At 68.3% G+C, this 51780-nt stretch carries 45 protein-coding genes and 9 pseudogenes; 27 read left to right on the top strand and 27 right to left on the bottom strand.

Annotated features, from left to right (window positions below):
* Positions 1-143: 143 nt before the first annotated feature.
* The 3 genes from ACFV8T_RS27020 to ACFV8T_RS27010 all read left to right on the top strand — a co-directional run bounded on the left by ACFV8T_RS27020 (position 144) and on the right by ACFV8T_RS27010 (position 5918).
* Positions 144-2210 carry a discoidin domain-containing protein gene (locus ACFV8T_RS27020; RefSeq protein WP_385332181.1) on the top strand — a complete coding sequence of 689 codons (2067 nt, stop codon included), beginning with the start codon at positions 144-146 and terminating at the stop codon, positions 2208-2210.
* 223 nt (positions 2211-2433) lie between these two features.
* The gene (locus ACFV8T_RS27015; RefSeq protein WP_385332179.1) at positions 2434-4494 is read left to right on the top strand and encodes an alpha-galactosidase; all 2061 of its coding nucleotides are present in this window, start codon (positions 2434-2436) and stop codon (positions 4492-4494) included.
* A complete protein-coding gene (locus ACFV8T_RS27010) occupies positions 4491-5918 on the top strand; it encodes an MFS transporter (RefSeq protein ID WP_385332177.1) in 1428 nt (475 codons plus the stop codon). Before ACFV8T_RS27015 ends, ACFV8T_RS27010 begins: the two co-directional genes overlap by 4 nt.
* On the opposite strand, the gene ACFV8T_RS27005 is transcribed toward ACFV8T_RS27010, so the two are convergent.
* Positions 5887-6510: a TetR family transcriptional regulator gene (locus tag ACFV8T_RS27005; protein ID WP_385332175.1), complete on the bottom strand. Its 624-nt coding sequence runs from the start codon at positions 6508-6510 to the stop codon at positions 5887-5889. The two genes, ACFV8T_RS27010 and ACFV8T_RS27005, sit on opposite strands and share 32 nt — an antisense overlap.
* A 61-nt stretch (positions 6511-6571) precedes the next feature.
* Between ACFV8T_RS27005 and ACFV8T_RS27000 the strand changes: the two genes are divergently transcribed.
* Positions 6572-7906 (top strand): GH1 family beta-glucosidase, encoded by a 1335-nt coding sequence (locus ACFV8T_RS27000; RefSeq protein ID WP_385332172.1) that lies wholly within the window; start codon positions 6572-6574, stop codon positions 7904-7906.
* Between the two features lie 28 nt (positions 7907-7934).
* On the opposite strand, the gene ACFV8T_RS26995 is transcribed toward ACFV8T_RS27000, so the two are convergent.
* A complete protein-coding gene (locus ACFV8T_RS26995; RefSeq protein ID WP_385332170.1) occupies positions 7935-8621 on the bottom strand; it encodes an MFS transporter in 687 nt (228 codons plus the stop codon).
* A gap of 95 nt (positions 8622-8716) precedes the next feature.
* Between ACFV8T_RS26995 and ACFV8T_RS26990 the strand changes: the two genes are divergently transcribed.
* The 6 genes and pseudogenes from ACFV8T_RS26990 (at position 8717) to ACFV8T_RS26965 (ending at position 12358) form a co-directional block, all read left to right on the top strand.
* Entirely contained in the window at positions 8717-9229 is a 513-nt protein-coding gene (locus tag ACFV8T_RS26990; RefSeq protein WP_385332168.1) for a hypothetical protein, read from the top strand.
* A gap of 52 nt (positions 9230-9281) precedes the next feature.
* Entirely contained in the window at positions 9282-9428 is a 147-nt protein-coding gene (locus tag ACFV8T_RS26985; RefSeq protein ID WP_385332165.1) for a hypothetical protein, read from the top strand.
* 154 nt (positions 9429-9582) lie between these two features.
* Positions 9583-9717 (top strand): hypothetical protein, encoded by a 135-nt coding sequence (locus tag ACFV8T_RS26980; protein ID WP_385332163.1) that lies wholly within the window; start codon positions 9583-9585, stop codon positions 9715-9717.
* A gap of 668 nt (positions 9718-10385) precedes the next feature.
* Entirely contained in the window at positions 10386-10736 is a 351-nt protein-coding gene (locus ACFV8T_RS26975) for a hypothetical protein (RefSeq protein ID WP_385332160.1), read from the top strand.
* A 338-nt stretch (positions 10737-11074) separates the two neighbouring features.
* A pseudogene (locus ACFV8T_RS26970) lies at positions 11075-11308 on the top strand (aminoglycoside phosphotransferase family protein); the annotation flags it as partial.
* Between the two features lie 648 nt (positions 11309-11956).
* A complete protein-coding gene (locus tag ACFV8T_RS26965) occupies positions 11957-12358 on the top strand; it encodes a PPOX class F420-dependent oxidoreductase (protein ID WP_385332158.1) in 402 nt (133 codons plus the stop codon).
* Between the two features lie 123 nt (positions 12359-12481).
* Here ACFV8T_RS26965 and ACFV8T_RS26960 read toward each other — a convergent pair whose 3' ends face one another.
* The 3 genes from ACFV8T_RS26960 to ACFV8T_RS26950 form a co-directional block, all read right to left on the bottom strand.
* Positions 12482-12685 carry a hypothetical protein gene (locus ACFV8T_RS26960; RefSeq protein ID WP_385332155.1) on the bottom strand — a complete coding sequence of 68 codons (204 nt, stop codon included), beginning with the start codon at positions 12683-12685 and terminating at the stop codon, positions 12482-12484.
* Positions 12686-12901: 216 nt separating this feature from the next.
* Positions 12902-13141, bottom strand: coding sequence for a hypothetical protein (locus tag ACFV8T_RS26955; protein ID WP_385332152.1), 240 nt, complete (start codon positions 13139-13141; stop codon positions 12902-12904).
* 336 nt (positions 13142-13477) lie between these two features.
* Complete coding sequence (locus tag ACFV8T_RS26950; protein ID WP_385332202.1) at positions 13478-13939, bottom strand: transposase family protein; 462 nt, start codon at positions 13937-13939, stop codon at positions 13478-13480.
* Between ACFV8T_RS26950 and ACFV8T_RS26945 the strand changes: the two genes are divergently transcribed.
* Positions 13841-14278, top strand: a complete 438-nt coding sequence (locus ACFV8T_RS26945; RefSeq protein ID WP_385332205.1) for a hypothetical protein — start codon at positions 13841-13843, stop codon at positions 14276-14278. The genes ACFV8T_RS26950 and ACFV8T_RS26945 overlap by 99 nt on opposite strands.
* Positions 14279-14382: 104 nt before the next feature.
* On the opposite strand, the gene ACFV8T_RS26940 is transcribed toward ACFV8T_RS26945, so the two are convergent.
* Positions 14383-14922, bottom strand: coding sequence for a GNAT family N-acetyltransferase (locus ACFV8T_RS26940; RefSeq protein WP_385332150.1), 540 nt, complete (start codon positions 14920-14922; stop codon positions 14383-14385).
* 185 nt (positions 14923-15107) lie between these two features.
* Between ACFV8T_RS26940 and ACFV8T_RS26935 the strand changes: the two genes are divergently transcribed.
* Positions 15108-15470 (top strand): helicase associated domain-containing protein, encoded by a 363-nt coding sequence (locus tag ACFV8T_RS26935; RefSeq protein WP_385332147.1) that lies wholly within the window; start codon positions 15108-15110, stop codon positions 15468-15470.
* Positions 15471-15749: 279 nt separating this feature from the next.
* On the opposite strand, the gene ACFV8T_RS26930 is transcribed toward ACFV8T_RS26935, so the two are convergent.
* Complete coding sequence (locus ACFV8T_RS26930) at positions 15750-16361, bottom strand: DUF3592 domain-containing protein (RefSeq protein ID WP_385332145.1); 612 nt, start codon at positions 16359-16361, stop codon at positions 15750-15752.
* Positions 16362-16624: 263 nt separating this feature from the next.
* Here ACFV8T_RS26930 and ACFV8T_RS26925 point away from each other — a divergent pair, with 263 nt between their 5' ends.
* Positions 16625-16948, top strand: coding sequence for a hypothetical protein (locus ACFV8T_RS26925; RefSeq protein WP_385332142.1), 324 nt, complete (start codon positions 16625-16627; stop codon positions 16946-16948).
* 142 nt (positions 16949-17090) lie between these two features.
* Here ACFV8T_RS26925 and ACFV8T_RS26920 read toward each other — a convergent pair whose 3' ends face one another.
* Positions 17091-17330 carry a chitin binding peritrophin-A domain-containing protein gene (locus ACFV8T_RS26920; RefSeq protein WP_385332200.1) on the bottom strand — a complete coding sequence of 80 codons (240 nt, stop codon included), beginning with the start codon at positions 17328-17330 and terminating at the stop codon, positions 17091-17093.
* 15 nt (positions 17331-17345) lie between these two features.
* On the bottom strand, positions 17346-17534 hold the full coding sequence (locus ACFV8T_RS26915) for a hypothetical protein (protein ID WP_385332139.1): 189 nt from the start codon (positions 17532-17534) through the stop codon (positions 17346-17348).
* Positions 17535-17789: 255 nt separating this feature from the next.
* Between ACFV8T_RS26915 and ACFV8T_RS26910 the strand changes: the two are divergent.
* From ACFV8T_RS26910 to ACFV8T_RS26900, 3 genes and pseudogenes are all read left to right on the top strand, one after another.
* Positions 17790-18472, top strand: a pseudogene (locus tag ACFV8T_RS26910) (IS6 family transposase); the annotation flags it as partial.
* A gap of 70 nt (positions 18473-18542) precedes the next feature.
* Positions 18543-19589 (top strand): annotated as a pseudogene (locus ACFV8T_RS26905) (transposase); the annotation flags it as partial.
* A 356-nt stretch (positions 19590-19945) separates the two neighbouring features.
* On the top strand, positions 19946-20221 hold the full coding sequence (locus ACFV8T_RS26900) for a hypothetical protein (RefSeq protein ID WP_385332137.1): 276 nt from the start codon (positions 19946-19948) through the stop codon (positions 20219-20221).
* Between the two features lie 129 nt (positions 20222-20350).
* On the opposite strand, the gene ACFV8T_RS26895 is transcribed toward ACFV8T_RS26900, so the two are convergent.
* The 4 genes from ACFV8T_RS26895 to ACFV8T_RS26880 are packed head-to-tail and all read right to left on the bottom strand — an operon-like array spanning position 20351 to position 26073.
* A complete protein-coding gene (locus ACFV8T_RS26895; protein ID WP_385332134.1) occupies positions 20351-20554 on the bottom strand; it encodes a hypothetical protein in 204 nt (67 codons plus the stop codon).
* Between the two features lie 59 nt (positions 20555-20613).
* A complete protein-coding gene (locus tag ACFV8T_RS26890; RefSeq protein WP_385332132.1) occupies positions 20614-22458 on the bottom strand; it encodes an alpha-keto acid decarboxylase family protein in 1845 nt (614 codons plus the stop codon).
* On the bottom strand, positions 22455-24566 hold the full coding sequence (locus ACFV8T_RS26885; protein ID WP_385332129.1) for a flavin monoamine oxidase family protein: 2112 nt from the start codon (positions 24564-24566) through the stop codon (positions 22455-22457). The genes ACFV8T_RS26890 and ACFV8T_RS26885 overlap by 4 nt, the downstream gene beginning before the upstream one ends.
* Before the next feature lie 16 nt (positions 24567-24582).
* Positions 24583-26073, bottom strand: a complete 1491-nt coding sequence (locus tag ACFV8T_RS26880; RefSeq protein ID WP_385332126.1) for a Dyp-type peroxidase — start codon at positions 26071-26073, stop codon at positions 24583-24585.
* A 216-nt stretch (positions 26074-26289) separates the two neighbouring features.
* Between ACFV8T_RS26880 and ACFV8T_RS26875 the strand changes: the two are divergent.
* Positions 26290-26778 (top strand): annotated as a pseudogene (locus tag ACFV8T_RS26875) (isocitrate lyase/phosphoenolpyruvate mutase family protein); the annotation flags it as partial.
* A 191-nt stretch (positions 26779-26969) separates the two neighbouring features.
* Here ACFV8T_RS26875 and ACFV8T_RS26870 read toward each other — a convergent pair.
* From ACFV8T_RS26870 to ACFV8T_RS26855, 4 genes are read right to left on the bottom strand one after another with little or no spacing between them, the layout of a single operon-like run.
* A complete protein-coding gene (locus ACFV8T_RS26870; RefSeq protein ID WP_385332123.1) occupies positions 26970-28220 on the bottom strand; it encodes an NAD(P)/FAD-dependent oxidoreductase in 1251 nt (416 codons plus the stop codon).
* The gene (locus tag ACFV8T_RS26865; protein WP_385332120.1) at positions 28217-29653 is read right to left on the bottom strand and encodes an NAD(P)/FAD-dependent oxidoreductase; all 1437 of its coding nucleotides are present in this window, start codon (positions 29651-29653) and stop codon (positions 28217-28219) included. Before ACFV8T_RS26865 ends, ACFV8T_RS26870 begins: the two co-directional genes overlap by 4 nt.
* Positions 29650-31083 carry an FGGY family carbohydrate kinase gene (locus ACFV8T_RS26860; protein WP_385332117.1) on the bottom strand — a complete coding sequence of 478 codons (1434 nt, stop codon included), beginning with the start codon at positions 31081-31083 and terminating at the stop codon, positions 29650-29652. Before ACFV8T_RS26860 ends, ACFV8T_RS26865 begins: the two co-directional genes overlap by 4 nt.
* Positions 31080-32612: an APC family permease gene (locus tag ACFV8T_RS26855; protein WP_385332115.1), complete on the bottom strand. Its 1533-nt coding sequence runs from the start codon at positions 32610-32612 to the stop codon at positions 31080-31082. The genes ACFV8T_RS26860 and ACFV8T_RS26855 overlap by 4 nt, the downstream gene beginning before the upstream one ends.
* Positions 32613-33015: 403 nt before the next feature.
* On the opposite strand from ACFV8T_RS26855, the gene ACFV8T_RS26850 reads away from it, so the two are divergent.
* From ACFV8T_RS26850 to ACFV8T_RS26835, 4 genes are all read left to right on the top strand, one after another.
* Complete coding sequence (locus ACFV8T_RS26850) at positions 33016-33777, top strand: DeoR/GlpR family DNA-binding transcription regulator (RefSeq protein ID WP_385332112.1); 762 nt, start codon at positions 33016-33018, stop codon at positions 33775-33777.
* Positions 33778-33891: 114 nt separating this feature from the next.
* Positions 33892-34233, top strand: coding sequence for a hypothetical protein (locus ACFV8T_RS26845; RefSeq protein ID WP_385332109.1), 342 nt, complete (start codon positions 33892-33894; stop codon positions 34231-34233).
* Entirely contained in the window at positions 34230-34886 is a 657-nt protein-coding gene (locus ACFV8T_RS26840) for an HAD family hydrolase (protein ID WP_385332106.1), read from the top strand. The genes ACFV8T_RS26845 and ACFV8T_RS26840 overlap by 4 nt, the downstream gene beginning before the upstream one ends.
* 425 nt (positions 34887-35311) lie before the next feature.
* Positions 35312-36052, top strand: a complete 741-nt coding sequence (locus tag ACFV8T_RS26835) for a class I SAM-dependent methyltransferase (RefSeq protein ID WP_385332103.1) — start codon at positions 35312-35314, stop codon at positions 36050-36052.
* 367 nt (positions 36053-36419) lie between these two features.
* Here the strand turns inward: ACFV8T_RS26835 and ACFV8T_RS26830 are convergent, their stop codons facing one another.
* From ACFV8T_RS26830 to ACFV8T_RS26820, 3 genes and pseudogenes are all read right to left on the bottom strand, one after another.
* Positions 36420-36875: a VOC family protein gene (locus ACFV8T_RS26830; protein ID WP_385332100.1), complete on the bottom strand. Its 456-nt coding sequence runs from the start codon at positions 36873-36875 to the stop codon at positions 36420-36422.
* A 172-nt stretch (positions 36876-37047) separates the two neighbouring features.
* A pseudogene (locus tag ACFV8T_RS26825) lies at positions 37048-37671 on the bottom strand (transposase); the annotation flags it as partial.
* Positions 37672-37841: 170 nt separating this feature from the next.
* The gene (locus ACFV8T_RS26820) at positions 37842-38348 is read right to left on the bottom strand and encodes a histidine phosphatase family protein (protein ID WP_385332097.1); all 507 of its coding nucleotides are present in this window, start codon (positions 38346-38348) and stop codon (positions 37842-37844) included.
* A 620-nt stretch (positions 38349-38968) separates the two neighbouring features.
* Here ACFV8T_RS26820 and ACFV8T_RS26815 point away from each other — a divergent pair.
* Both ACFV8T_RS26815 and ACFV8T_RS26810 read left to right on the top strand, forming a co-directional pair.
* On the top strand, positions 38969-39661 hold the full coding sequence (locus ACFV8T_RS26815; RefSeq protein ID WP_385332095.1) for a DUF1963 domain-containing protein: 693 nt from the start codon (positions 38969-38971) through the stop codon (positions 39659-39661).
* Positions 39662-40163: 502 nt separating this feature from the next.
* A pseudogene (locus tag ACFV8T_RS26810) lies at positions 40164-40580 on the top strand (VOC family protein); the annotation flags it as partial.
* A gap of 48 nt (positions 40581-40628) precedes the next feature.
* Here the strand turns inward: ACFV8T_RS26810 and ACFV8T_RS26805 are convergent.
* From ACFV8T_RS26805 to ACFV8T_RS26795, 3 genes and pseudogenes are all read right to left on the bottom strand, one after another.
* Positions 40629-40829 (bottom strand): annotated as a pseudogene (locus tag ACFV8T_RS26805) (transposase domain-containing protein); the annotation flags it as partial.
* A gap of 164 nt (positions 40830-40993) precedes the next feature.
* A pseudogene (locus ACFV8T_RS26800) lies at positions 40994-41457 on the bottom strand (transposase); the annotation flags it as partial.
* A gap of 156 nt (positions 41458-41613) precedes the next feature.
* Positions 41614-42975, bottom strand: a complete 1362-nt coding sequence (locus ACFV8T_RS26795) for an erythromycin esterase family protein (RefSeq protein ID WP_385332093.1) — start codon at positions 42973-42975, stop codon at positions 41614-41616.
* Between the two features lie 359 nt (positions 42976-43334).
* Here ACFV8T_RS26795 and ACFV8T_RS26790 point away from each other — a divergent pair, with 359 nt between their 5' ends.
* Both ACFV8T_RS26790 and ACFV8T_RS26785 read left to right on the top strand, forming a co-directional pair.
* Positions 43335-43553, top strand: a complete 219-nt coding sequence (locus ACFV8T_RS26790) for a hypothetical protein (protein ID WP_385332090.1) — start codon at positions 43335-43337, stop codon at positions 43551-43553.
* 680 nt (positions 43554-44233) lie between these two features.
* Positions 44234-44998, top strand: a complete 765-nt coding sequence (locus ACFV8T_RS26785) for an aminoglycoside adenylyltransferase family protein (RefSeq protein WP_385332087.1) — start codon at positions 44234-44236, stop codon at positions 44996-44998.
* A gap of 97 nt (positions 44999-45095) precedes the next feature.
* Here the strand turns inward: ACFV8T_RS26785 and ACFV8T_RS26780 are convergent, their stop codons facing one another.
* On the bottom strand, positions 45096-45836 hold the full coding sequence (locus tag ACFV8T_RS26780) for a class I SAM-dependent methyltransferase (protein ID WP_385332084.1): 741 nt from the start codon (positions 45834-45836) through the stop codon (positions 45096-45098).
* A gap of 979 nt (positions 45837-46815) precedes the next feature.
* Between ACFV8T_RS26780 and ACFV8T_RS26775 the strand changes: the two genes are divergently transcribed.
* Complete coding sequence (locus tag ACFV8T_RS26775) at positions 46816-47121, top strand: hypothetical protein (RefSeq protein WP_385332081.1); 306 nt, start codon at positions 46816-46818, stop codon at positions 47119-47121.
* Positions 47122-47583: 462 nt separating this feature from the next.
* On the opposite strand, the gene ACFV8T_RS26770 is transcribed toward ACFV8T_RS26775, so the two are convergent.
* The 3 genes and pseudogenes from ACFV8T_RS26770 to ACFV8T_RS26760 all read right to left on the bottom strand — a co-directional run bounded on the left by ACFV8T_RS26770 (position 47584) and on the right by ACFV8T_RS26760 (position 50551).
* A complete protein-coding gene (locus tag ACFV8T_RS26770) occupies positions 47584-48201 on the bottom strand; it encodes an HAD-IA family hydrolase (protein WP_385332078.1) in 618 nt (205 codons plus the stop codon).
* Between the two features lie 36 nt (positions 48202-48237).
* Positions 48238-49186: pseudogene (locus ACFV8T_RS26765) on the bottom strand (LLM class flavin-dependent oxidoreductase).
* A 150-nt stretch (positions 49187-49336) separates the two neighbouring features.
* A complete protein-coding gene (locus ACFV8T_RS26760; protein ID WP_385332075.1) occupies positions 49337-50551 on the bottom strand; it encodes an MFS transporter in 1215 nt (404 codons plus the stop codon).
* Positions 50552-50641: 90 nt separating this feature from the next.
* On the opposite strand from ACFV8T_RS26760, the gene ACFV8T_RS26755 reads away from it, so the two are divergent.
* Positions 50642-51403 (top strand): DeoR/GlpR family DNA-binding transcription regulator, encoded by a 762-nt coding sequence (locus ACFV8T_RS26755; protein WP_385332073.1) that lies wholly within the window; start codon positions 50642-50644, stop codon positions 51401-51403.
* Positions 51404-51780 lie beyond the last annotated feature (377 nt).

Raw genomic sequence — 51780 nt, 5'->3', positions numbered from 1 at the left:
GTTCTCGATGTCGTCCGGGGGCCGGCGCGCAGAGTCAGCAGCGCCCACGACCGGCCCCAGAGTCAACCCCCGAAGGACTTACGAACTCAACCACTAAGTTATGAGCAGAACATGAGTCCCGCTCACATTTAAGGATCTACGCGATGACCATCGTTCAACCTCCGCGCCGCAGACTCAGATCCCTCACGGTGGTGTCATTGCTCCTCGCCGTGATGGCCCTGGCACTCGGCCCGATACCCAGCTCCGCGGCGGAGCCCAACTGGTGGGATCCGACCGCCCGGCCCACACCCGACGCGCAGATCGACGTCAAGGGCGAGCCTTTCAAGGGCACCGACACCCAGGGACGTGTAAGGGGCTTCGTCGACGCCCACGACCACATCATGTCCAACGAGGGCTTCGGCGGCCGACTGATCTGCGGCAAGCCGTTCTCGGAGCAGGGCGTCGCCGACGCGCTCAAGGACTGCCCCGAGCACTACCCCGACGGCACGGGCGCCGTCTTCGACTTCATCACCAAGGGCGGCGACGGCAAGCACGACCCCAACGGGTGGCCCACGTTCAAGGACTGGCCCGCCCACGACTCGCTGACCCACCAACAGAACTACTACGCCTGGATCGAGCGGGCATGGCGCGGCGGCCAGCGGGTGCTGGTCAACGACCTGGTCACCAACGGCGTGATCTGCTCGGTCTACTTCTTCAAGGACCGCAGCTGCGACGAGATGACCGCCATCCGTCTCGAGGCGCAGAAGTCGTACGACATGCAGGCCTTCATCGACAAGATGTATGGCGGCCCGGGTAAGGGCTGGTTCCGGATCGTCACCGACAGCGCGCAGGCCCGCGAGGTCATCAAGCAGGGCAAGCTGGCCGTCGTCCTGGGGGTCGAAACCTCCGAGCCGTTCGGCTGCAAGCAGATCCTGGACATCGCGCAGTGCAGCAAGGAGGACATCGACCGCGGCCTCGACGAGCTGTACGGACTGGGCGTGCGGAGCATGTTCCTGTGCCACAAGTTCGACAACGCCCTGTGCGGGGTGCGCTACGACTCCGGCGCCCTCGGCACGGCCATCAACGTGGGCCAGTTCCTGTCGACCGGCACCTTCTGGAAGACGGAGACCTGCCGTGGCCCGCAGCACGACAACCCCATCGGCAACGCGAAGGCACCCGGGGCGGAGAAGCAGCTGCCGGCGGGGGTGGCCGTCCCCTCGTACGCCTCGGACGCGCAGTGCAACACCCGCGGGCTGACCGGCCTGGGTGCGTACGCGGTGCGCGGCATGATGAAACGCCACATGATGCTGGAGCTCGACCACATGAGTGTCAAGGCCGCGGATCAGGCCTTTGACATCCTCGAGTCCGAGTCGTACCCGGGTGCCATCTCCTCGCACAGCTGGATGGACCTGGGCTGGACCGAGCGGCTCTACAAGCTCGGCGGGTTCGCCGCCCAGTACATGAGCGGCTCCGAGGCGTTCAGCGCGGAGGCCAAGCGCACGGACGCGCTGCGCGAGAAGTACAAGGTCGGCTACGGCTACGGTACCGACATGAACGGTGTCGGCGGCTGGCCGGGCCCGCGGGGCGGGGACACCCCGAACCCGGTCAAGTACCCCTTCCGCAGCACGGACGGCGGCTCGGTGATCGACAAGCAGACCACCGGCGAACGCACATGGGACTTCAACACCGATGGCGCCGCGCACTACGGCATGGTCCCGGACTGGATCGAGGACATCCGGATCGTCGGCGGGCAGGAGGTCGTGGACGACCTCTTTTCCGGCGCCGAGTCCTACCTCCGCACCTGGGGCAACACCGAGAAGCACAAGTCCGGGGCGAACCTGGCCTCGGGTGCCACCGCCTCGGCGTCCTCGTCGGAATGGTGGAACCCGTTCGTCAGCTTCGCGCCCGGCAAGGCCGTGGACGGCGACAACGGCACCCGCTGGGCCAGCGAGTGGAACAACGACCAGTGGCTGCGCATCGATCTGGGATCCGCGGAGCCGGTCAAGCGCGTCACCCTCGACTGGGAGACGGCGTACGGGAAGTCGTACCGCGTCGAGCTGTCGGAAGACGGCACGACCTGGAAGGCGGTCTGGTCCACGGCCGCCGGTGACGGCGGCCTGGACACGGCACGTTTCGCCGGAACTCGGGCGCGCTACGTACGAATCCAGGGGCTGGAACGCGGCACCCAGTGGGGCTATTCACTTCGCGAGGTCGGCGTCTACGCCAACTGACGCACCCGTGAGGCGGTGTCCAGGGCCGGGGCCGGCCGAATCAGTTCTCCTGATCCGGCCGGCCCCGGCTGACTTCCCCGGCGCGTTCGCCGACCGATCCGCGCGAAGCGCAGGGAACCACGCGCCGCGAAATTCGATAGCCCCCGTCAGGGGCTTGGCGTTGCGGGCTCGCGTGCCTAACGTATGAACGGAACATGAGCCCTACTCACGTTTGAGGATTTGCGTGATCACTCACCACTCCGAAGCCCGTCTCTGGCTCCTGAGCACTCCCGGCACCTCTTACGCCTTCCAGCTGGATGCCGACGACATCCCCCGGCACGTGCACTGGGGCCGGCCGCTGCCCCTGGAGCAGGCCGTCGTGATCGCGGCCGACCTGCCCGACGAGGACCCCGGCAGCGACGACCCCGGGGGTGAGGAGTACGTGGTCGAGGGCGGCCTGCGGTTCGGGGCGCCGTCGCTGACCGTCCGGTTCGACGACGGTGTCCGCGGCTTCGAGTGGCGGTTCCTCTCGTACACGGTCGAGAACGACCTGCTCACGCTCTCCTTCACCGACCGTGTCCGCTCCCTCGGCCTCGACCTGCACTACCGGCTCCGGGACGGCCATGACCAAATCGAGCGCTGGGCCGTCCTCACCGCGGACGAGCCGGTGGACGTCCTGCGGTTCGACTCCGCCGCCTGGACGCTACCCGCCCGCGACGACTACCGGGTCAGTCATGTGGTGGGGGAATGGGGCCGGGAGTTCCAACTCCGGCGCGACCGCGTGCCCGTCGGGGAGACCGTGTTCACCAGCCGCCTCGGCATCACGGGACAGCACGCCGGGCCGTGGCTGATGCTCGATGCACAGGACGCCGCCGAGGAGCACGGCGAAGTCTGGAGCGCGGCCCTGGCCTGGAGCGGAAGCCGCCGGATCACCCTGCGCCGCGACGCCTACGGCCGCGCCTCCTGGACGGGAGGGTTCGGCCACGAGGGCCTGGTCTGGAAGCTTGCCGCCGGCGAGCGTCTGGAGACCCCCGTCTTCACCGGGCTGTATGCCCCCGACGGCTTCGGCGGCACCAGCCGCCGCTGGCACGCCTACGTCGAACGTCAGGTGCTGCCCGCCCGTCCTGCCGAACGCCCTTTGGTCTTCAACTCCTGGGAGGCGACCGAGTTCGACATCAGCGAGAAGCAGCAGACCGAGCTGGCCGACCTGGCCGCGGGTCTCGGCGTCGAGGTCTACGTCGTGGACGACGCCTGGTTCGGCGCCCGCACCAGCGACATGGCCGGGCTCGGCGACTGGTGGCCCAACCCCGACCGCTTCCCGAACGGCCTGGGCCCGCTCGCCGACCACGTCCGCGCACTGGGCATGGGCTTCGGCCTGTGGGTCGAGCCCGAGGCAGTCAACCCCGACAGCAACCTCTTCCGTGCGCACCCCGACTGGATCCTCTGCCAGGAAGGCCGTACCCGCACCCAGCGCCGCCACCAGCACGTGCTGAACTTCGCCCGCCGCGACGTCCGGGAATGGGCGGTCGACTGGCTGGTCAGGACCGTCACCGAGCTGGACGTGGCCTTCCTCAAATGGGACATGAACCGGCCCTTCAGCGAGGCAGGGCAGCCCGGGGCCGCCGACCCCGACCGGGTCTGGATCGAGCACACCCGCGGGGTCTACGAGGTGATGGACCGGCTGCGCGCCGCCCGTCCCGGCCTGTACCTGGAATCGTGCGCGGGCGGCGGCGGCCGGGCCGACCTGGGCGTGCTGGCCCGCGCCGACCAGATCTGGACATCGGACAACACCGACGCCGCCGACCGGGTCGCGATCCAGCACGGCCACTGCCAGCTGCTGCCCGCCCGGACCATGGGCGCCTGGGTCACCGACAGCCCGCACAGCTTCACCGCCCGCCCGACCTCAGTCCGGTACCGCTTCCATGTCTCGATGGCTGGGGCGATGGGCATCGGCGGCAACCTGCGGAACTGGAGCGAGGAGGATCTGGGTTGGGCCCGGATGCTGGTCGAGCAGTACAAGCGGATCCGGCCCGTGGTGCACGGTGGCGTCCTGTACCGCCTGGAGCACGACGCCGTGCAGTACCTCACCGAGGACGAGGTCGTCGTCTTCCAGTTCCAGCCGTCCGCGCCGACCCGCTCGGTCGCCCGCACCCGGCTGAAGGGCCTCGACCCCGACGCCCGATACCGGGATGCGACCACCGGCGCCGTCCACGAGGGCGCTGTCCTGCTCAGCCACGGTCTACCGCCACTGCTGTCCTTCGACTGGACGAGCGAGCTCGTCCACCTCAAGAGAGTGCCCCGATGAGCCTCGCCCCTGAGCGGCCCGAGGCCCTCGCCGAGCCGACCCGCAAGGTCGGCCCTGGCTGGGTCGCCCTGTACGTCCTGGCCAACGTCGGGATGTTCATTCCCATGCAGGCGCCGACCACGTTCCTGATGCCCGAGCAGATCGCCCAGATCGACCCGGCGGGGAAGGTCGGCAGCTACGCCTGGGTCAGCATGATGGGCGCGATCTCGGGAATCGTCCTCGCGCCGCTGACCGGCGCACTCAGCGACCGCACCACCAGCAGGTTCGGCCGCCGCCGACCGTGGATGATCGGGGGCTCGCTGGTCTGCATGGCGGCACTGGTCTGCATCGGCATCCAGACGACCGTCGCCGGGGTCGCGCTCGGCTCCCTCGTGCTGTCCGCCGGCTTCATGATCATCGGTGCCGGACTCTCCCCAGTGGTGCCCGACCAGGTCCCGGTCGCCCAGCGCGGAGCGGTGCTGGGCTGGGCCATGGTCCCGCAGGCCGGCAGCATGATCGCGGGTGGGCTACTGCTCGGGCTGGTCACGGGCTTCTCCGCGCAGTACATGCTGATGGCCGCTTTCCCGCTGCTGATATTGCTGTTCGCGACCACCATGAAGGATCCACCGCTTCCCAGCCGGCACCGCGAGCCGTTCTCGCTGCGTACCTTCCTGGACGGCTACCGGATCAGCCCGCGCAAGCACCCCGACTTCACCTGGGCGATGAGCTCCCGGTTCATCATGGGGCTGGGCTACGGGATGGGCACGCTCTACCTGCCGTACTTCTTGGACGACGTACTGCACTACGAGCAGTTGTTCCCCGGCCAGTCGACCGAGGACGGCCTGCTCATCGTGATCGGCGTCAACTGCCTGGCCACGATCTCGACGGTCGTCCTCAGCGGCTGGCTCTCCGACAAGCTGGGCAAGCGGCGCATGCTGGTCTTCCTCGGCGGCGTCACGATGGCCGTCGCCGCGGTCCCACTCGCGCTGTCGCCCACGTGGACCATGACGCTGGTCTCAGCCGTCATCCTGGGCCTGGGCTACGGCGTGTACCTGGCCGTCGACACCGCCCTGGTCACCGAGGTGCTCCCCGCTTCTGCGGACCGCGGCAAGGACATGGCCCTGGCCAACCTGATGACCTCCCTGCCCTACGTTCTCGTTCCTCCGATCGCCTCAGTCGTGCTCGGCGGGCCGGGGGGGCTATCGCTCGCTGTTCCTCTGTTCCGCGGCCATGTCCGCGCTGGGCGCGGTATTGGTCTGGAAGGTCAAGGCCGTCCGCTAGCACTCAGGAGGACGGCGGCGTCCTCCGGCAGGTCCAGGGCATCACCCGACGTGGCCCGCAACAGCGCCCAGGCGGCTCCAGCCATTCGCACCTCCGGTCGCGAAGCACGCCTCGACCACTACTACTTGCCAGTCACCGGCGTCGATCGTTCAGATAGTTGTTGAGGACTCGCTTGCACTCAGCGATCAGCTGGGCGTCGCCCTGCGGATCGATACGGAAGGCGAGTTTCAGCACGCTGTCCGCGCACTCCAGAGCCACCCGCACCGCGATCTCGAATTCGGCGTTGTCCTGGGCCCCGATCAAGGAGGCGGTCAGTGAGCGCAGCCTTCCGGCGACCGCAGTGTTGTTGTCCAGAGTCGGCTCCAGGATGTGGTCCTGTCCCGCCGCGCCGAAGTCGACCACACCGAAACCGGTGATCGTCCGGCGCATGGTGACGAACTCGTCGACGGTCACATCCACGATGCCCGAGATGCCTTCGGGCTCCTCTCGCTCCAGCCGGTCCGCGACCCGCCCCAAGAAGGACTCCAGATTGCGGGCGGCGAGCGCACCGATCAGCCCCTCCTTGTCGGAGAAGAACTGGTAAAGGGTACCGATGGGCACCTCGGCCCTGCGGGCCACCTCCTTGGTGGTCAGTCCTGCATAGCCGACCTCGTCAAGGAGTTCGGCGCAAGCGTCCAGCAGCCGTTCGAAGCGCTCGGCGCTGCGCTTCTGGACTGGCAGTCGGCGCAGCGTCCCTGCGATGCGATCTTGATTCACGCTTCCATCATCCCATCGAACAGGTTAACGTGAGCCCTGCTCATGTTTCAGGAGGTTAGACGTGACACTGGACCATCTCCCTGCGGACTTCATCTGGGGCGCCTCGACGGCGTCGTATCAGATCGAGGGCGCCACCAAGGAGGACGGCCGCGGACCCTCGGTATGGGACACCTTCACCGCCCGGCCCGGCACAGTCCGCGACGGGCACACCGGCGACGTGGCCTGCGACCACTACCACCGGTACGAGGAGGACATCGCGCTGATGGACGAGGTGGGCCTCACCGGCTACCGCTTCTCCATCGCCTGGCCCCGGATCCAGCCGACCGGCACAGGTGAGGTCAATCCTCGGGGGCTGGATTTCTATGACCGGCTGGTCGACGGCCTACTCGCACACAGCATCGAACCTGTCCCGACCCTGTTCCACTGGGACCTCCCGCAGGGCCTCGAAGACAGCGGCGGCTGGCTGAACCGCGACACCGCGCACCGCTTCGCCGAGTACGCCGCCATCATGGCCGACAGGCTGGGCGACCGCGTCCAGAAGTGGATCACACTCAACGAGCCTTTCATCCACATGGTCTGGGGCTATGGTCTCGGCACTCATGCGCCGGGCCGCACCCTGTTCCTGGACTGCCTGCCGGTCGCCCACCATCAGCTGCTCGGCCATGGCCTGGCGCTGAGAGAGCTGCGGGCACACGGCCTCCAGGTGATGATCGCCAACAACTGCACCCCGGTCTGGCCCGCTTCGGACGCCCCCGCCGACCGCGCCGCCGCGCGAGCCTATGACAACCTGCACAACCGCCTGTTCAACGACCCGATCCTCACGGGCACCTACCCGGACCTGTCGGTCTTCGGCGCGGACGCGACCCTTGGCGGCTCCGTCCGGGACGGCGATCTCGAACTGATCTCGGCCCCTTTGAGCGCGCTCGGCATCAACTACTACAACCCGACCCGGATCCAGGCGCCGACGTCCGAGGGGCTGCCGTTCGAAGAGGCCCCCATCGAGGGCTACCGCCGCACTGCCTTCGACTGGCCCGTCGTCCCCGACGGCCTACGGGAACTGCTCGTCGACCTCAAGGAGCGTTACCCGGCACTCCCGCCGGTCTACATCACGGAGAACGGCTGCTCGGCCGAGGACGTCGTCAACGCGGACGGCACCGTCCTCGACCTCGACCGCATCGACTACTTGGACACCCACCTCCAGGCCGTCGACGCCTCCGTGGCCCAGGGCGTGGACGTGCGCGGCTACTTCACCTGGACCCTGATGGACAACTTCGAATGGGCCGAGGGCTTCCACCAGCGCTTCGGTCTCGTCCACGTCGACCACGACACCCAGGTCCGCACCCCGAAGGCGTCCTTCGCGTGGTACCGCGACCTCATCCGTGCTCAGCGTGGATGAATCGGCAGGAACATCACATCCCTCCGCCTCAAGACGACGTCAGGTGGGAGTTGTCAGCCAGGACGTCGAAGACTCCGTCGGGTTGGTTGGCCAGGGAGCGACGGGGCGGGCCGAGCCGGTGGTGTGCCGCCCCGCCTCCATTCGCTCGAACAGGCAGCTGGTCAGCGCTCGGGGGGAGCGGCAGGTAAGGGCCGTCCGAAGGTGACGGCCTCCTCGGGATGCGGGGTCGAGCGGAACTTGGCCACGCCTCGTCGTGGGCCAGGCCGGTCAGACGGGAAACCCGCCTGGCGAGCACGAGGGCAAGGACAGTACAGGTGGCGCGCCAGGTCAGGTGGTCGGCGAGCATGGCGGTCAGGGGTGCGAAGACGGTGGAGGCCAGTCCCCCGGCCAAGGTGACGATGGTGAGGGCGCGGACGTGGTCGGGGGCCCACCAGAGTGTCAGTGTGGCGAAGGCGGGCTGGTAGAAGGTGGCCGCCACGGCCAGTCCTGCCAGCAGCCAACCGGCGGAGAAAACTGGCGGGTTGGGTGCGGCGGCGATGAGGAGGAGGCTTGCCACGCCGAGGACGGAGCCTGCGGTCATGACGGTGCGCGGGCCCCGGTGGCCGATGATCCGGCCGACCCGGATTCCGGCGAAGGCGGACACGAGAAGGGCTGCGGAGAACGCACCGCACGGGCCCGCTGTCCGCCACCACCGGGCCCCGGTCTCCAGCCTCACGCCGGCCGCACCGTACGCGCAGCCCGAGAGGCCCAGACGGAGGCCGGGCCACCGGTCATGGGGCTCGCGCGATGCCCCGTGACACAATGCCGTGCATGAACGAACCGGCCACGACGGCCATGGTCCGGCAGGTGCGCCAGCGATGGCGCGACCGGGAGGCGCCCGACGGGGACTTCATCGTGTTCGCCGACGGCTCTCTCACCGTGATGGATCTGCTGCGTATGCAGCCGCCCGACCGGCTCGACGATCCGCAGGCCGAGAGCTGGCACTGGCTCGAGGCCCTGCGCGCCACCGAATGGAGTACCGAAAGCTGGGTGGAGGTCGACTCCGCGCTCGCCACGCACACCCACGAGGGAAGCCGCGCCTGGGCGGGAGAGTCCGCCCATCACGGATCCATCGGCTGGGTCGCGCTGACCCGGGACGACGACGAGAGCACCCTGGAATGGCTCGCCGTCTCCAACTGGTCCAATCCGTTCCACGAAGTCACCCTGGACGACACCGCGGTGACCGCGGTCAGCACCTCCGGCCGGATCTGGACCTTCCCTCGGAACGCGCCCCAGAAAGTAAGGATCACCAACGACCCGGCCTACCCGGGCCGTCGCCGCTGAGCGCACCGCCTCCCCCACGATGACCGTCCTCGTGATACGTCGATGTGCCGATGTGCCGTCAGGCAGCCGCGCGGAGGCGACCTCGCCCGCCGTCCGCACGCTCGCCACCGCCCTGGCCCTCGACACACCGCAGGACACCGACGTCCAGAACATCTACGAACAGATCCGCACGGCCTGGGCCACAGCTGGGATCTGCTGACCATCGCCGCCCCGTCCCGGCCAGTCGCTACGGCGTCCGAGGGCAGCGTCGGGGACTTCGGCTCTCGTGATCGAGTCAGCTGTCGCTGTCTCGATGCCTCACACGGTGGTGTGTGGACTCGCGCCGCAATTCGAACTCCTGCTCTGCTGAGTGAGTGACGTCCTTCCGCTTCCCTGACGGCCTGATCGAGCTCAAGCGCCAACAGATCCGCACCTACAACCGGCTCGCTCCGCGCCCCACGATCGGGGCGGCCGAGCTGCGGCGGGAACTGATCCGGCTGTCCTGCTGATCAGCGCCCACCGCACTGGGCGAAGCACGGCTGCAGCACGGCGAGCCGGGTCGAGTTGTCCCGGGCGGCCCAGAGCGGACCGGACGGAGCACGGGAACTGGTCGTGCGCTGGACCGGCGAGGAGTTCTCCGTCACCGCGCCCGGGACACGACCCCGAGCGCGCGGGAGGCTCGCCCGGAGAACCGGCGATCCCTGTCGGCGCGACCGGGCCGGCAGCAGCTCCGGCCGACGTCTTTGTGGTGCGATCACACCCACCCCGCACAAGGATCGGATTGCGCACGGGTGTGCGGCTGGTGACGATCGACGAGATCCACCGGCTCAATCCCCGTACCACCACCGGCGCCCAGAGCGCCGACCTGCTGAAGGACCTGACCGAACGCATCGGCGCGACGTTCGTGTACGCGGGCATCAGCCGGCCGACGGGCCCAGCGCAAGAAGGCCGCGCACGCCCTGGTCCACGAACTCCTCGCCCAAGGCCGCTCCCGCCGGGTGATCGCCCGGCACCTGGGTTGGGTCCTCAACTCCGTGCTGCGCTACGCCAGCGCCGCGCGCTGGCAGGACACCCTCCGCGACAACCGGCCCCGCCCCAGTCGTCTGGACCTCATAAGCCCCACCTGGACCGCCGGTTCACCGAGAACTGCACGAGCGTCACCCAGCTCCACCGCGACTTGGTCGCCCAAGGCGCCCCGGTCACCTACGGCATGGTCCGCGCCTACATCGCCACCCCGCGCGCTGTTCCGCCGGACGCGCCGCCCCCGTCGCCGTCCGCGCGAAAGGTGACCGGCTGGCTCACCCGTCACCCCATCTCCCTCAGCGAGGAGGACCGAGCGGGCTTGAAGGACGTCCTGGCCCGCTGCCCCGAACCGGACACCGTCGCCGGGCATATCCGCGACTTCGGCGAGATCCCTACCGACCGCCTCAACGTCACCCTCCCTGCTGGATCGACGCCGTCGACGCCAGTCAGCTGCCCGGCCTCGCCGGCTTCGCCCTCCACCTGCACCGCGACTTCGACGCCGTGACGCCGGACTCACCCTGGACTGGAGCTCTGGCGCCACCGAAGGTGCCGTGAACCACATCAAGAAGATCAAAAGGCAGCTCTACGGCCGAGCTGGATTCGAACTACTCCGCAAGATGATCAAGCTTCAGTGACCGCCGGTGACGGCTCCCGGCGATTACCGCCAGTGCCCGCTGACGGGGCTTTCCAGGCTGTGGCCACGGCTCGATGCGGGTGCCTGAACGGCGTTTGCGGCAGCTTCGAGACGTGCCATTGACTCGGCACAAGGAACAGAACGGGGTTGCCATCGCCTTCGAGGAAGGGCTTTCGCGCGTGCCGCCGTCCGGATGATGAGGTGGCACGGTGACCAACCATGATGATGCGGCAGCTGTCCACCCGTTGACATTGGCTTGGGTGAGTCGGCACCTGGAGGTCGGCGAACGGATCGTCAGAACCGAGGCGCTGCACGGCGCCATCACCGCCGAAATGCGGAGGCTGACCATCGGCACGCGGGACAGAGGCACCCGTGACCTGGTACTGCTGACCTTCGTCAACGTGGAGCACGCCGAGGACTGGCTGAACAGGGAGCCGCCGGCGCCCTGACCCTGCAATTGGTGGCGCGGCCATGGAGGGAGGCTGGGAGGACAGAGCTGACGACGCGAGCCGTGGAGGAACGGCTGGATGCCTACATCACCGCCCTGATGGACACCCTGGGCTGAGCCAAGGCGGTCCGGGGCGCGGCCCCGGCGGCCAACCGCCATTGTCTGTGGCCTACCTCGATTCGGACAGCGGCATCGCCCACCGTGACCGCTCCCCCAGATCTGTGCCAGAACCCAGTAGTGACGTCGCTCGTCGATGAGTCTGGGAGGTACCCCTTTCCACGGACGGGCGGTGTTGATGAGTTTGGAGGCACTGGGCCTCTTGCTGGGTCAGCATCCGCTTTTGGTGGAAGGTGCTGGTCATGCCGCAGACGTCGATCGTCGAGCCGTACGCGGCGATCCGACCTGACCATCGCGGTGGCATATCGATGCGGGAGCTTGAGCGCAAGCACAAAGTGATGCGGCGGACGGTGCGGAAGGGACCGGATTCGGCCTGGCCGGAGCCATGCAAGTAGCCGCCGGCCCAGGCAACCGCTCCGGATCGGTACATCCGGTGATCGAAAGTTCAGGGTACGGGGGGGCCTGGTTCCCTGTCGCGGTTACGGTTGCCCCAGCACCCCACCGAACCGACCCCTGGAGAACCCCCGTGCCCGTACCCCTCGGCGAGGACGTGGTGGCGCTGCTGCGCCGCCCCAGCACCTGCTACATCGCTACAACGATGCCCGACGGCTCGCCCCAGCTCACCCAGACCTGGGTCGACACCGACGGCGAGCACGTCCTGATCAACAGCGTCGAGTCGCATCAAAAGACCCGAAACATCGCGCGCGACCCGCGGGTGGCCGTCACAATCTCCGACCCCTCGGAACCGACCTCCTACATCCAGATCCGCGGCCGTGTGGCGCATGTGACCACCGAGGGGGCGGTCGACCACATCGAGGCGCTCGCGCAGAAGTATCTCGGCGGGCCCTACCCATGGTTCGGAGGCCGCGACCAAGTCCGGGTGATCTATGTGATCCAGCCCGAGCGGATCAGCAGCCCCCGCGGCTGATGATCGTGATGTCCAGGTCTTCCACCCCCGCCCCACCCCTTTGAACAGGCAACTCAATGCTCGGCGGGACAACCTACCGATCGCCCGGTTCGGTGACATCGATCAGCCCTCGTTGAGGCCGGGTTAGCGTAGGGCGTTCATGAAGACAGCGCGATTGATGGCTGTGTGGTCGTGTTCACGCCGAGACCAGTCGATCCTTGCGAGGATCTGCTCGCTGTCAGCCACGCGTGGCTCTGGGATGTTGAGGTGCTGGTGCCACCAGAGGGCGTTGCGGTTCTGGCGGTCAAGGACGGCGTCGACGAGGTTGAAGCGCTCGGAGATCTCCAACCCGTAGGAGGTGGCGAGAATTCGTACCTGGTCTGCCTGTGCGCGGGGAGGTGGGGCTTGCGCATCTTGATCCGGTTGACGTGCCCTTCGACCAAGCCCGAGTTCCAGGGCAGGGTCAGACCGGCGATGACGGCATCGCGGCCGATACCCGCAGCGAGAGTGTGCGGACCGGGCAGGTCGTCCTGGCGGACCGCGTGGAGCCACTGAGGGAGCCGTTCACCCTGGCGACGCTTCTTCCGGATGTAGGCGCTGACAATTGCCGTAGCTGCCCTGGTGGCCGAGCGGGACGATCTCCTCCCAGAGCTTCCAGGCGTTGGTGCAGCCCTCGTTCCAGCGGTCGTCCAGGTAGAGCTTGTACTCGTCCAGGACTGAGGTCCGGTTGCACTGCCACTGCCTGCGGAAGAGGTCTTCGGGCTTGGACGCGTCGGCAAGGCCTTTGACGGTGCGATGGGTCATGTGGAGTTGGGGGCCGATCGAACGGCGGCTGTGGCCGGCTTGCAGCAGTGCGTGGACGGTGGCGTGCCTGGCTCGGATGCGGTTGGCGAACCCGTCGCTCTGCCATGGGGAGGCCGGCTCTTCGGGCGGAGTGGGCTCGACGCCTTGTTCCTCTGCTGGTTCGGGGATGAGGACGCGCAGGCACTTGCGGTGGTGGGCGACGGCCCGTTCGGCGGCCTGGCCGAGGTTGTTCCAATGGTGCCAGCGGTCAGCAACCTGGGGCGCCCCGGCTGTGGCACCTTCCGCGAAGAACGGAGCCCGGTCCCCGGCAGACCACTTCGGTCTCTGGCCGCTTTGTCAGCCACTCGGCCAGGCTGGACGCCTCCCGGTCGGGCAGCAGATCCACTGGCCGACGGGTCTCGACATGGACCAGAACCGTGCCGTAGACGCGGCCCTTGCGCGTCGCGTACTCGTCGACGCCGACCACCCGCGGGGACGGTTTCTCCGGCTGGGGCAACGCGTGGAGCAGGCACAAGATCGTGCTTCGGCTGGCGGACACCCCGAAGGCCCGTGCCACCGACTGTGCCGCCGGGTCAGCCCCTGCAGTTGCTCGACGAACGTCCGCCGCCCGCACGGAGCGTCCCGACAGAAGAACCGGCGGACCCGCAGAGAGAGGACCACTTGCCTCCCCGCGCTGGGCACATCGGCAGGAAACCGCAGGTGGGAGCTGTGTATCCGGCTCGACCGGCTGGAACAGTCTGGACACGCAGCCCAGGCCGCCGCACACCGGGCCTCGACGTGTATTGCCTCGTTGTTCACGTCCACCGACAGCACCGTCACGTCCGCGATCGACGGGAACAACAGCTCCTGCAGCCGGAGCAACGACCTGTCGACGGTGTTGCAGAGATAGGTCGTGACGCGCGGACCGTTGCGGAATTTGAAGGCAGCACGGAAGAGGCGGAGACGGCTCTTGTGCAAGCAGCGACCACATACGAGCACAGCCACTGGAAGGTGCGCCGCCGGGAAATCTTCAAGTACTCCAGCCGGTCCTACTTCATTCGCATCCAGGGGCGGCTGGCAACCTACGGCTTCCTCATCCAGCTTGCTGAACTGGTGCACGACTCCGATGCGAAGCCAGTGGTCCAGCCGTTCGCCTGAAGGCCCGCCACCACAGAAGTTGAGCCAGAGTCCGAGATTCGACAGCGCTGGGCTCCGTCCCAACAGTGCTGTCGAGTTGCGGATCCGCGCTGTCGAACACGAGCTCAATCGGACGGCGTGACCGGGGACCACATGCCGAGCCACTGCTCGGCGTCCCAGGCCTGGAACCGCTCTACCTCGGTGAACCCCAGCTTTGCCGCGAGGCGCATCGAGCCGACGTTGGCGGTCTGGGTGGTGAGCACCACCGGCTCGCCGGGAAGGACGCCGTCGAACCAGTCGAGTGCCGCCGCGCACGCCTCGGCGGCGTATCCGAATCCCCACGCTCTCGGCAGGAACAGGTAGCCGAGATCGACCTTCCCCTCGGCAGCCGGGCGACGGTGCTCCGGTGCTCTCCTGAGCAGGATCTGGCCGATCATCGCCCCGTCGAGATCAACGACGAAGCTCCCGGGCCACCGCTCGGGCGCCCCGGGCATCTCGCGCTCAAGCTCCTCACGCGGCCGGGGGCCGCCGAGGTAGGTGTGCACCTCTGGCGAGGCGAGCAGCTCGATGAACGCCGCACGGTCCCGGGTCTCGGGCTCACGGAGCACGAGCCTCTCGGTCCTGATCGGGGCAGGCGGCCAGGCGACGGGTCCAAGATCAGTCATACCGGCCAGCCAATCAGCAGGCTCGGCAGCGATCAAGACTCGCGGACCGATCAACCCAGCGGCCCCCTGGGATGCAGGGTGGCATCGCTGCTTCCGGCTCGTCCAGGCCCACGTTCAGGGTGGTGGGGCCGTGCCCGTGGCCGCGGGTGAGGCAGTCGTCCAGGGCGAAGACCTCGGACGGTGGGGTGAACGCGCAGCGGCACGGATGGGAACGGCTCGCACCCGCCCAGCAATGGCTCCTGGAAAACATCCTTAGCTCGGAACCGGCCGGAGAGGACGAGCGGCCGGTGAAACAGACACAGGACACCACATGGTCCCTCAACCTCCGCGCCGCACAGCAGTACCACACACGCGAAAGACACCTGCGTGTACCCCGCGAACACGTTGAACGCTTGGAGACGGGCGGTGCTCCGGCAGGCCGTCAGGAACACGCTGACGGGGCCGAGATGGACAAGCTTGGCACAAGGCTCGACAACACCCGCAAGCGCGCCGACAAACTCACCGGACAACGCCGCGCGGACCTCGACAGGCTCGGTATGCGCTGGTAACCGATGAGAGGGAGGAACAGCATGAGCGATCAGCAGGAGGCATACGGAGTTGCGCGGGACCGACCGACTGTGAGTGAGGGGAAGTCCTCGATGGACTTCAGTACCTATCGGGGTTCTTCTGGCAGAGATCTACTGGACGTGTGAAGGCTGACTCGCGCTTGCTCCACCGGCAACTGCGTTCCAGATTCGTGTAATCGAGTGGGATCTCGATTTCTCGGTGGAGCCGGGGCTGCCGGCCGCATGGCTGGACGCGAACGGCGGACCGGCCTGGATGCCTACTCACTTTCCGGAAGGTTTGCCCCGGGTCCAGACCTGAGCCATGGCCTGAGCGACGTCCGGACTGAGATGCCGAGTGGCGATCTGGTCAATTTCATCGAAATTTCCCGTGTACCGCTTCGCGAGGCGCCCGAAAAGCCTCCGCAGGGCGATACCTGCGATTCCCAGCGGAACCATTGCTGCTGAGATGAGCAGCAATAGCAAATCGATAGTGTTCCTGGTGAGGGTATTCCAGTAGCCGAGGTCCGAGGGAAGGGCGACTGTGCCGGTATCGTTCGGGTCGTACACGACTACCATGGGGTATCCGTCCCTCACCTGATGTGTCTTAAATTGCAGCGGAGATTCAACGGAACGCCCGCCGGACGGGGTAAAGCGCACCCAGCAGGTGACAGACAGTTCGCCACCATTTTCGTCGTGGAGGGCTTGCCGGCATCTCGTGACATTCGCATGGGTCTGAACTCCATGGCTCTTCAGGGTAGATATCACCTTGGTGTGGTTCGGTATGATGAATATCGTGATCGCGACGAAGCCGCACAGCCCCACAACGATCATGGTGATGGATGTGATCGTTAGGTATCTGAGCAGATTGCGTGGACGTGCGGGCTTCGTACTCATCGGCTCCCTGACGTAATTGAATCAGTCGATACTGCTCTACCCCGTCCACCCGGGGCGCGATCGTCTCGCGACAGGCAAATTGACCACAACTCACGTGCGGGCCGTCATCCTTCGCCAGCTACCGGCGCCCTGGCACACTCGATGATCCGTCAGCAGCCGCCCCCGACCCACGACGCACGCCCACGCTCCACACCTGGGCCGTTCCCGGACTCGCCGCAGCCCACCAGCGTCTTCAGCATCACCCCCGGACTGCGAGTGCCTGGATGACGGCACGCGCGATCACCACACGCTGGTACGACCACCAGCAGCATCTGACCAGCCGGTGGCTGAACCGGCTGAACCACCTCGTGGTGGCCAACGCGCACTTGGACCGTGCAGGAAGCGCTTCAGCCGCGCTCCTGGCCCGTGATCCGGTGATCTACCCCGAAACTGTCATGCTCGCCCGCGTCCTGGCAACCCTGTCACCAGGCGCGCACCACACAACCAACAAAACCGTCGCCGGATCGCCCCACCGGCTCGGACTCGACATCCTGGCCCCCGCCACCGGCGAACCCCTGACCGCCTACCTCACCCACACACGCCCCTGACCAGCACAAACAAACCAGCCAGACATGGCGGAGAAACCGTCTACCCAGAGGCGTGTCATCACACCCACCCTCAAATACCAACCCAAAACATGAAACACCAGACCAGAGCGACCCAACTACCAGAGAACTAAGCACCGTCACATCAGTGAACGGACTCTCCGCTGCCGTCTCGCGAGGGCTTGACGATGGTGTGGGTGATGAACTGTCCCTGGATGTGCTTGATCTCCAGTCGCTGGCTTACGCCCGGGTCCGGAGAGCTCGCTGCCCGTCGGGCGCTGTGGGTCCGGGGCGGGTTCTGGCGGCCCGCCTGCTCGGGATAGTTACAGGTGAGCAGCGTGGTGTCCCAGTGCAGGCCGGCGGGACAGTCGAAGAGGTAGGCGATGCCGTTGCTGCACTCTCAGAACTTCGACGGGGCGGCGTCCGGGTAGTACTGCTCATCACCGGGGCACGGCTTGGTCACGTACGGCTCTCCCCCGTGGGCGGCGGGACCGGCCGCCACCGCCTGCGGCACAGCCGCCACACCCATGACCAGGCCGATGACCGCCGATGCCGTCATCGCCCGCCAAACGAACGACTTCGCCATCATGCGGTTCCCCTCTCGTCGGACCCGAGCCGGACACCCAATAGAGCGCCCCACTCCCGGGCAAGAAGCCATCATCGGCACAACGACACCCCGACGGCCCGGACACGGGGACGCACCAGCAGGTCCCCAACATCCAGCGGGCTTCCGGCAGGCATCTGCTCAGGCCCACCCCTGGTCCAGTACAGAACGGGAGGGCTCCGGCAGATGATCCGCCGGAGCCCTCCCGTTGGCGTCGTCACGTTGACTGACCGGCGTGGGATGATCTTCGCGGAGGTCGTATCGGGGAGGGGACTGCCCGTGTCGTCCGTGTCGCCGTCGTACCGGGGGCACCGGTACCCGTCGAGATCATCTCCCACTGCGTGTGGCTGTACCACCGGATTCCGCTGTCGCGCCGGGAGGTCGAGGAACTGATGCTCGAGCGCGGCGTGGTCGTCTCCTACGAAACCGTCCGGCGGTGGTACCTGAAGTTCGATCAGGCCTACGCCAACGCGCTGCATCGCCGGCGCTCCCGTCCCGGCGACAAATGGCACCTGGACGAGGTCTTCATCAAGATCAACGGTGAGCTGAAGCACCTGTGGCGCGCGGTGGACCAGAACGGCAACGTGCTGGACATCCTCGTACAGAACAGACGCGACAAGGCCACGGCCAGGCGTTTCTTCCGCGAACTCCTCAAGACCCGCTCGGTGCCGCGGGTGCTGGTCACGGACAAGCTCCGCAGTTACGGGGCCGCCCACCGCGACGTGATGCCTTCCGTCGAGCACCGCTCCCACAAGGGCCTCAACAACCGGGCCGAGAACTCCCGCCGGCCGACCCGGCAACGAGAACGCGCCATGAAGGGCTTCCGCAGCCTCGGCGGAGCCCAACGGTTCCTGTCCGCGTTCAGCGACATCTCACCCCACTTCCGGCCCCGACGCCACCTGATGACCGCCACCAACCACCGCGCCGAAATGACCGTCCGCTTCACGATCCGGGAACAGATCACCAGCACCGCCGGCCTGCCCGCCACGGCCCCAGATGATCCCCGGGTGGCCCTACTCTTTCGTGGCCGCTCTGGAGCAGGGTCGGACGTCGTGGACCGCCATGCTGGACGTGGTCCGGCTGTGTCCTTGGGACGACGCGACCGCAGTCACCGCAGCCCAGATCCGGGACATGTTCCAGCGACTGCATGGGGCGGGCCGGTGGCAGGTCGGGGATCCGTCCGTCCTGGTCGTCGCCGATGCCGGCTACGACGTGGCCCGCCTAGCTTTCCTGCTGGCGGACCTACCCGTGGAGATACTGGGTCGGATGCGATCGGACCGCGTGCTGTATTTCCCGCCCCCGCCGCAGCCGCCGGGCAAGGTCGGCCGCAAGCCCAAGCGCGGAGCGGAGTTCGCGTTCGAGGTCGCGGCAACCCAGCCGCCCCCGTCCGTCACCACGGTGACCGATACCACCCACTACGGGAAAGCCGTCGCCACTGCCTGGGACCGGCTGCACCCGCTACTGGTCCGGCGCTCGGCCTGGGCCGACTACCCCAAGGGAGAATTGCCGGTCGTTGAAGGCACCGTCATCCGCCTTCAGGTCGACCACCTCCGTGGAGACCGCAGCCCGAGGCCGGTCTGGCTGTGGTGGTCGGGCACCGCCGCTGCTGCCGGGGACGTGGACCGGCTCTGGCAGGCGTTTCTGCGCAGATTCGACCTGGAGCACACCTTCAGGATGATCAAGCAGACGTTGGGGTGGACTACACCCAAACTCCGCGAGCCGGCCGCCGCCGACCGCTGGACCTGGCTCGTCATAGCTGCCTATGCCCAGCTCCGTCTCGCCCGGCCCCTCGCGGAGGACCTCCGTAATCCTTGGGAACGGCCCGCACGTCGAGGGCGCCTCACACCCGCACGCGTCCGTCGAGGATTTCGCCGCCTCCACGGGACAACCCCTCAGCCGGCCAGAGCACCGAAATCCACCATTGCAGGCCCCGGTCGGCCAATCGGCCTGAAGAACAAGCACCGTGCACGCATTCACCCCGCCGGGAAACAGAGCAAACCGAACCCGCCCACCGCCCTCATCGCCAGCCCGACTGGATAAACGTCAAGCTAGGACGTCGCTGCCCCGCCCGCCGCGTCCCAGCCGTCCAGGAAGGCGGCGAGGCTGCGGCGCCGCTCTTCCTCCCGGAAGGCCTGGCGGGCAAGAACGCCGCAGTCGACGTACGGGACGGCGGCGAGGACCAGACGCTGGAGGCCCTCTGTCAGTGGTGCCCGATATCTGCTGTCCTGTCAGATACGCCACAAGCATGCCGGATCGCCAGGAGATGCGATTCATGGCTTTATCCACGAGTAGTGGCTCTGGCCCACATTCCGTGGAGGGCTGACGGAGTGTGATGTCGGTGGTGTGTAGTGGGATGGCCGGGCTCTGCTGCCGTGGCCTGCTGGGAGCCCGCCTGGATGTCCGTGTACTCGACTCTGAGCCAAGCCCTGACCGAAGCCTTGGTCGACGTCTTGTGGTTCGTCGAGGGCAGCGAAGACGAGCAGATCGATCCGGACGACGCGGTCAAGGTCCGGGAGGGTGTCGCCCACTTGGCCGGCAAGTTGTCGAGCGGCCAGCGGAGTGAATTGATCGACCGGCTCGGGACGATGGCCGAAGCGGAGTCCGACCCCGTGTGGCGGGAGTTCTCGGAACTGTTCCCGGAGGGCTTCGGGCTCCTTGACCGTGTGGTCTGACCTGTGCTTCACGAGTAGAGCAGGACGCGTTGACGGAGTAGGGCGAAGCCGGCTGGGCCGAACATCCGGCGTTTGAACATCTTGATTCGGTTGACGTGGCCCTTGACGACGCCTAACTCCAGGGCAGGGTCAGGTTGGCGACGACAACGTCGCGATCGTGGCCCGCGGCGAGGGCGCGGAGGCCGGGCAGGTCGTCTTGGCGGACGGCGTCGAGCCGCTCGGGGAGCTGTTCGCCTTGGCGAACTCGGGTCGGGCCGCGAGCAGTTCGTCGTGGAGCCGGCGGGCGGTGCCGGTCCTGCGCCAGGGGGCGCGGACCATCAGTTCGCTGAGCACGGACGCAGCGCGCGCACCGGCCCCGATCCTTGGACCGGGGCCGGTGCGCCGTACGGCGGCTATTGGCACTTTTCGTCGATCTTGTACTGGAGTGCCCGCGGATAGTCGTGCCGGTTGAGCCGGACCCGGACCAGGATCGGGGCGTGGTTGATGTCACTGCCCGGATCGGCGATGTCGAGCAGCAGTGACTCCAGCTCGGTGTGGGTGGTGAGCTCCCGCCCGTGCATCCGGTCCTTCTCCGAGCCGAAGACCTCTGCCAGCTTCTCGTACTGCCACGGGTGCAGCACGTTGTAGAAGTCGGCCCCGTCGGACGGCTTCTCCTTGTAGTAGCAGGGGCTGACCAGCATCTGCTCGATACCGTAGAAGCCCTCGTTGTCCAGGACGAAGACCACTGGCCGCAGGTGGTGGCGCACGTGCGTGGACAGCTCCTGGCAGGTCTCCTGGAACGATCCGTCCCCGACGAACACCAGCGGCCGCTTGAGCGGCTGCTGGCGGGCCAGCGCCACCCCGGTGGCCGCGCCGACCGAGTAGCCGATGGACAGCCAGCTGTTCTGCGCCACGAAGCTCGCCCGTTCCGCCATCTGTAGATTCATCGAGCCCAGCAGTGCGAACGCTGCGTCCGAGACCACCGTGAACGGCGAGGTGGCCTCCGGGCCGTCGCCCTGCGCTTGGCTCAGCAGGAAGGCGTTCATGTGCCGGAAGAACCCGTCGTACGTGAGCTCCTCGGGGTAGTCCGTGCTGCTCAGGCCGGTCAGGAAGGCGATCGTGCTCGCCGGGACCTGCCGGTCCTTGGCGTGTGCCAGCGCGAAGAGGTCGGTTTCGAACGCCCGCTTGCCGAAAGCAACACCCAGCGCGTCCCGCAGTGCCGGGACGAACCGCGCCAGCTGGACGTCCGGGAAGTACTGCGCGCCGACGCTGACGCCCTCGTGGGCGGCCACGATCCAGTCGTCGCCGATCGACTTCTCGCCGCCGAGGTTCTTCGACGTCGACCAGGTGCCCAGGCCGATCCGGCACCCGGCGGCCTTGAAGGCCTTGCGCACCTCCGGCAGGCTCGCCTTGCCGTTGTAGACGCCTGTGAAGCCCGGGGTGTTCTCGGAGACCACGGACTTCGCGCCGACGGTGGTGCAGAACGGGATGCCGGTCAGCTGCACCAGCGAGACCAGCTCCCGCTCCAGCCGGTTGCGCTCGATCTCCTCGCCCGCCCACAGCACCGGCGTGCCGAGCCGTTCGACCAGCTCCACCGAGGCCTCCACCGCCTTGGCGAGCATTTCCTCGTTCTTCTTGGTGAACGGCCTTTCCTGACCACGGAGTTCGCCCTGCGGCTCGGCGCACGGGGCATTCCAGAGGTCGTCCATCACCTCCAGGTAGACCGGCCTGCGCTCGGTCAGGCCGGCGATGATCGCGCTGTCGATCTGCGAGGGCGCGAGCCCGGGGTTGGAGATCACCTGCGCGTCCACCGTGACCTGCCGGTAGACCTCCAGATTGCTCTCCCGGCGCTGGCTCATGTGCGAGGTGAGCAGACCGACCGCCTGGTAGTTGAGCCACTGCTCGTACGACGGCGCCGCGTTGATCGCGATCACCGGCACGTACTCGACGTAGGCGCCGCCGATCGGGTTGAGCAGGCTGAACGCGCCCACGCCGTAGGTGACCGCGACTGCGGCGACGCCCTGCTCGCCCTTGGCGAGGTCGGCGTCGGCGGCCCGCACCCGGGCGTAGGCGTCGGCGGCGTAGCCGCCACCGATCTCGGTCGGGGTACCGACCCAGCGCACCCCGGTGGTGGCGTGCATGATCGTCAGGAACGGGCCGAGGTGGTCGCCCGGCACCCCGAACAGGTGCCGGATGCCCAACTGCTCAAGTCTCGTGGCCAGGTAACGGCCCACCGTCCATTCGCCGTTGCCGCTCATCCGCTCAGCACCTCCGCTCTGCGTGCGCGTCCGGCCCGCACCTCTGGAAAGATCTCCGGTTTGGCGGAGGGTGGTGGTGTGGGTGCCTCGTGCACGGCGATCGCCGCGCGGACGGCGGTCTCCACCGCGCCCTCGATCCAGGCGTGCTTGAGCGAGACGTGCTCGCCGGCGAAGTGCACCGGGCCCTCCGGCTTGACCACGTCGAGGTGGAAGCTGGTCATCTGGTGCGGGGTGTACACCGCCGCCTCGCCGAAGGCGTACGGGTCGCGCAGCCAGCTCTGGGTCTGGCCATAGCCGGTGTAGAACACCTCGATCCGCCGGCCGTGCACCGACTGGAGGTTGCGCAGCGCGTACACGTACCGCTCGGCGTCGGCCATCGAGTCCCAGCGCACCGCGTCATCCGACCAGCTGTAGCTGGCCAGCACCACGCCGCCGCCGTCGCTGTCGGGCACCGGGTGCGAGGGGTAGTACATGAAGCGGTTCGGGTTGTCGGTGGTCGAACCGCCGCCGAAGCAGTTGGTGGCGGGGCGCACGCTCGCCCGGCGCAGCGGGGTGTGCCGGAAGACCTCCAACTGCTCCTGGCTGATCCGGCTGGAGTCCACGCTCCGGTGGGCGCCGAGCAGCACCCTCGGTAGATTGGGCGGTGGCCGGTGCCCGTTGTGCGCGGCCAGCGCGGCCGCCTCGGCGTCCTCCTCGCCAGCCCGCTGGTAGTACTCGTACAGGCCGGGCTCGATGGAGTCGAGCTCGCCCTTCCAGTCCGCCTCGGTGAACTCCCACCACCGGCGGGAAAACTCCAGCAGCACCTTGGTGGCCTGGTCGTAGTGTGTCTCGATGATCGCCCGGCGCTTCTTGTACGAGTACGGGGGCGAGACCTGGACGAACCGCAGCGCGGAGAACGGGACGGTGACGATCGCGAAGTCACCCTTCCAGACCGTGGGTTCGGCCTCTGGGTCGCCCTCGGGAACGGTGTGGACGACGACCTGGGGCCCGTTCGGCCCGACGTCTTGGCCGGCCCCGCCGTCGCGGCGCGGGTCCCAGTACTCCATCCGGATCATCCGCTCACCCATTTCGAGTTCGTCCTGGAGCTCATCGGCGAGGGCGTAGGGCAGCTGCCAGCTGCCGCCCTCGATCTCCCAATAGGTGGCGTCCGGGTTGATGTCGCTGCGGCCCAGGAAGGTGTGGAAGAAGGACAGGTGCAGCCGCGAGGTCATGTTCTCGATCGTGCCGATCGCCTCGATCGCCTCGTCACTGAAACCCGCGTACTCGCGCAGGAAGCGGCCCATCGAGTAGCCGTCGAAATCGCGGATCACCCGGGCCCAGCCGTCCAGCCACTCGGCGAACGGCTTGCGCACCCGCTTGCCGTTCTCGATGTACGAGTAGTAGTCGCGGACCGGCTCCAGCGCCTGGTTGACCATCTCGCCGGCTGTGATCCGCGCCTCGTCGCCGGTGAGGTGGAAGCCCTCGTTGACGCTGCTCGGGTCGGCGGCGTACTCGCTGCGGCGGGCCTGGATCCGGTTGGTGCGGATCCAGCTGTTGAAGCGCTTGACCGGCTCGCGGAAGTCCGGGCTGTCCTCGCCGTACTTCCAGACCTTGCCGTCCTCGAAGGACTCGTAGACCACCGGCGGGACGGGCGTGTTCTGGTTGCCGGTGTCGGGATCAACGTCGACGTTGCAGAACAGCTGCCGTTTCAGGCCGAGTCTGTCGACCAGGGCCAGGGTGAGCGGGTGGAAGCTGGGCAGCCGCATCGCTCCCGCCTCCCCGTACTGCACCGGGTCGTAGAACGGGCCGTCCTGCTCGTCATCGGTGGAGCGGAAGGTCTTGATCCGCCCGCCGACCCGGTTGGCGTTTGCCTCCAGGATGGTGACGTTGTGCCCGGCGTCTTTGAGCAGCTTCCCGGCAACCAGACCGGCGATCCCGGCGCCGACGATCAGCACGTCCTTGGGCTCGTCGGTCTCCGGGATGCCCTCCTTGATCAGGATGTCGAGGTAGCGCAGCTTCAGGTCCTTGTCGTCCGGACCGACCAGCAGCAACTCGCGGGCCAGCTGCCAGCAGGTCTGCTGGCGGGCGCGGTCGTTGGCCGCGCCCTCGACGGTGGGTCTCTCGTTCATAACTTCTCCTCGCCGCTCAGGAACCGATTGACTTGTTGGGAAGGTCCTCGCCCTCGGCGAGCAGCCGCAGCGTGCTGATCGAGGGGGTGAAGGCGTAGAGCGCGCCCGCGGTGCGGACGAAGCGCTTCATGTCGACCGTGCCGAAGGTGCCGTCCGCGAGCTCGATCGAGGCCTTGCCGGCGAGGCCGGTGACCTTGTCGAAGCCGTTGGCGACCACTTGGTCGGACCGGCCTTCCCCGGGGGTGAACGCGTCGTCGTTGGACCAGTGCTGCTGGACCAGTTCGAACTGCTCTTCCAGCGAGGTGCCGTAGCAGACGAACATCAGCCCGCGGTCCTTGCCGTCGTCCGGGCCGCCTTTGAACTCAGGGCCGTACGGAATGCCGCGGCGCATCAGGCGGTGGCTCTTCGGCTTCTTGTCGACGATTCCGGCGAAGGCACGCGGATGGGTGCGGCGGATGTGCGCGACCCAGGGGGTGTGCCGGCCGATGGGGTCGTTCGCGTAGTCGAAACCGTTCCGGTCCGAGCCGAGTCCGGTCACGGCGCTGCACGGCGGGGCGAGCGGTGTGCCGTCCTTGGCCCGGCCGACCAGACAGACACCGAGCCGGTTGGCGTCCATGTTGCCGGTGAAGTTCTTGGCGCCGTCCACCACGGCCTTGTTCCAGCCGGCGACATCCTGGCGAAGGCGGCGCACCACTTGGAGGGAGCCGTTCTTCATCCACGCCGGCGCCTTCCGGTCGCCCTGTTCGCTCTTGTAGCCGAAGACGAACTCGCCGGGTTCGATCAGCTCGGTCCCGGCGTGGTTGTCGCGGAAGCCCTCGCGGCTGGCGTCCTCGCGGTGGAAGTCCTTGACGCCGGGCTGGGAGATGCCGTCCTTGTAGCCGAAGTGCTCGTGACCCTTCAGATCGCCCTTCAGGGTGCGGCCCTCGTCCACATGGACGCGCGTGATCTGGTGGGTCTGCTCGACCGTGTCGAGGTTCTTCAGCTTCTCCTTCAGCAGCGCCTCGGTGTCCGCTGCGACGATGAGGACCGCGTGCACGACCTTGTCGCCGGTGCCGGCCCCGAACAACCAGGTCTTGGGGTCGCTCTCGCCGGTGTCCCCGAGGTCCTTGGCCCGTGCGGCCGCGCCCGCGCAGAACGACGTGAAGGTGCTGAGGTCCTTCTTGATCTGATCGGGTTTGTTGGCGATCGTGACGAGGCCCTCGAAGGTGAGGGAGACCCCGCAGCGGACGGTGGTGATCGACGGGTCGCGGCCGAAGGCCCGGCGGGCCAGCGAGAACTGCTCGTTGAAGTCTTCTGTCTCGTTGGTTGTGGCGACGGTGTTGAGGATCGCGGAGAGCCAGCCGCGGCCCTTGGCAGCGTCCGGGAAGCGCAGGTAGCGGAAGTCCATGAAGTCCTTGTTGAACGCGGCCAGGATGTTGCCCTGGATGTCGGTGGACCCGCGCAGCTCCGGCTGGGGCAGCTGCTCGATGGACGGGACGGCGGTGGGACGGGTGGGGGTCGTGGTCACGGTGGGTCTCCTCGCGTGGAGTGGAGGACGGCGGCAGATTCGTAGGGGGACGACACGATCACCATCGATCACACAACGTAACTAATCAGACACTTTAAGTAACTATGCTGCCCTGGGCTCTGTCAACCGGAGGCCATCCCCTAGGTCCTGTCCGGCGGATCACGGCGCAGAGAAAACAGCGATCGTTGATCGGGCGCACGTGGTGAAATGCCGCTCATGGCAACACTTCTCGACAAGGCACAGTTGTTCCGCTCCTTGCACGTTCCCGGCGATCCGCTGATCCTGGCCAACTCCTGGGACTCGGCCTCCGCCCGGGTGGTGGCGAACGTGGGTGCTTCCGCGATTCGCTACCACCAGCGCCGGGGTCGCGTGGTCGCTGGGCCACGGCGACGGGGATCAGTTGAGCCGCGACCAGGCACTGGGCGCGATCTCCCGGATCACGGCCGCTGTTGACGTGCCGGTCACCGCCGACATCGAACGCGGCTATGCGACCGATCCCGCCGGTGTGGGCGAGACCGTGCGCGGCGTCCTGGCGGCCGGAGCCGTGTGGGCATCAACCTTGAGGACACCCTTCGTCCCGTCGCCGAGCTGGTCGCACGGATCGCGGCGGCCCGCAGGGCCGCGGACGAGGCAGGCGGCCCGTTGTTCATCAACGCCCGCATCGACACGCACCGCCTGCCCCCTGGTGACCGCGTGGCATCGACCTGCGCCTCACCACCGCCCCGAAGCGTCGGCGGATGACCCGCGGCTGCGCGGAACTGAGCGCGTTCCTCGAAGGACAAGCACCCGACGGCGGACACACTCCGCAGCTGCTGACGCGCGACCTGAAGGCGGAGCGAGTCTGCGGTGGTGGCCAGCATCCACTGGCCACCACCGCAGACTCATGGTGTGACGGACTAAATGGTGATGTGGACGGGACCTCCGGTGTGGGAGATCCCGTCGAGGACCGAGGACGGGATACGAAAGACCCGGCCGGGGGCCGCAGGCCAGGCGAGGGTCCGGCGGGCGACGATACGGCCGTCCTGGCGGACCGTCACCTTGGGGAGACGGACGAACTCGTCCGTCCAGAGCAGGAGCCGGTCGCGGGCCGGAGCCGGATCGCCGGGGCGGAGGATCTGCGGTGCGATCCAGCGGAACGGGGCGTCGGCAATCAGGCGGACCCCCTCGGTCGGCTCGCGCCTTCCGTCCAGGTGGTTGATGACCTGCTGGGCAACGTGCTTGCCGTCGAGGGCGGCCACGTCGGCGGTGTCGACGGGATGGAGCAAGTTGCCGACGGCGAAGACTCCGGGTCGACTGGTCCGCAGCGCCGTGTCCGTGAGGGGGCCGAGGGTGCGTTCGTCGAGGGTGATGCCCGCGGAACGCACGAGTTCGTGGTCGGGGATCCAGTCGCCGGTGAAGACGACGGTGTCACATTCGACGGTTCGGCGCTTGCCCGTGTCGAGATGCTCGATCTCGACAGCCTCGCAGCGGCCCTTGCCCATGACCTGGGTTACACGGCTGCGAGTGGCGACCGGAACGTGGAGGATGGTGCGGCCGACGGCGTTGAAGGCGCCGTAGGACTCTGCCTTCGGGTACTTGCTGATCATGAGCGCGGGGGTGCAGCCGGCTTCGCGGAGGGTCATGGCCGCAGACCAGCTGACCAGTTCGCCACCGACGATGACGGCCCGCTTGCCAACGGGCTGGTGGTGGAGGTGGACGAGATTTTGGAGTTGTCCGGTGGTGTAGACCCCCTGGGGGCGATCTCCGGGGATGCGGCGTGCGGTGCGGGGCCGTTCGCGGGCACCGGTCGCCAGGACGATGGCCCGGGCACAGATCTGGTAGCGGCCCTCGGGGCTGGTGACGTCCACGGTGTGCTGGTCGGACCAGTCGGTGACCATGGTGCTGGTGCGGATCTCCGCTCCGGACCGTGCGGCCCGGTCGGCCAAGTGGCGGGCGTAGGCGGGGCCGGTCATCACACGGTGCAGGTCTCGCAGGCCGTATCCGGTGTGGTCGCTGTGCCGGGGAATGCCGCCGGCCTGCTTTTCCCGGTCGACGACCAGGACCCGCCCGGCACCGCGGTCGGCAAGTTCGGCGGCCGCGGTAAGCCCTGCGGGGCCGCCTCCGATGATGAGGACATCGGGCTCGATGAGGGGCAGCTGGTGGGTCATCGGTTGTCCTTGTGCTGGCTGCAGCAGTCGTCGTTGGTCTGGTGCCGGGCGCGCAGGGCCGCGACGGCCGCGCCGCAGAAGAAGCCCTGGCAACGGCCGTTCATGGCCCGGGTGCGTCGGCGCAGCCCTTCCAGACTGCGCGCGGGCACCGGGGCGTGGCAGGCGTCTCGGACCTCGCCCTCGGTGACCCGTTCGCAGAAGCAGATGATGGTGCCGTAGGCGGTGTCCTCGGAAATGCGGTCGGCGTCCTGGTAGGGGCGTGTGGTGGCTTCGCCGATGTTCGGCATCCGGGGCGGAGCAGGCAGGTTGCTGCGGCTGCGGAGCCCGAGACCGGCTTCCGCCAGGAGCCCGGCGACGTGCTCGGCAATGGCGATGCCTGCTGTCAGGCCGGTGGAGCGGATGCCGCCCACGAGGAGGTACCGCTGTTCGGGGGCGGTTTCGATGAGGTAGTCGTCGCGGTCGATCGCGGCGCGCAGTCCGGCGTAGCTGGCGGTGACCTCCTCGGCGAGCAGGCTCGGCATGAGCCGCGCACCCTTACTGAGGAGGAAGTCGTAGCCGTCCTCGGACGTGGCGGTGTCGGTGCGGTCGGTGAGGTCCTCGGCGGTGGGGCCGAGCATGACATTGCCGTAGATCGTCGGGGAGATGAGCACGCCCTTGCCGCGGGAGGAGGGAACCGGCAAGACGATCTTGCCGACCTTGGGCCGTGCCAGCTTGTCGAACACGAACAGCTCGCCGCGGCGGGGGGTGACGGTGAAGCGGTCGTGGCCGAAGAGCCGGTCGATCGTGTCGGCGCCGAGGCCTGCCGCGTTGACGACCCAGCGGGCTCGCACGTCGCCCTGGGCGGTGTGCAACGTCGTCGCGTCGTCGTCCACGTCGATGCCGGTCACGGCGTGTTCGAGCAGGATCGTCGTCCCGCGTTGCCTGGCGTCCGTAGCCAGGGCGAGGTTGGTGGTCCATGTGCAGATGATGGACTCGTCGGGAACGGTCAGGCCGCCGAGCACGCCCTCGCCCAGATCGTGCAGGACCCGGTACACCTCGTCCGCGTCCACGATGCGGCAGTGCTCGTACCCGTTGGCCTCGGCCTTCTTCTTCAGGCCAGGCAGGGCGTCGAGCTCTTCCTGGTTCCAGGCCACCAGCACGGCGCCGGTGTGCTCGACAGGGATGCCGGTGGCCTTGGCGTAGTCGCTCAGCAGGTGGTAGCCGCGAGCCACGAGCCGGGACTCCAGGGTGCCCGGTTTCGCGTCGAAGCCCGTGTGCAGGATGGCGGTGTTGGCCTTGCTGGTTCCGTCTCCGACGTCGTCGCGGGCTTCGAGCAGCGCAACGGAGACGTCGTAGCCGGACAGTTCGCGTGCGATGGCTGAGCCGACAATGCCTCCTCCGATCACCACGATGTCGAAGACCTCGGGGTGAGGGCGGTGGGGGGTGGGGGTCATGAGTGGTCTCCCTTGGTGGCACACGCCTCGGCGGCCTGTGCCCATGTGGTGCGGAACTCCTGGGCCCGGTCTTCGGACCAGCGGGGTTCGTAGACGGTCGTCGGCTGCCAGTCGCCGACGGCCTCTTTGAGGCTGATGGCGGGGTCGAGGGCGCAGCGGGCGAGCGCGGCGGCGCCGAGGGGGGTGGCGTGCGCGTTGGGATAGATGTCGACGGGGAGCTGGGCGATGTCGGCCTGGGCCTGCATGAGGGCGGCGGAGTTGGTCAATCCGCCGTCGGCGCGCAGCCGGTTCAGGGGCCGGCCGAGGTCGCGGCCGACGAGGGCCGTCAGCTCGGTGACCTGGGCGGCTATGCCCTGGAGCACGGCCAGGATGAGGTGCTCGCGGCGGGTGGCCAGCGTGAGGCCGGTGATGGAGGCCGTGGCCTCGGAAGCCCACCACGGAGCGGCGAGTCCGGCGAACGCCGGGACGCACATGACGCCCTCGCTGTCCTCCGCGACCAGCTCGTCAAGTTCGGTGGCGGACTGAAGAAGACCGAGGTCCTGCAGCCAGCGCACGGCCGAGGCCACGGTATAGACCTGGCCGTCCACGCAATACAGGGTCTGCCCCGCGGCCTGCCAGGCCACCGACGTCGTCAGGCCCGCGCTGGAGCGCACGGGGTCCGGTCCCGTGTTCGCCAGCAAGAACGCGCCCGTGCCATAGGTGCATTTGGCCGTGCCCTGCTCCAGGCATGCCTCGGCGACCAGAGCGGCCTGCTGGTCGACAATCAGGCCGGCCACCGGCGTCTCCTGCCCGAAGGCGCGCGTGGTGCCGACCACCTCGTCGCTGCCGACGATGCGCGGCAGCCGCTCGTCACCGAGGGAGAACAGATCAGCGAGGCGCCCGTCCCACGCCGCGCCGTCCAGGTCGAAGATCAGAGAACGGCTGGCGGTGGAGGCGTCGGTGACGAACTCGCCCGTCAGGTGGTGCACGAGCCAGGTGTCGGTGGTGGTCACCACCCCGTCCCGGGTGAGGTTGCGGCGCAGCCATGCCATCTTGGGCGCGGAGAAGTAGGGGTCGAGAACGAGACCGGTACGCTGCGCGATGGCCTCGCGGTGCTCGGCCAGCTCTGCGCAGATGCTCTCCGCACGGCTGTCCTGCCAGACGATCGCCGGGGACAGCGGCGTTCCCGTGGCTTCGTCCCAGGCCAGGACGGTCTCTCCCTGGTTGGCCAGGGCCACGCCGTCGATGGGCCGGCCGGCCATGCTCACGGCCCGGCGGCCGGCGGTGAGGACGGAATCGAGCAGTTCGTACGGATTCTGTTCGACACCTCCCCCGGGCAGGTAGGTGGGGCGGATGGTCTCCTCGGCTAGGGCGACCGTTCCGTCCTCGGCGTCGACGACGATGGCTTTGGTGCCCGAGGTGCCCTGGTCGATGGCGAGGATAGTGGTCATCGCGGGGCCCCTTCCGTGTCGGCCGCGGAGGGTGTGGTGGCGTTGTCCAGGGTGCGGTCGACGTCGGCCATGTCCGGCATGGTCAGGGCGGCGCGGCCGCGCCGGACGACGAGCGCCGCCAGGTAGACGGCGCCGATCCCGCACAGCACCAGGACGTAGGCCCAGGGGCCGCGGAAGGAAGCGTCCCGGAAGATGAGCAGCTCGTACACCAGCCAGACTGCGGCCAGGAGCAGAACCGGGACCTCCCACCGCCCCAGGGAGAAGCCGCGCGACGGCGGCAGGGAGGAGCGCTTGGCCGCGTACATCGCGACCGTGCCGGCGTAGATGACGGCGGGCAGCAGGGTGGCCGCGGAGAACAGATGGAACAGGGCGTCGGTGGAACGGGAGAAGACCGCGAGGATGATCTGCGCGATGACCATCATGAACACCGTGGCGTTCAGCGGCGTCGCCGTCCGGGGGTGGATGCGCTTGAGCAGGCGCCATCCGGGGAAACGCTCGTCTCTGGACATCGCGTAGACCAGGCGGGTTCCGCTGAGGGTGATCACCAGCCCGCAGGAGAAGATCGAGACCACGACGAGGACCAGGAGGATCTTCCCCACCACGGACCCGAGCACGGCGGTGATCACGGTGGCCACCGGGGTGGCCGACTCGGCGGCGCCGTCGACCCGGCCGACGGCGGCGGTCACGGCGACCAGGAAGAGGAAGCCCAGAACGCCTAGGGAGAGGACGGCCTGGACCATCGCCTTGGGGATGACACGGGCGGGGTCCTTGGTCTCCTCCGCCAGGTTTGCCGCGGACTCGAATCCGACGATGGTGAACGCGCCGAGCAGGAACGCCAAGGCGAAGGGGCCCGCATGGGTTCCCTCGCCCAGACCGTAGTAGCCGCTCTCCGGGATCGCCCCGGTGTCGAACAGGTGGGCGAAATCGAGCTTGCCGGTGAAGTAGCCCACCACGAACAGCAGCACCGTCAGCGCGATCATGCCGATGAGCTGTGCTGTCACCGCCGCGCTGTTGACCTTGTGCGTGGTACGCGTGGACGCGGCGACCAGCAGGGCCTGCAGCAGCACCACGCCGGCCGTGATGACCCAGGCGTTCTGTGTCGTGCCGACGTACTGGAACAGCTCGGGGAGAATCGTGGAGGCGATCGTGTAGTCCACGGCGACCACGACGACCCCGAGGAAGGCGAAGGAGATCCAGCCCATGATCCAGCCCCACACGGGCCCGACGATCCGCGACACCCACTGGTAGGAGTAGCCGCTGATCGGGATGCGCGCCGCAAGCGCTCCGAAGACGAGGGCGATGGAGAGCTGGCCGATCACGGTGATCGGCCAGGCCCAGATGCCGCGCGGACCCGAGGTGGCGAGCACCGAGCCGTAGGTCGTGAAGATGCCTGTCGCGATCGACACGAACCCGAACGCCACGGAGAACGAGGCGTACCGGCCCAGTTCCCGCGCCATCACCTGGTTCGCCCCGCTCTGCTGCCCCTCAGCCGTTCTTGGCGCCTGAGCGCCTGCTTCTGATTTGGCCATGACCTCGTTCCCTGCTTCAGAGTGCCCCGCCGTCGCCGCAGGAGCCAGTGAGTAATGGAAGAACCGAATGCGGTCGGCATCGAGGCCCACCGGGATGCGCTGGAGCCTGTCCGTGGGGGTGGCCGCAAGGGCGCGCGGTCCGCGCCACCTCGACGCCTGTCAACAGCCCGTTGTGACCGTTTGTGTGGACTATTGACTGCTGAGAGTGTGGACCCTTGCCCGTTTGCCGTCAAGGGTTCGCGCTCCCGACCTGGTGAACCATCGCTGATCGGCTAGCGGAAAACGCTTTGAGCTGCGGAGAAGAACAGAGATTTGAGACCGTCGGCGGTGCGTTCCGCACGTCACATGAGCCCTAGAATGCAGTCAGGGTTCCACAGAAACAGTCAATCAGAGAGGGTCGGACGTGCTAGCAGCCGAGCGTCACCGCAGGATCGTCGCCGAGATCGCTCGGCTCAAGTTCATCACCACGGACGACCTGACCAGCCTGCTGGGCGTCTCCCACGAGACGATCCGCAGGGACCTCGCCCTCCTCGAGCGCCGCGGCGAACTGGCGCGTGTCCACGGGGGGGCCACCGCCGTCCAGTCACCCGTCGGGGAGGAGGCCTCCTTCAATGAGCGCAGGGGCGCTCTCCTCGCCGAGAAGCAGGCCATCGGCCGAGCCGCAGCAGCCCTGATCGAACCCAACCAGACGGTCGTCATCGATGTCGGCACCACGGCCCTGGAAGTGGCCCGTGCTCTGCCCGCCGATCACGTCGGCGTCATCGCCACCCCTTCCCTGCTCGTGGCTGCCGAAGTCAGCTCCCGCCCGCGCGTCGAGGTCCTGGTCAGCGGCGGGCGGTTGCGCGGTGGCGACCTGGCCTGCTCCAACGCCCAGGCCGTCGAGTTCTTCGACAATCTGCGCGCGGACGCGGTCTTCCTGGGCTCCGGAGGCATCGCCTCCTACGGACTGACCGACTTCCACCTCGACGAAGTCGCAACGAAGCGCACCATGCTCGCCAATGCGTCCCACCGCTACGTGCTCGCCGATTCCAGCAAGTTCGGACGCACGGCCGCCCACCGCGTCTGCGAACTCGACGGCTTCGACACCCTCATCACCGACAGCCCTTGCCCGGACGGCCTGAGCGACGCCCTCGACGCGGCGGGCGACAACATCGTCGTGGCCTGAAGGCGGTACAGCCAACCGCTTCTTCGGCGCCGGCAGTTCCCCCTCGCCTCCGGCACGGCAGGGGTACCGCCCTCCGAGGAGCGCCGTGAGAAATCCAGCCGTTCCGGCGCAGTCGTGCAGACGATCCATCGACGCCCCCGTCTGGACCTCCTCTTGACTCCCTCCGGCCACCGCATCCACAATCACAGACAGAAGCAGTCAACTTTCCCCATGTTCGGGCAATCGGAGTGGCAGCGCATCGTGGCAGGATCGAGACGCCTCAACCGGCCTTCCGCAGCCGAAGGCGCCGACGCAGCAGCGCAGGCGCGCGAGATCTTCGGCCGTATCGACGTCGGCCTCGCCTCGGTGAGCGCTGTCCACGGCGAGATCTTCCCCGTCACGATGTTCGTCGAGGTGAGCGCGCTCGCTGCGGCAGACCTTCTCGTCGAGATGAAAGCCGAAGCCGTCCCACAGTGAACCCGGCCAACGACATCACCTCGATCTTCGACCTCGACGGCGTCCTGACCAGCGAGGACACAATGTCCTCACTGGTCAGAGCCCGCCTGGCAGCCCATCCTCACCGGTTCGCCGCTGCGATCCCACCGTTCTTGCTCGCCTCGGCAGCACCGCCCGGCGGTGCGCTGAAGCCCGCGATGAACCGGGCGATCGTAGCCTTGGCGCTGCGCGGAATGACCCGCAGCCAGTACGAGGAACTGGCAGCCGTGACGGGCCGGGCCATGGCAGCCCGGACAGCGGTCAGACAGGCCGTGGCAAGGTGCCGATGCGCCCGCAGTCGTGGTCCGACAGTCGTAGCGACAGCCTCGGAGGAGAACCTCGCGCGTGCATTTCTGGACGGCGTCGGGTTGCATGGCATCCCCCTGGCCGCTTCCCGGCTCGACTTCACCCCACGAGGGCCTCGACTCATCGCCCACAATGTGGGCGAAGCAAAGGTCAATGCCGTCCGGGCGCTGGGGTTCGCCCCGGAGGACGCGCTCCTGTACACCGACTCGGCCAGCGACCTCCCGCTCGCCCGTATCGCCCGCCGGACCGTCACTGTCAACGCCGCCCGCCGCTCGATCGCGAAGCTCACCGACGCTTCCGCAGACATCCGTCACGAGCGATGGCGCTGAGGCGGCACGAGTTGAAGAGCGAAGCACGTGCCGCTCGACCCCGTGTTGAGGAACATCCCTGCCGGATAGGGAACGGGAGTACGCCCCCGTCGAGATGAGCGCCCCGGAACAGAAGATCATCGCCCGGGGCGCGGAAATCGCCGCCCACCACAGCCAGGAGCAGCGCGAGGGCCGAGCGGAGGAGCGTGTCCACGGACATTAGGACGTCTGGGTGGGCGGACAGTTGGTGGTCCTTGTGGGCGGACAACTCATCTCCCTATGCGGTGTGATTAATCGTCACCCGAGAGGGCCAGTGGGATTCGGTCTGGCCAGGTGCCGGAGCGTGGCTTCCCCAACTGTCACGGCTCCGTCTCAAGCCCGGCCCGCTTGTCACAGCTCCATCCCAAACCCATGACGCCGGGGCCAGGCATGCCAGGGTGAACCGCATGCCTACTACCACTTCTGAGAGTCCTGCCGGGCCGGCAAGCCAGCCCGTGGCCAACGACTACGACAGCTTCGCCCAGTCGTATGAGACCGGCACCGAGGCGAACCTCATCAACGGCTACTACGCCCGGCCCGCGATCCTGGACCTGGCCGGGGACGTGACCGGGCGGCAGGTCCTCGACGTCGGCTGCGGATCCGGACCCCTGTTCGCATCGCTGCGCGACCGGGGCGCGATCGTGACCGGCTTCGACTCCAGCGCCGGGATGCTGGAACTGGCCCGCAAGAGGCTCGGGCCCGACGCCGTCCTGCATCTCGCGGACCTGGGCGACTCGCTGCCGTTTCCCGACGGCGCCTTCGATGACGTCGTCGCGTCCTTGGTGCTCCACTACCTGGAGGACTGGACAGCGCCGCTGGCGGAGCTGCGGCGCGTGTTGAAGCCCGGCGGTCGGCTGATCGTGTCCGTCAACCATCCCTCGGTCTACAAGCTGATCAACCCGGCCAACGACTACTTCGCGACCGTCCAGTGGTCCTATGACTGCGACTTCGCCGGCCAGAAAGTCGTCCTGACGAACTGGCACCGGCCGCTGCACGCCATGACGGACGCCTTCACCGCATCCGGCTTCCGGATCTCCATCATCAGCGAACCGCCCACTGCGCCCGGTGCCGAGAAACTGTTCCCCGACGAGCCCGTGGCCGCGCGGAGGTTCCTGTGCTTCCTGTTCTTCGTCCTTGAGGCTGTCTGACCAGCGAGTGAGCTGGAGTGAGGGCCGTTCAAGTAGCCCCGTTCCCGTCTGCGAAGGCCTGGTCACGTCGCGAGGGGCACGACGCCTTGGCCGTTGGTGGCCTGCTGGAGGTGGAATCCGCTGCACCATCCCATACAAGGCTGACCAGGCCCGCAACCGCAGGAAGCTCGGCTCCCGTGGCGGCCGACCGCCACGTTTCGATGCGGTGGATTGCCGCGAGCGCCATGCGGTCGAGTGCGGGATCAACCGACTTAAAAAGCACAGGGCCGTGGCCACGAGGTACGACGAACTCGCCGTCCGCTACGAGGCGACGGTGCTGGTCGCAGCCGTGAACGAGTGGCTGTGGCCAGCACCGTCGCAACGGCCCTCAGACGACGTCGAATTCGTTGCCCTCGGGGTCCTGCATGGCGGCGGCGTAGAGCCCCATGTCCGGCTCGTCCTTGGTCCGCAGCACGGTGGCACCGGCTTTGACCAGCCGTTCCACCGTAGCCTTGACCCGCTGTGTGCGGACGTCCAGCGGGATGTCACGGCCCCCACCGACCTTCAGGTCGAAGTGCCACCGGTTCTTGGCGACCTTCGGCTCCGGAACCTGCTGGAACCACACCCTCGGTCCACGTCCCGCGGGATCGATGACGGACTCCGGAATATCCCCGGCACCGGCCGGCAACTCCGCCTCTGGCACCCCCATCGCCGCCCAGTAAGCACGCCACGTGGCGTGCCCGCCAGGCGGCGGCTCAGGCACGTAGCCCAGGGCCTCGGCCCAGAAAGCCACCATTTTCTGCGGATCGGAGCAGTCGATCGTCAGCTGCACTGTCATCTCCATGCTCGAAGCATCCCAGGCAGGTCTGACAGACGATCCACTTTCGCAGCACGCCCTGGTAGCGGTGAACTGCCCAGGGCGGCTGGCAGGGGCTCGGACCGGCGCAGAGGGCCCGGCAGGTATCACCGTCTGCGCTCCGTCGAGCGCGTCACGTGCCTGCCAGCGGGGTGGCTGGGCCGAGCGTCTCGACGAGCAGGTCGGCCAGCACGAACGCGAGTCGGGTGACGTCGTAGCTGGCGTCCATCACGATCAGGATCCCGGGATCGCCGTCGGTCCAGTGCCCGGCCGCGACCAAGCGCTCGACGACGGCGCGTAGTTGATCGGCGGTCACCGCGATGGCGTCGTCCTGGGGCCCGAGCCGGACCGCCTCCAAGACCCCCGTCCACGACCTGCGCCCGGACTCCAGCGCAACCACGAAGGAGTAGGGCCAGCCCGGGATGAACTGCGAGAGCTCTTCGCCCGGCCGTAGACGTGGCAGAACAGCCGCTCCGCGCTCGTCGACGCGTCGGATCGCAGCCAGGGGCTGACGTCCACCGCCAGCCTTCCCGGCCGTCGTCCGTGCGGGGCACCGGCAGGCCGGCCAGCTCAGCACGCAGCCAGTTCGCCTCAATTCGGCCGCAGTTCAGCCCGTCGTAGAGTGCGCCATGGCCGCGCGGTGCTCAGGCATCAGCATCAGGTCTACCAGCGACTTCACCGGTCCATCGGCGTACAGCAGCGCGTCGGCGAGTTCGAACAACGCGTCCGCCTGGGCGGTCAGGCAATCGTAGAAGTCGGCCCTGAACTCGGACAACACGGCCAGGGACTCGACGCGGGCAGTATCGTCCAGCAGACTCACCTTCACGGCCTTGGCTTCGATCAGCAGCGTCTCGACAGCGCACATGATCACTCCATGGCCGCTGTGCTGTCTGGAGAACGTCAAAACCCGTGATCAACCACAGGCTGACCACGGGCTGAGGTTCATGAACAAGCTCACGTGCTCGGCACTGACACCACGGGACCGTGGGACTCGACGGTCAGCGCATCCGTGCCGAACCGCATCCGGTGCCAGCCGCCCCGGTCCACGACGGGGGGCGGGGACGCATGGCCGTAAAGGGCCAGCACCTGGGCCACAAGCACAGGGATAACGTCACCGTGCGAGCAAGCCACCACGTGGCCACAGGGGTGGACGTTGCCCATCGCGATCAGCACCGCAAGGGCTGCCCCGGCCATCCAGGCCCCGCCCGGCTCCCGCTGGAACGGGGAGAAGAACCCTTCAGTCCATTCCCGCGGCTGGTAGGTGCCATCGGGGGTAGCCAGGCCCGGAGCGGTCGCAATACTCAGGCCGAAGGACCGGGCCAGCGGCTCAACCGTCTGCACACACCGTTTCGCCGGGCTGGAATAGATCGCATCGATGCCGTCCCGCATGACCGCGGCCAGGGAGCCGGCCTGCTCAGGCCCTGTGGGCTCAGTGGGCGCGCCGACTCTTTGCCCCTCCAACCCTCACGTGCGACCGACTGGGCGTGGGGTACTAGGTCCACAGTCAGGTCGTCCAGTGCCGTGATCATTCGCGGATCGTAGCCACCGCGGCCACCGCCGTCCACAGAAATCGCCTGGAGGCCGCCCGAAGCACCGATGACCGGCGGTGTCCACAGGGGCGATGCCGCCACCGAACGAGGGCCGTGACTGCCCGCAGTCAGCGCGCAGGTCAAAGAACAAGCTGAGGACAATTTCAAGCCGCGTGCAATCGCCGCACTCATCCCCGAGCAGGGCCGCCCTGAGCCCCCTGCTCTCAGGTGCGGCGCCGGGAACTTCGGTGAGGTCTGGACAGGCCGGTGCCAGGTGACGGCGCGTGGGGGATGCGCAGGTCGCTGATGTGCGGGCGCACCGCGTCGGCCAGGTCTCGGGCCGGGGCCGGAACACGCGATCAACGCGGCTGCTGGTCCGCCGCATACGATGCGTGCGTGCCCGCACTTCAGAAGGAACACGTCGTGCAGTTGTTGCGGCCGCTGATGCGGACGCGCACCGTACTCGAGCCAGTCCAAAGGCCGCCCGAGACATGTGCGCGTGGACGCCGCCGACGGCACACCGCTCCTCCGCCCGTTCCTGCGCAGCCCCATGTGACCCGGGAGTTCGCCGCCACTCGGTTCGGCGGGTTCCCGACAGTGGAGGAGGGCGAGACCTGGCCCCTGTGCGACGGCTGTGCCGACGACCTCACGTTCGTCGCGCAGGTCGACCACTCCCGCGACGGCCTGCACGACAGGCTCCCCGTCTCGTTCTTCACATTCTTCTACTGCTGGAAGTGCCGCCCGTGGGGACGAAAACGCGAACGGGGCGGTTGGCTTGTGCGTTCCTACACCGCACTGCGGCGCCCCAAGGTTCTCGTGCACGGCACCGAGCCCGACTTCGAGGAACGCCACGCGGTGCCACGCCTGGAGAAGTCGCTGCCCGACGCGGTGGGAATGCGCCTGCACTGCCCTGAGCTCTGGGACCTTGTGCCGGGCGACAGCGGCTCCCACGAGGCGTGGGCGAACTGGCACGTCGTCGACCGCGCCGCGCTCGGTCTGACGCAAGAGCGCGCCCGAGCGCCGCACATGCGCAATGGGGCGGTGGCGATCGGCGGATACCCGTACTGGGCGAACGGCGGGGATGAAACGCCAGTCTGCACGGAGTGCACACTGTCGATGGAGCTGCTGCTGCAGATCCCGCCGAGCGAACTCACCGACGCGATGTGGGGTGACGTCGGAACCTTGTATCTGTTCATGTGCCGAATACACACCCAGCACACCGGGCTGCGCATCCAGTGCACATGAAACAACAGGTCACCCCAGGTAGGGACCTCACACCGGCCCGTGGGCCGTGCCCATGATGCCGTCCAGCGACACGGCGTCGATCAGGTCCGGGAAGTCGCCCTCGCGGCGCGGGCCTGGGCGGGGTGGGAGGACAAGTGCCGGTATATCAACGGGGTGTGCGGCAGCACGCCCTCGGAGACGAGCCGATACATGACCTGGCACAGCGTAACGCCGCGCCAGAGCGCCAGCTGAGACCCGGGCCCGGTGTGTGGGGTTCGCCGGGCGCGGGTCGTACAGGGCGCGACCGCCGGGCCACGGGAGAGCTCGGTGGTCAGGGCGACGCCGTCGTCGACTTCCTCGGTCCACCAACCATGATGTCCAGCAGCAGGCCGTCCAGCGGACCGCCGACCAGTTCGGCGTAGGTCCGGCGCGGAAGCGGGGGGTTGGGGTCGTCGTGGTCGTGGCCGTAGACCCGGCCGTTCAGCCGACCAGCCTTCCAGCCCCCACCAATAGTGCGGGCACGATGACTGGCGGGCCCGGCCTGGGCGGGGGCCGAGGACCAGCTTCGCCCGTCGGTACTGGGGCGGAGGTGTTCTCCTCCGTCAACGTCTCCTTCGGCGTCACAGGCAGCAAACCCTCCGGCCTTCTGTCCGATCCGGGGGATCGCCTTGCCTTGCCCTGGTCCGCTCTGCGAGCTTCCTGTGTGCGGGCCTACGGTGACGCCATGCCTCACGACATCACACGCTTACACCACGTCGGCCATGTCGTCAGCGACATGGCACAGGCCATAGCACTCTACCGACGGCTCGGATTTCACGTTCCGCCGCCCAGCGTGCCGGCGCTGGCAACCCGCGAGGGGGCCGCGCCTGAGCCCTTCGGGGCAGCGAACACACACGCCGACTTCTCCCGGAGCTTCGTCGAGTTGGTGACCCCCGTGAAGCCCGGGAACGCGGCGGGCCTCCCACCCGACACGCGGATCGTTCCGCTCCAAGGCCAGCACGAAGTACACACCCACCCGGGACGGCAGCTGTCGCAGCCGGCGCTGAACGGCTCGCGTCTGTTCCAGCACGTCATCGACGAGCTCGAAGGGTAGGTACTGGGTCAGCTCGCCCAGGTGGCCAGGAGCGAAGACACCATCCGCAACCGTGATGGTACGGGTGAGCGTCGTGGTGGCAGACTGGTCGGACAACGGAACCTCTCGTGGCAGCAAGACTTTGGTCGGTCTCCCGCTTCTACCAGAGGTCCCGTTCTCGCATCCCCAAGGTCCCCAGCCGTCAGGCGAGTTGCAGTTTCCCCCGCGCCCTTAACTTCGTGGCCTTGCGCGACAGGGAGTTCGCGTTGAAAGCACCGTCCGTCACGTATCAGGGCCCACAGGACGTTCACTCGTCGGCGTGCCGGCGCGAGGACTGCTTGGGTGTGCCGCTTCCCTTCGGCGCGCTTGCGTTCGTAGTAGCAGCGGGACGCGTCACAGTTGCGGATGCTGATGAGCGCGGAGATGCAGAAGACGCGTTGCAGGCCGCGGTGGTAGCGCCGGGGGCGGTGCAGGTTGCCGCTGACGCCGCCCGGGTCCCGGAGAACCGGGGCGACTCCGGCGAAGCCGGCCAGGCGGTCGGGGCTGCCGAAAGGCGGCTCATGTCGCCGGCGGTGGCGGCCAGGAACTCCGCACCCGGCAACGGTCCGATCCCGGGCATGCTCGCGATCACTTCGGCGAGCTCGTGCTCGCGAGACCGGGCCCCAATGAGCTTGTCAATCTCTGCGATCCGCTCGTTGAGGCCCCTCACCTCCTTCGCCAGGGTGTGGATCACCTGCGCGGTGATCACTCGGCGACCAGAACCTCCGCACCGCGGGGCACCGCAGCATCGCCGCCGACCTGCGCGAGGTCTCCTACGCGCCCTTCACCCGCTCACTGGACCTACTCGGCCTGGCCTGACCTGCACTCCTCAAGATCACCCAAATCTTGAATCAGCCCTGGGTCAGAGGCTGGTGGCTGCGTGGACCTGGTTGAGGTGGATGAGGATGTCGTAGGCCCGGGTGATGGCAAGGGTGGGGAGCGGGTCCTTCTTGAAGGACGAGCCGGCCTCGTAGGTGGGGCGGGGGGTGTCCAGCCAGGTGCGGCCCGCGGCGGGCAGGGTGCGCAGGTCGAGGTAGTAGTCGCGGTGGTGCACCCGGTCGAGGGTGTACTCCTGCATGTCCGGGGTGGCCGCGGGGACGGTGACCTTGTTCCAGGGGCTGCCGAGGGTGGTTGCGGTGAGGAACGAGCCGCGGCCGAAGGTGAAGCCGATGGCTGCGTAGTCCCGGCCGAGGGCCTCGCGCAGGAAGGCGCCCTGGGTCGTGGGGTACATCACCGGGTCGGTGGCCAGGTAGCCCACGTGGCCGTTGTGCGCCGAGAGCAGCATCTTGTCGCCGGTGCGGCGGTGCCACCAGGCGGTGTTGTCGGCCATGACCCGGTCGCGGAGGTGCTCCGCGGCGGACACCGATGCCGGGTCGGACAGGTCGAGCGAGGTGAACGCGAAGGTCTGGGCGATGCTGCGGGCGTGCTGCTCGGCCCATTCGTAGGCGTCGCCGCCGGCCCCCTTGTGCGCGGCGACCAGGTCGAACGCCTGCTGGGCGGTGGTGGCGTCGAGGCGACGTTCCGCAACGGGCTTGCGCAGGTAGGCGAAGACGTCATCGAGGGGGCGCAGGCCCGCGTACAACTCCTCGAGGCGTACGACGTCCTGGGGGCGGCTCGTACGGACGTACGAGAGCACCCGGTCGAAGACAGCGTCGCCGAGCTTGGGCGCCCCGACATCGTTGCCCATGAAGTGGACCTTCCGGCCGGGGTGGCGGTCGTTGTAGCGCCGCATCCAGGCGATGAGGCTGACGAACTCCTCGCGCTCCCAGGGTGATCCGGTCAGTGTCTCCTTGGCGATCCGCCGGGCGTCGCCGGGACCGCCCTGCAGGTACTCGTCGATCCGCAGGCCCGCCGTCCAGCTCATCTCCAGGGCGAAGGTGGTGAAGCCCTTCTCCTCGACGAGGTGGCTGAAGACACGTTGCTTCATGGCGAAGAACTCGTGCGAGCCGTGGGTGGCCTCGCCCAGTCCGACCACCTTGGCGTCGCCGATCATGGCGTCCAGCGCCCGTAGGTCGGTGGTGTTGCCGCCGGGTTCCGTCGAGCGCAGGGGCTGGGCGGCGCGCTCCAGCGCGCGGAGCGCGTCGGCCTGCCGGCCTTTCGTCCCCGTGGGGGCGGGTGTGGTGGTCGCGGCGGAGGCCGTGGGGGCCAACAGGGCCGTGGCCGCAAGCCCGGCCGTCGCGGCGAGCAGCCTCCGTCGGCCGATCGCCTGGTGGTGCGCGGTCATTGTGAACTCCTCGGCTCGTTCTTGTTCCCTGGGCGGTGAAACGATCATGGCCTGGAATGGGAGCGGGCCGCGCTGGGGACTTCCTCCGGGTTTGACCGGGGGATATCCCCCCGTTGCCATCAGTGAGGGCTATCTGGCTGGAGCGGTTCGGGAGCCGCGGGCAGGCAGGGACGGGGCGAGGCCCCCGCCGAGCAGTTGGAACGCTCGGTCGGCGGCGGCGACGGCCTCCGGGTAGACCTCGTCGGCCGGGCGGCGGGCCTGGACCTGCTCGCCATTCCACTCGGCGACCCCGACTTTGAATCAGCCCTGGATCCTCGGCGCCCTGCGGGCGCACGACACGGACACCATCGAGGGAGACCTTGAATCTGTCGCGGATCGCGCGGCTTGCGGACGTGGGCCGTGCCGCTGTCGTCAACTGGCGGCGCCGGCACCCGGACTTCCCGGCGACGGTCTGCGGCACCGACGAACGGCCCCTGGTCCGGGCCGAGGAGGCCGACGCGTGGCTGCGGGCCCACGGCAAGCTGCCGGGCACCGTCGTGTCCTGCCGCTGCGGTGAACAGAGCAGCAGCGCCGTATGACCGCCGCTTGCCCAGGCCGGGGAGGCCAATCGCCGCCGCGTCCCGGGCGGGGAGGTCGACGCGCTGATCGACGGGGAGGGACCCGCCCCTCTCGCGTCCGCTCGTCCGTCCGTTCCTGGGGTGCTGGGCGGATGCCATGGCACTCTGTTCACCGCGTCGCGGTGCTGCCCGAGACACCGGCGCGCGCGGCCCCGCCAACGCGCGCGAGAGGGGCTGGTCGGCCGCCGGTCCCCGAGGCGCTCCCGCCCGCCCGTCCCCACCCCTTTTCTCCTTCGGTAGTCAGCGCCCGCATCGACCTCACCGCGGCCGATCTGCCAGGCAAGCTGGCCCTGGTCGCGACCGGCCACGCGGTCGCGCTGATACCTGGGGTGCCGACACGCGCGCTACGGACCGATGTCACCACGCTGAGCCTCGCCGATCCCCCGACACGCAGCATTTACACGGTCACGCCATGTCGCGGCCCCCACCTCTGCGCAGCGCCCCTGCTCGAACAGCTCTCGACAGCCTTCGCCGCGGTTCGTCCGGCCCACGACCTGTTCTGAACCTCCGGCACAATGCAGGGCCGCACCATCGAGCAAGACTGCTCGCGCGGCTCGCCGCGGTTGGACCCGCTCAGGGCGATGTGCTCCGCTCCGGCGTCGGCGTGGTCGCCGCGGACGCACGTGTCCGACACTGTTGTCATGGATCAGCTTGAACGGATCGTCGGACTCCTCCGCGAAACGGTGAGGACGGAGCTCCTAGGCACGTACCTCCACGGGTCTGCCGTGCTCGGGGGTCTCACCCCGGCCAGTGACCTGGACGTCCTGGCCGTCACACGCGCGAGTCTGGAAGACCGTCAGCGTCGGTCGCTTCTGGAGGGGTTGCTGGAGATCTCCGGCCTCACGTCCACGGTCCGACCGGTTGAACTGACCGTCGTTGTCCAGTCCGAGGTCCGCCCCTGGAGATTCCCTCCGACCGGAGACTTCCTCTATGGCGAGTGGCTGCGTGACGAATTCAAGGCGGGCGGGATTCCCCAACCCGGCCCGATGCCGGACCTGGCCCTTGTGCTCACTATGGCCATGGCAGGCGGTCATCCCTTGACCGGACCCCGTCCTGCCGAGATTCTCGCCCCTGTGCCGCACGCCGACCTCGTCCGGGCAAGCGTCGCGAGTGTCCCCGAACTCCTGGCCGAGCTGGATGCGGACACCCGCAATGTCCTCCTGACCCTCGCACGCATCTGGACCACCCTCGCCACCGGCGAGATCAAACCGAAGGACGCCGCCGCCGACTGGGCCCTCGCCCGCCTGCCCCCGGAACACCGCCCCGTCCTGGAGCACGCCAGGAACCTGTACCTCACCTGCCACTATCAGGACGAGGCCTGGAGCGATGAGCTGAAGGCCCGGGTACACCCGCACGTCGAGGACGTGCTCTCCAGAATCGACATTCTGCGCCGTCGGCAGGCGTGAACGGCCTGACGGCTGCACGTGAACGTTCCATGAGATGCCGTACGGAGGATGCGAGGCGCCGGACCCGGCTGTGGGAAGGAGGTTCAGTGATATCCGGCTACCGGCGGCGGGCGATGGTGATGATCTCCGGGCTGGAGGCCGTAATCGGTTCCCGGTTCCAGTCGCCGTACTGGGCCTCTATCTCAAAGCCCGCCTCGGCGAGGAATCCTTCGAGCGCCACCACATCGAGAAACCGCAGGTCTTCTCTGAGGACCCGGAGCACCGTGCCGTCCGGCTGTGCCACCGTCCCCCGGATGGTGATCAGGTCGCCGACGATGGAGTCGACGTTGTGCCAGTACCGCAGGGTGCGGTTGGCTTCATCGATGACTTCGACCACGTCATCCGGGTTCGAAGGAGTCCACTTTTCCCAGGCCCGCGCTTGCGGATGCCGTGTTTCGAACACGAAGCGACCATCCGGGCGCAGGGCGCCATGGATCGCGGCGAGTGAGTGCCGCACGTCGCGATCGGTGACCAGGTCCTGGAATGCATGGCCGGTCATTGTCGCGAGTTCGAAGTCAGTACGGGGCGCTGCCTCTGCCGCAGTGCTTTCCACCCACTCGATGTCAGTCCGGCGCCGGGCTCGGTCCAGCGCGGCGCGGTTCGGGTCCAGTCCGACGAGCCGGCCACGATGGCCACGCTCACGAGCCAGGTGCAGCATGGTTCCGGTGCCACAGCCCACGTCCAGAACCGACTCAGCTCCCATGACGAACGGAAAGTAGAAGCCGCTGTCGGGTCGCCGATCGGGATCCCACGGGTTCAGCAAGTCGTACAGCGAAGCAGCGTCTGCGTCTGAGAACACCGCGGCATTCTTCTCCGCCCACCACCTGTGAGCAACCGACGTGCTCACCGCCCAGCACGCCGAAAGCGCCCGTATCCACGGCGTGGAGGGCGTCCACCGGGGCGGACGCCCTTTCGCAACCTGAACAACCCGGCGCAATGCCGATACCTGATCTCGTCGCAACCGCTCAGCAGTTCGGCCTTTTGCACGCGGTCTACCTGTTGCGACTCCACCGCCCGCCCCGGCACCAAGGCCTGCCGGGGTGCTGCGCGCTTCGCGCCGCAACGTCCGGCGCCGAGCAAAGGTCGCAGTCAGGCCGAGAACAGCCAGCGCGAGCCGGCCCAGCGGATCCCCTACTTCTACAGCCTGATCAATCAGGTCGGATGCGGGGCCCGGGGCGCGACTGCCGAGTTCACTGCTGCCGTCGCTGCTGCTGCTCTCAGGATCGACGTCGCTACGCTCGCAGGACCGCCGCACGTGACCGAGACGCAGCACGGGCGCCTCGCCGCCCTGGTATGCCCGATCCGCAAGTCCCTCGCCCTGTACGGCCTCGCCCCGGACGCACGTACTCCCGTGCCCCCCGTTACCCACAGGTTTTGACAATTGCTCCGGGGACTCAGCGGGCCTCAGGAGAACTCACGGGATGTCGCACACTCCCACCCACTCAGAGTCCATCCACCCCGAACCGGCCCCCACCAGCCGCAGCACCTCTACGCTGGACACCGGGCACACCCCACTTCCCCGCACCCTGGGAGACCCCGTGGAACAGCCACTGGAAGCCGACCTGACGCCGCCGTCGTACCCGCCGAAAACCCCGCCGCCGCCTAGAAAGCCGCCGAACCCTCCCCGGCCGAACCCGCAGGACCCGCCAGCCCCGAAGCCCCCGACCAGCCAGGTGATGCCGACTGTGCGGCGCGGGGCGGGCATGGTGAACCGGCGTGGGGCGAACTGGTCCCTGGAGTCAGCCCCGTGGGCGGCCGGGAAGGCCCGGACCGCGGTTATGGAACAGCTCGGGAAGTGGAAGTACCAGCCGGCCCCGGACACGGTCACGGCGGTGGAGACGGTGACGACGCTCCTCGTCGAGGCCGCGGTCGCCGACAGCGGGACGAAAGTGTCCGTCCACCTGTCGGATCAGGACGGGCAGGCGTGCGTCCTTGCCCTCTCCCACCACACCAACCTCACCACCGGGGCCGACGAAGCGGGCGGGGAAGTCCTGCACCGGATCACCGCACACCGGGCCGTCACCGGGTGCGGGACCGACAGCGGGCCCGACGGGCGCCGCATCTGGGCCGTCATCACTCTTTGAGGTGTGAGCACCCGTTCGGGCAGCTCCCATCCTCAGGATCCGGGCGAAAGCCCACTCCGAAGATGTGTCCGCACTTGTGGCACATCTTCACGAAGTTGTCGTTGCACCTGTTGAAGCAGTCGAGGTCCTCGCACTGGGACGGGCCGGGACAGACGTACGGTTTCAAGTCGGGGCCGCGCCGCGGCCGACCCCAGCGGTCGTACTTGGAAAAGTCCGGTTCGGGGGCACGAATCGCACCCCCAGTCATGGCCTGGGACGCCGCACGGAGGAGTGGGCAGAACAGCCACGAACTGTTCGTGGTCAACGGCTTTGGCGGCGCGGTGACAGCTCTCGCCGGTCTCAGCCATGCGCTGGCGGATGGCTGCTTTACGGGAGTGGTCAGCAGGCATGAGGGCTCCAGAAAAGGGCTTGAGGTGTGGTCTCAAGCGCGGCGCGGAGCACCTTAAGGCAGGGCAGCGTTGCTCATCGGGTCGGCAGCCACGCGTCGATGACGGCTGAGAGTTCGTCTTGTCCGGTGAAGATGTGGCCGTTCATGCCGACGGCCTGTGCCGCGCGGACGTTTTCCTCGCGGTCGTCGACGAAGAGGAAGTCGGCGGGTGCGGCCTGCAGGGCGATGACACAGTGCTGGAAGGCGGCCGGGGCGGGCTTGGCTGCTTTGATCTTTCCGGAGAAGGCGACGTGGTCGAGGCTGTGCAGCCAGGGTTGGGCGGCGAGGAAGCTGTCCGCGTGGTCGGCGGGGATGTTGGACAGCAGGGCGACCTCGGCGCGGTCTCGCAGGGACTGCACGTAGGTGACCATGCGGTCGTCGACGCGGGACCAGCTGTCGATGTCGGTGAGCCGCAGTTCCTCGATCGCGTCAGCGTCGGCGGGGCGGGACAGCGCGCGCAGTACGTCTGTCCAGTACGCGGATGCGGTGTGCCGGCCGGCGTCGTAGGGCGGGCGGTAGGTCCAGTAGGCCGTGGTGAAGGCGTCGAGGGAGGAGTGGCAGCGGGCGGCCATCTTCTCCAGTGCGCCTGGGCGTTGGTGGCGGGCGACGACCCCGAAGAGGTCGAAGAGCACGATGCGGCGGTCGGTGGACATGATGGTCGGTTCCCTTTGGATCTCGGGGTGTTCGGTTCAGGGGTGGTGGGGCAGGGCGCGGGCGATCGAGTGGAGTGCGGCCAGAGCGTCGGGGCCCGTCGGGGCGAGGACGACGCTGGTCGCGCCGGCTGCGTGGCGGGCGTTGATCGCGTCGCGTGCCTGGTCGGGGGTACCGGCGATGCTCAGTTCACGGACCCAGGCGGCGGGCATGGTCTGGGCGAAGTGCCGGGCATCGGGGCAGGCGGCGCGGTGTGCGCGCAGTTCGGTGGCGAAGGGCAGCGGGTCGATGTGTGCGGCCCAGTCCGGCTCGCCGATCGCCTCCAGGCCGGCGCGGACGCGGGCGAGGGCGGCTTCCTCGTTGTCGCCGACGGCCGCGGCGTCGTAGGTGACGATCTCTGGAGTGTTCGCGGAGGCGTCGGGGCCCAGGTGGTGCAAGGAGGCGCGGATGTAGGAGGGGGCCGCGGGCTCGGCCAGGAGGAGTCCGTCGGCGACCTCGCCCGCAGCTTCCTGTGATCTGGGGCCTCGGACGCCCAGGACGACCGGGGGGACGATGTCGGGCGGTCTCGGTGAGGACGACGCCTTCGCAGCGCACGTAGCGGCCGTTCGCGGGGCCGGGCCTACCGGCGAGGAGCAGGCGCAGCGCGGTCGTGTACTCCTTGATCAGCGTCAGGGGGCTGGCGGGCCAGGATCCGGCCCGGCGCATCCAGTCGGGCATGCCGTGGCCGATGCCGGCGATGAGACGGCCGGGGTGGAACTGGGCGAGGGTGGCCAGCTCCATCGCGGCGAAGGACACATTGCGGGCGCCTGCGGGCAGGATGCCGATGCCGACGGTGATGTCCGTGGTGCTGGCCAGGACGGTGGCGGCCTGTGCGATGCCGCCGCGCCATCCGAGGTCCTCCACCACCCAGATCTGGTCGAACCCCAGTTCTTCGGCTCTCCGCGCGTAGGGCAGCACGTCGCCGACGGGAAGATCGCGAGGCAGCATGACACCGACACGGCCGCGGGCGGGCAGGGCGTGGGGCTCGGGCATCGGGGGCTCCTTTGGTCGGCTGAGGGTTTCCCTCCCCGGCCCCTGGTGGCCGGGGAGATGAGGACTTGTGCGGCACGGGGGTCAGGGACCGTGCCGCACAAGCGGTCAGTGGCCGCTGGGTGCCATCTCGCTCTCGCGGGTGCGGTCGGATCCGGTGCGCAGGATCCCGGCGGCGACAGCGGTGGTCACACACAGCAGAGTCAGCAGGACGAAGGCGTGGTTGAGGGCGACGAGGTGGGTCAGCCAGCCGATGACGGCGGGGCCTGCGAGCATGCCGACGTAGCCGAGTCCGGCGACGCGGGAGACGTTGGCACCGGCTGCAGAAGGGTCGGCGTGCCCGGCAGCGCTGAACAGCTGCGGGACACAGCCGGACAGGCCCAGACCGAACAGTGCCCAGCCGGTGAACGCGGCCCACATCCACGGGCCTAGGGCCACGAGTGTGATGCCGGCGGCGGCCGTGGCCGCGCCGTAGCGCAGGATCGCCATGGAACCGAACCGGGCGACGAAGCGGTCCGCGAGCAGCCGGCCGATGGTCATGGCCGCCGCGAAAGTGCCATACGCGAAGGCGGCCGTGCCGGCGGGCACACCGAGGACGTCCTTCAGGTGCAGGGCGCTCCAGTCGTTGGCGGCGCCCTCGCACAGCATGACCATGAGCGCCAGGACGGCGAGGAGCCAGACGCGTCCCTTGGCGCTGCGGCGCGTGTCGGCCGGTGACGCCCCGGTCTTCTCCGGGCAGCCGGATACGGGGCTCTCGACGGCGGGAGCGGCAGGCAGCAGGGCACGCGCCGATCCGAGGGCGATCACGATGCCCACGGCTCCCATGGCGGCCATGACCGCGGCCGGGTTCAGGCCGACGCTCGCAGCGCCTGCTCCGGCGAGCGAGGCGAGGACACCTCCGACGGAGAACGTGGCGTGGAAGCCCGACATGACGGGTCGGCCGTACGCCTTTTCCACGTGCACGGCGTGGGCGTTCATGCTCACATCCAGGCAGCCGTTGCAGAACCCGAAGACCAGCAGGGCGCCGGCCAGGGTCCACGGATCCCGGGCGAGGCCGGGCAGGACCAGGGCCACGCCGCACAGTATGCCGCCGGTGGGGACCACGATGCGGGCGCCGAGGCGGTCGGTCAGAGGGCCGGCCACCTGCATTCCGATGAAGGCCCCGAGCCCGAGCAGCACCAGCAGGCCGCCGAGCGTGGCGTGGCTGATGCCCACGCGTTCCTCGATGGCGGGGATGTGCACCACCCAGGTGCCCATCAAGGTGCCGCATAGGACGAAGTGGACATAGGTCGCCACGCGGGCGGCTCGAAGCGAACGTTCCATGCCATCCACCGTAACGAACACGATTAATGTTTGAAAGTCCCAAAAATGAACAGGTTGAATGTTGGTTTCTCGGTGGTGTTCAATCGCGGCATGAGCAACGCAGACCGGCACGGGCTGATCGCGAAGGCCGTCAGGGACTCGGGCGGCGCCACGGTCCAGGAGCTCGCGGAGCTGACCGGCGCCTCGGAGATGACCATCCGGCGCGACCTCGACACCCTGGCCGCTCAAGGCGTCCTCGAACGCGTCCGCGGCGGAGCGCGCACCCTGCTGCTCAGGGGCGAGGAGCCCCCCTTCGCGTTGCGCGCCCACGAGGCGGTCGACGCCAAGCAGCGGATCGCGACCGAGGTCTCCGCACGCATCGCCGACGGCGAGAGCGTCATGCTGGACAGCGGCACCACCTGCCTGGAGGTCGCCCGCCTCCTGCGCGAGCGGCCCGTCACCGTGATGCCCCTGTCCCTGCAGGCCATCCACCTGCTCGGTGAGACACCCGGTCCGGCCACGCTGGTGGTGCCCGGCGGCCAGCCCCGCGCCGCCGAAGGCGCCCTCACCGGCCCTCTCACCCTGGCCTCCCTGGCGGCCGTGCGCTTCGACACCGCTGTCATCGGCTGCTGCGGGCTGACCGCGACCGACGGGCTGACCGCCTACGATCTCGACGACGCCGCGGTGAAAAAGGCGGGCATCGCCTCCGCCCGCCGCGTGATCGTCGCCACCGACGGCAGCAAACTCGGCCACACCGCCTACGCCTACGTCGGCCCCTCCACTCTCCTGCACACCCTCGTCACCGACACCACCGCACCCGCCGACGAAGTCACCGCACTCGAAGGCACCGGCATCGTCGTCCAGAGCGTCTGACAGGCCCTTACCGCCTCAGCATCACGGACGGTTTCCATCGGGCTGGATGTCGACGTGTCCGCACGTGCTGACCGTCCGGGGCGGGCGGGGAGTCGACGGCGTGGTCTGTCCCCCACCAGCAGTGACTGCGGGGGCGTAGATGGAGACGGCCACTGCGCCACGAGGCGCCACCCCCGATCAATTGCGTGGCACCTCGAACCGGCGATCTTCAAACCGTGGCAACCCGGCGCTCACGGCACGGAATTCCGCCCTGGCCACCACTTACTCTCAGGCGGCGCGCTCAACTGCTCACAGACGGCTCTGAGGGTTGCAGGGGGTAAATCCCGGACGCGCCGAGGTGCCATTTCTTGACGAAGTGGATCCACGACCCGGAAGGC

It is taken from the genome of Streptomyces sp. NPDC059832, from assembly GCF_042731715.1.
GTDB lineage: Bacteria > Actinomycetota > Actinomycetes > Streptomycetales > Streptomycetaceae > Streptomyces.
This window is presented reverse-complemented; position numbering and strand designations above follow the sequence as displayed.

Coding starts and splice junctions, on each gene's coding strand:
- ACFV8T_RS27020 (WP_385332181.1), top strand. CDS start 144: ATGACCATCGTTCAACCTCCGCGCCGCAGACTCAGATCCCTCACGGTG.
- ACFV8T_RS27010 (WP_385332177.1), top strand. CDS start 4,491: ATGAGCCTCGCCCCTGAGCGGCCCGAGGCCCTCGCCGAGCCGACCCGC.
- ACFV8T_RS26990 (WP_385332168.1), top strand. CDS start 8,717: ATGAACGAACCGGCCACGACGGCCATGGTCCGGCAGGTGCGCCAGCGA.
- ACFV8T_RS26955 (WP_385332152.1), bottom strand. CDS start 13,141: ATGACCCATCGCACCGTCAAAGGCCTTGCCGACGCGTCCAAGCCCGAA.
- ACFV8T_RS26940 (WP_385332150.1), bottom strand. CDS start 14,922: ATGACTGATCTTGGACCCGTCGCCTGGCCGCCTGCCCCGATCAGGACC.
- ACFV8T_RS26930 (WP_385332145.1), bottom strand. CDS start 16,361: ATGAGTACGAAGCCCGCACGTCCACGCAATCTGCTCAGATACCTAACG.
- ACFV8T_RS26925 (WP_385332142.1), top strand. CDS start 16,625: ATGACGGCACGCGCGATCACCACACGCTGGTACGACCACCAGCAGCAT.
- ACFV8T_RS26915 (WP_385332139.1), bottom strand. CDS start 17,534: ATGATGGCGAAGTCGTTCGTTTGGCGGGCGATGACGGCATCGGCGGTC.
- ACFV8T_RS26900 (WP_385332137.1), top strand. CDS start 19,946: ATGTCCGTGTACTCGACTCTGAGCCAAGCCCTGACCGAAGCCTTGGTC.
- ACFV8T_RS26890 (WP_385332132.1), bottom strand. CDS start 22,458: ATGAGCGGCAACGGCGAATGGACGGTGGGCCGTTACCTGGCCACGAGA.
- ACFV8T_RS26885 (WP_385332129.1), bottom strand. CDS start 24,566: ATGAACGAGAGACCCACCGTCGAGGGCGCGGCCAACGACCGCGCCCGC.
- ACFV8T_RS26870 (WP_385332123.1), bottom strand. CDS start 28,220: ATGACCCACCAGCTGCCCCTCATCGAGCCCGATGTCCTCATCATCGGA.
- ACFV8T_RS26865 (WP_385332120.1), bottom strand. CDS start 29,653: ATGACCCCCACCCCCCACCGCCCTCACCCCGAGGTCTTCGACATCGTG.
- ACFV8T_RS26860 (WP_385332117.1), bottom strand. CDS start 31,083: ATGACCACTATCCTCGCCATCGACCAGGGCACCTCGGGCACCAAAGCC.
- ACFV8T_RS26855 (WP_385332115.1), bottom strand. CDS start 32,612: ATGGCCAAATCAGAAGCAGGCGCTCAGGCGCCAAGAACGGCTGAGGGG.
- ACFV8T_RS26835 (WP_385332103.1), top strand. CDS start 35,312: ATGCCTACTACCACTTCTGAGAGTCCTGCCGGGCCGGCAAGCCAGCCC.
- ACFV8T_RS26830 (WP_385332100.1), bottom strand. CDS start 36,875: ATGGAGATGACAGTGCAGCTGACGATCGACTGCTCCGATCCGCAGAAA.
- ACFV8T_RS26795 (WP_385332093.1), bottom strand. CDS start 42,975: ATGACCGCGCACCACCAGGCGATCGGCCGACGGAGGCTGCTCGCCGCG.
- ACFV8T_RS26785 (WP_385332087.1), top strand. CDS start 44,234: ATGGATCAGCTTGAACGGATCGTCGGACTCCTCCGCGAAACGGTGAGG.
- ACFV8T_RS26775 (WP_385332081.1), top strand. CDS start 46,816: ATGGAACAGCTCGGGAAGTGGAAGTACCAGCCGGCCCCGGACACGGTC.
- ACFV8T_RS26770 (WP_385332078.1), bottom strand. CDS start 48,201: ATGTCCACCGACCGCCGCATCGTGCTCTTCGACCTCTTCGGGGTCGTC.
- ACFV8T_RS26760 (WP_385332075.1), bottom strand. CDS start 50,551: ATGGAACGTTCGCTTCGAGCCGCCCGCGTGGCGACCTATGTCCACTTC.
- ACFV8T_RS26755 (WP_385332073.1), top strand. CDS start 50,642: ATGAGCAACGCAGACCGGCACGGGCTGATCGCGAAGGCCGTCAGGGAC.